General features: G+C 39.9%; 53 protein-coding genes (1 of these 53 running past the window's edge). 30 read left to right on the forward strand and 23 right to left on the reverse strand.

Annotated features, from left to right (window positions below; translation table 11 throughout):
• Positions 1-633: 633 nt before the first annotated feature.
• From BCU84_RS20115 to BCU84_RS20155, 9 genes are all read left to right on the forward strand, one after another.
• Positions 634-1,101 (forward strand): hypothetical protein, encoded by a 468-nt coding sequence (locus tag BCU84_RS20115; RefSeq protein ID WP_102529818.1) that lies wholly within the window; start codon positions 634-636, stop codon positions 1,099-1,101.
• A gap of 233 nt (positions 1,102-1,334) precedes the next feature.
• Complete coding sequence (locus BCU84_RS20120) at positions 1,335-2,129, forward strand: hypothetical protein (protein WP_102529819.1); 795 nt, start codon at positions 1,335-1,337, stop codon at positions 2,127-2,129.
• Positions 2,130-2,171: 42 nt separating this feature from the next.
• Positions 2,172-5,333 carry a carboxypeptidase-like regulatory domain-containing protein gene (locus BCU84_RS20125; RefSeq protein ID WP_102529820.1) on the forward strand — a complete coding sequence of 1,054 codons (3,162 nt, stop codon included), beginning with the start codon at positions 2,172-2,174 and terminating at the stop codon, positions 5,331-5,333.
• Between the two features lie 91 nt (positions 5,334-5,424).
• Complete coding sequence (locus BCU84_RS20130) at positions 5,425-5,841, forward strand: DUF4402 domain-containing protein (RefSeq protein WP_102529821.1); 417 nt, start codon at positions 5,425-5,427, stop codon at positions 5,839-5,841.
• A gap of 287 nt (positions 5,842-6,128) precedes the next feature.
• The gene (locus BCU84_RS20135; protein ID WP_102529822.1) at positions 6,129-6,464 is read left to right on the forward strand and encodes a PBPRA1643 family SWIM/SEC-C metal-binding motif protein; all 336 of its coding nucleotides are present in this window, start codon (positions 6,129-6,131) and stop codon (positions 6,462-6,464) included.
• 392 nt (positions 6,465-6,856) lie between these two features.
• The gene (locus tag BCU84_RS20140) at positions 6,857-7,420 is read left to right on the forward strand and encodes a hypothetical protein (protein ID WP_241906501.1); all 564 of its coding nucleotides are present in this window, start codon (positions 6,857-6,859) and stop codon (positions 7,418-7,420) included.
• The gene (locus BCU84_RS20145; RefSeq protein ID WP_102529824.1) at positions 7,420-9,774 is read left to right on the forward strand and encodes an EAL domain-containing protein; all 2,355 of its coding nucleotides are present in this window, start codon (positions 7,420-7,422) and stop codon (positions 9,772-9,774) included. Before BCU84_RS20140 ends, BCU84_RS20145 begins: the two co-directional genes overlap by 1 nt.
• Positions 9,775-9,814: 40 nt before the next feature.
• Positions 9,815-11,041: a hypothetical protein gene (locus BCU84_RS20150; protein ID WP_102529825.1), complete on the forward strand. Its 1,227-nt coding sequence runs from the start codon at positions 9,815-9,817 to the stop codon at positions 11,039-11,041.
• 282 nt (positions 11,042-11,323) lie between these two features.
• Positions 11,324-12,850, forward strand: coding sequence for an MFS transporter (locus BCU84_RS20155; RefSeq protein WP_102529826.1), 1,527 nt, complete (start codon positions 11,324-11,326; stop codon positions 12,848-12,850).
• A 78-nt stretch (positions 12,851-12,928) separates the two neighbouring features.
• On the opposite strand, the gene BCU84_RS20160 is transcribed toward BCU84_RS20155, so the two are convergent.
• The 4 genes from BCU84_RS20160 to BCU84_RS20175 all read right to left on the reverse strand — a co-directional run bounded on the left by BCU84_RS20160 (position 12,929) and on the right by BCU84_RS20175 (position 18,706).
• A complete protein-coding gene (locus BCU84_RS20160; RefSeq protein ID WP_102529827.1) occupies positions 12,929-13,561 on the reverse strand; it encodes a GPR1/FUN34/YaaH family transporter in 633 nt (210 codons plus the stop codon).
• 635 nt (positions 13,562-14,196) lie between these two features.
• Positions 14,197-16,566: an OmcA/MtrC family decaheme c-type cytochrome gene (locus BCU84_RS20165; protein ID WP_102529828.1), complete on the reverse strand. Its 2,370-nt coding sequence runs from the start codon at positions 16,564-16,566 to the stop codon at positions 14,197-14,199.
• Between the two features lie 381 nt (positions 16,567-16,947).
• Complete coding sequence (locus tag BCU84_RS20170; protein WP_102529829.1) at positions 16,948-17,907, reverse strand: LysR family transcriptional regulator; 960 nt, start codon at positions 17,905-17,907, stop codon at positions 16,948-16,950.
• Between the two features lie 76 nt (positions 17,908-17,983).
• Positions 17,984-18,706, reverse strand: coding sequence for a 16S rRNA pseudouridine(516) synthase (locus tag BCU84_RS20175; protein ID WP_102529830.1), 723 nt, complete (start codon positions 18,704-18,706; stop codon positions 17,984-17,986).
• Positions 18,707-18,829: 123 nt separating this feature from the next.
• Between BCU84_RS20175 and glnD the strand changes: the two genes are divergently transcribed.
• The 7 genes from glnD to BCU84_RS20210 all read left to right on the forward strand — a co-directional run bounded on the left by glnD (position 18,830) and on the right by BCU84_RS20210 (position 25,896).
• Positions 18,830-21,478 (forward strand): [protein-PII] uridylyltransferase, encoded by a 2,649-nt coding sequence (gene glnD / locus BCU84_RS20180; RefSeq protein WP_102529831.1) that lies wholly within the window; start codon positions 18,830-18,832, stop codon positions 21,476-21,478.
• Positions 21,479-21,509: 31 nt separating this feature from the next.
• Complete coding sequence (locus tag BCU84_RS20185) at positions 21,510-22,028, forward strand: YcxB family protein (protein ID WP_102529832.1); 519 nt, start codon at positions 21,510-21,512, stop codon at positions 22,026-22,028.
• A gap of 150 nt (positions 22,029-22,178) precedes the next feature.
• Positions 22,179-22,439, forward strand: coding sequence for a hypothetical protein (locus BCU84_RS20190; protein ID WP_102529833.1), 261 nt, complete (start codon positions 22,179-22,181; stop codon positions 22,437-22,439).
• 178 nt (positions 22,440-22,617) lie between these two features.
• Positions 22,618-23,493 carry a MipA/OmpV family protein gene (locus tag BCU84_RS20195; RefSeq protein WP_102529834.1) on the forward strand — a complete coding sequence of 292 codons (876 nt, stop codon included), beginning with the start codon at positions 22,618-22,620 and terminating at the stop codon, positions 23,491-23,493.
• A 2-nt stretch (positions 23,494-23,495) separates the two neighbouring features.
• Positions 23,496-23,912 carry a DUF3019 domain-containing protein gene (locus BCU84_RS20200; protein WP_102529835.1) on the forward strand — a complete coding sequence of 139 codons (417 nt, stop codon included), beginning with the start codon at positions 23,496-23,498 and terminating at the stop codon, positions 23,910-23,912.
• Positions 23,912-24,625, forward strand: coding sequence for a winged helix-turn-helix domain-containing protein (locus BCU84_RS20205; RefSeq protein ID WP_102529836.1), 714 nt, complete (start codon positions 23,912-23,914; stop codon positions 24,623-24,625). The genes BCU84_RS20200 and BCU84_RS20205 overlap by 1 nt, the downstream gene beginning before the upstream one ends.
• Before the next feature lie 17 nt (positions 24,626-24,642).
• The gene (locus BCU84_RS20210; RefSeq protein WP_102529837.1) at positions 24,643-25,896 is read left to right on the forward strand and encodes an ATP-binding protein; all 1,254 of its coding nucleotides are present in this window, start codon (positions 24,643-24,645) and stop codon (positions 25,894-25,896) included.
• A 125-nt stretch (positions 25,897-26,021) separates the two neighbouring features.
• On the opposite strand, the gene BCU84_RS20215 is transcribed toward BCU84_RS20210, so the two are convergent.
• Positions 26,022-26,327, reverse strand: a complete 306-nt coding sequence (locus tag BCU84_RS20215) for a DUF1289 domain-containing protein (RefSeq protein WP_102529838.1) — start codon at positions 26,325-26,327, stop codon at positions 26,022-26,024.
• Between the two features lie 235 nt (positions 26,328-26,562).
• Between BCU84_RS20215 and BCU84_RS20220 the strand changes: the two genes are divergently transcribed.
• Positions 26,563-27,105 (forward strand): DUF4136 domain-containing protein, encoded by a 543-nt coding sequence (locus BCU84_RS20220; protein ID WP_102529839.1) that lies wholly within the window; start codon positions 26,563-26,565, stop codon positions 27,103-27,105.
• Between the two features lie 65 nt (positions 27,106-27,170).
• On the opposite strand, the gene BCU84_RS20225 is transcribed toward BCU84_RS20220, so the two are convergent.
• Both BCU84_RS20225 and BCU84_RS20230 read right to left on the reverse strand, forming a co-directional pair.
• Positions 27,171-28,319 carry an HlyD family secretion protein gene (locus BCU84_RS20225; RefSeq protein ID WP_102529840.1) on the reverse strand — a complete coding sequence of 383 codons (1,149 nt, stop codon included), beginning with the start codon at positions 28,317-28,319 and terminating at the stop codon, positions 27,171-27,173.
• Positions 28,320-28,321: 2 nt separating this feature from the next.
• A complete protein-coding gene (locus BCU84_RS20230; protein WP_102529841.1) occupies positions 28,322-28,705 on the reverse strand; it encodes a DUF3302 domain-containing protein in 384 nt (127 codons plus the stop codon).
• A 265-nt stretch (positions 28,706-28,970) separates the two neighbouring features.
• Here BCU84_RS20230 and purT point away from each other — a divergent pair, with 265 nt between their 5' ends.
• On the forward strand, positions 28,971-30,167 hold the full coding sequence (gene purT / locus BCU84_RS20235) for a formate-dependent phosphoribosylglycinamide formyltransferase (protein WP_102529842.1): 1,197 nt from the start codon (positions 28,971-28,973) through the stop codon (positions 30,165-30,167).
• Positions 30,168-30,259: 92 nt separating this feature from the next.
• Here the strand turns inward: purT and BCU84_RS20240 are convergent, their stop codons facing one another.
• The 5 genes from BCU84_RS20240 to BCU84_RS20260 form a co-directional block, all read right to left on the reverse strand.
• Positions 30,260-31,210, reverse strand: a complete 951-nt coding sequence (locus tag BCU84_RS20240; protein WP_102529843.1) for a D-2-hydroxyacid dehydrogenase — start codon at positions 31,208-31,210, stop codon at positions 30,260-30,262.
• Positions 31,211-31,224: 14 nt separating this feature from the next.
• Positions 31,225-31,848 carry an outer membrane beta-barrel protein gene (locus tag BCU84_RS20245; protein ID WP_102529844.1) on the reverse strand — a complete coding sequence of 208 codons (624 nt, stop codon included), beginning with the start codon at positions 31,846-31,848 and terminating at the stop codon, positions 31,225-31,227.
• A 123-nt stretch (positions 31,849-31,971) separates the two neighbouring features.
• Entirely contained in the window at positions 31,972-32,748 is a 777-nt protein-coding gene (djlA, locus tag BCU84_RS20250) for a co-chaperone DjlA (protein WP_102529845.1), read from the reverse strand.
• Positions 32,749-32,805: 57 nt separating this feature from the next.
• A complete protein-coding gene (gene murU / locus BCU84_RS20255; RefSeq protein ID WP_102529846.1) occupies positions 32,806-33,486 on the reverse strand; it encodes an N-acetylmuramate alpha-1-phosphate uridylyltransferase MurU in 681 nt (226 codons plus the stop codon).
• Between the two features lie 48 nt (positions 33,487-33,534).
• Positions 33,535-34,494, reverse strand: coding sequence for a phosphotransferase (locus BCU84_RS20260; RefSeq protein ID WP_241906502.1), 960 nt, complete (start codon positions 34,492-34,494; stop codon positions 33,535-33,537).
• Positions 34,495-34,670: 176 nt separating this feature from the next.
• On the opposite strand from BCU84_RS20260, the gene lptD reads away from it, so the two are divergent.
• The 7 genes from lptD (at position 34,671) to BCU84_RS20295 (ending at position 43,613) form a co-directional block, all read left to right on the forward strand.
• Positions 34,671-36,971, forward strand: a complete 2,301-nt coding sequence (gene lptD, locus BCU84_RS20265) for an LPS assembly protein LptD (RefSeq protein WP_102529847.1) — start codon at positions 34,671-34,673, stop codon at positions 36,969-36,971.
• 134 nt (positions 36,972-37,105) lie between these two features.
• The gene (gene surA, locus BCU84_RS20270) at positions 37,106-38,410 is read left to right on the forward strand and encodes a peptidylprolyl isomerase SurA (protein ID WP_102529848.1); all 1,305 of its coding nucleotides are present in this window, start codon (positions 37,106-37,108) and stop codon (positions 38,408-38,410) included.
• 9 nt (positions 38,411-38,419) lie between these two features.
• Complete coding sequence (gene pdxA / locus BCU84_RS20275) at positions 38,420-39,406, forward strand: 4-hydroxythreonine-4-phosphate dehydrogenase PdxA (protein ID WP_102529849.1); 987 nt, start codon at positions 38,420-38,422, stop codon at positions 39,404-39,406.
• 7 nt (positions 39,407-39,413) lie between these two features.
• A complete protein-coding gene (gene rsmA, locus BCU84_RS20280) occupies positions 39,414-40,220 on the forward strand; it encodes a 16S rRNA (adenine(1518)-N(6)/adenine(1519)-N(6))-dimethyltransferase RsmA (RefSeq protein ID WP_102529850.1) in 807 nt (268 codons plus the stop codon).
• A gap of 48 nt (positions 40,221-40,268) precedes the next feature.
• Positions 40,269-40,649: a Co2+/Mg2+ efflux protein ApaG gene (gene apaG / locus BCU84_RS20285; RefSeq protein WP_102529851.1), complete on the forward strand. Its 381-nt coding sequence runs from the start codon at positions 40,269-40,271 to the stop codon at positions 40,647-40,649.
• A gap of 4 nt (positions 40,650-40,653) precedes the next feature.
• On the forward strand, positions 40,654-41,469 hold the full coding sequence (locus BCU84_RS20290; RefSeq protein WP_102529852.1) for a symmetrical bis(5'-nucleosyl)-tetraphosphatase: 816 nt from the start codon (positions 40,654-40,656) through the stop codon (positions 41,467-41,469).
• 122 nt (positions 41,470-41,591) lie between these two features.
• Positions 41,592-43,613 carry a methyl-accepting chemotaxis protein gene (locus tag BCU84_RS20295; protein WP_102529853.1) on the forward strand — a complete coding sequence of 674 codons (2,022 nt, stop codon included), beginning with the start codon at positions 41,592-41,594 and terminating at the stop codon, positions 43,611-43,613.
• A 435-nt stretch (positions 43,614-44,048) separates the two neighbouring features.
• Here the strand turns inward: BCU84_RS20295 and BCU84_RS20300 are convergent, their stop codons facing one another.
• The 7 genes from BCU84_RS20300 to rplU all read right to left on the reverse strand — a co-directional run bounded on the left by BCU84_RS20300 (position 44,049) and on the right by rplU (position 48,304).
• Positions 44,049-44,441 carry a DUF3718 domain-containing protein gene (locus BCU84_RS20300; protein WP_102529854.1) on the reverse strand — a complete coding sequence of 131 codons (393 nt, stop codon included), beginning with the start codon at positions 44,439-44,441 and terminating at the stop codon, positions 44,049-44,051.
• 87 nt (positions 44,442-44,528) lie between these two features.
• Positions 44,529-45,005, reverse strand: coding sequence for a type 3 dihydrofolate reductase (folA, locus tag BCU84_RS20305; protein ID WP_102529855.1), 477 nt, complete (start codon positions 45,003-45,005; stop codon positions 44,529-44,531).
• A 27-nt stretch (positions 45,006-45,032) separates the two neighbouring features.
• Positions 45,033-45,500, reverse strand: a complete 468-nt coding sequence (locus BCU84_RS20310) for a threonine/serine exporter family protein (RefSeq protein ID WP_102529856.1) — start codon at positions 45,498-45,500, stop codon at positions 45,033-45,035.
• Positions 45,497-46,261 (reverse strand): threonine/serine exporter family protein, encoded by a 765-nt coding sequence (locus tag BCU84_RS20315; RefSeq protein WP_102529857.1) that lies wholly within the window; start codon positions 46,259-46,261, stop codon positions 45,497-45,499. The genes BCU84_RS20310 and BCU84_RS20315 overlap by 4 nt, the downstream gene beginning before the upstream one ends.
• A gap of 62 nt (positions 46,262-46,323) precedes the next feature.
• Positions 46,324-47,490 (reverse strand): Obg family GTPase CgtA, encoded by a 1,167-nt coding sequence (cgtA, locus tag BCU84_RS20320; protein WP_102529858.1) that lies wholly within the window; start codon positions 47,488-47,490, stop codon positions 46,324-46,326.
• Between the two features lie 231 nt (positions 47,491-47,721).
• Positions 47,722-47,976 carry a 50S ribosomal protein L27 gene (gene rpmA, locus BCU84_RS20325; protein ID WP_055024328.1) on the reverse strand — a complete coding sequence of 85 codons (255 nt, stop codon included), beginning with the start codon at positions 47,974-47,976 and terminating at the stop codon, positions 47,722-47,724.
• A 16-nt stretch (positions 47,977-47,992) separates the two neighbouring features.
• Positions 47,993-48,304 (reverse strand): 50S ribosomal protein L21, encoded by a 312-nt coding sequence (gene rplU / locus BCU84_RS20330; protein WP_102529859.1) that lies wholly within the window; start codon positions 48,302-48,304, stop codon positions 47,993-47,995.
• 277 nt (positions 48,305-48,581) lie between these two features.
• Between rplU and ispB the strand changes: the two genes are divergently transcribed.
• Positions 48,582-49,553 (forward strand): octaprenyl diphosphate synthase, encoded by a 972-nt coding sequence (gene ispB, locus BCU84_RS20335; protein ID WP_102529860.1) that lies wholly within the window; start codon positions 48,582-48,584, stop codon positions 49,551-49,553.
• A 100-nt stretch (positions 49,554-49,653) separates the two neighbouring features.
• Here ispB and ung read toward each other — a convergent pair whose 3' ends face one another.
• Positions 49,654-50,313: a uracil-DNA glycosylase gene (ung, locus tag BCU84_RS20340; RefSeq protein WP_102529861.1), complete on the reverse strand. Its 660-nt coding sequence runs from the start codon at positions 50,311-50,313 to the stop codon at positions 49,654-49,656.
• Positions 50,314-50,408: 95 nt separating this feature from the next.
• On the opposite strand from ung, the gene BCU84_RS20345 reads away from it, so the two are divergent.
• Together BCU84_RS20345 and BCU84_RS20350 are read left to right on the forward strand one after the other, a co-directional pair.
• A complete protein-coding gene (locus tag BCU84_RS20345) occupies positions 50,409-50,954 on the forward strand; it encodes a prepilin-type N-terminal cleavage/methylation domain-containing protein (RefSeq protein ID WP_102529862.1) in 546 nt (181 codons plus the stop codon).
• A gap of 71 nt (positions 50,955-51,025) precedes the next feature.
• Positions 51,026-51,349, forward strand: a complete 324-nt coding sequence (locus BCU84_RS20350; RefSeq protein WP_102529863.1) for a DUF3144 domain-containing protein — start codon at positions 51,026-51,028, stop codon at positions 51,347-51,349.
• A 74-nt stretch (positions 51,350-51,423) separates the two neighbouring features.
• On the opposite strand, the gene BCU84_RS20355 is transcribed toward BCU84_RS20350, so the two are convergent.
• Positions 51,424-52,041, reverse strand: a complete 618-nt coding sequence (locus BCU84_RS20355; RefSeq protein ID WP_102529864.1) for a LysE family translocator — start codon at positions 52,039-52,041, stop codon at positions 51,424-51,426.
• A gap of 173 nt (positions 52,042-52,214) precedes the next feature.
• Here BCU84_RS20355 and BCU84_RS20360 point away from each other — a divergent pair, with 173 nt between their 5' ends.
• Positions 52,215-52,745, forward strand: a complete 531-nt coding sequence (locus BCU84_RS20360) for a thioredoxin family protein (protein ID WP_102529865.1) — start codon at positions 52,215-52,217, stop codon at positions 52,743-52,745.
• 97 nt (positions 52,746-52,842) lie between these two features.
• Here BCU84_RS20360 and BCU84_RS20365 read toward each other — a convergent pair whose 3' ends face one another.
• Positions 52,843-55,410, reverse strand: coding sequence for a TonB-dependent receptor (locus tag BCU84_RS20365; protein WP_102529866.1), 2,568 nt, complete (start codon positions 55,408-55,410; stop codon positions 52,843-52,845).
• 480 nt (positions 55,411-55,890) lie between these two features.
• On the opposite strand from BCU84_RS20365, the gene BCU84_RS20370 reads away from it, so the two are divergent.
• Complete coding sequence (locus BCU84_RS20370; protein ID WP_102529867.1) at positions 55,891-57,489, forward strand: AMP-binding protein; 1,599 nt, start codon at positions 55,891-55,893, stop codon at positions 57,487-57,489.
• A 129-nt stretch (positions 57,490-57,618) separates the two neighbouring features.
• On the opposite strand, the gene BCU84_RS20375 is transcribed toward BCU84_RS20370, so the two are convergent.
• On the reverse strand, positions 57,619-57,671 hold the final stretch of the coding sequence (locus BCU84_RS20375; RefSeq protein WP_241906507.1) for an ABC transporter transmembrane domain-containing protein. The gene runs 1,687 nt beyond the window's last position; only the last 53 of its 1,740 coding nucleotides appear in the window; its start codon lies beyond the right edge, outside the window; its stop codon occupies positions 57,619-57,621.

Here is a 57,671-nt window from a genome sequence, read left to right on the forward strand (position 1 = left end):
TTGCATATAAAATTATTCTTATTATTAGTTAGTTAATTAAATAACACACAAAAATACCAATTAATAATCAACAAATAGCTTAAAGCTTCAAAATTAGCAGTTATTAATGACCAATATCCCTCGTATTTGAATGACATCATTGCATCGGTGTTACAAAAGGTCAACAACACAGAAACGATCAGCAAGCGATCCAATCGAGCCTTTCCCGACTAACTTTATGACTCAAACCAAAACTAGCTGTACATTTAACAAGCAGTCAAACACTTATTAATCACTGCAGTCAGCCCGCCACAAACCCAGTACTGACCTTGATTACTACTAAAGCAACAAAATTGAGAATAAGAGTCTTTAAATCTTATAGATAGCGATCATATGTATTTTCAGTAACTTATTCATTTTTCCAGTATCTAATACTAATGAATTAGAAAACTTTAATCTCAATCCGTTATACCTTAGAAGATTTAGCGATAACAGAATTCTCGGTTACAAGTGTAACAATAGTGTTGCAAAATACTTCAATGCTGTTACTTTTATTTTGCCCAAGTAAATAAGTCCTTGTTTACAAGAGACAATAACCCATACAAAAAATGCGGGCATACTAAAACTATAATATTATTACCTTGGAACACTAAAATGACTCATAAATTACTATTATCTACACTTATCGCATCAACCCTTCTACTTTCAACTCAAGCTGGTGCAGAAGATGCTACTGGTACAGCTAACTTCCAACTTGTGTACCCTATTACTGTTTCTGAAACTGAAGAAATGGAATTTGGTGATGTATCTATCGCTGCTGATGGCCAATGTGCTTTAGATTATTCAGATGCTGTAACTGGTGCAGCTTGTGTTGCTGGCGGCGCAACAGCTAATACAGGTCTTTTCACTGTAACCGCTGCTGACGGAACCGTTAACCTTTCTCTTTCAGCCGCAGATACCTCAGTTCCAGGTGTTACATTCACTCCAACACTTGCTAGTGCAACTGGTACTGTTGCAAGTAATACTTTAGCTGTTGATGTTGGTGGAACGTTAGATATCGTTGCGGCTACAGCAACTCCTGGAACCCACGGATTAAGTTACACACTTTCAGTTACTTACTAATCTCATCATTACCTCTTTATTGAGTAACACGGATTAGTCGTGAGTAAAATTTCGCGGTGTAGATTCAGAATGGATCGCCGCGAGATTTTGATCTAATCTCAATCTTTAACAATAAAGCGCTATATTAATTTTTAAATAATACGTTAATCTAGATTCAAGTAAGCTCGAAGTAAGCTAACGACAAAATTATAATAATTGCAGACTATTGCATGTAAATTTAGCTGGGCAACATCATGAAATTTAAAATTATATTACTGATCACAATTGTGATTAACCTCCTCTCTTTCGCACATGCCAATCTTCTTGTGACACCTACCCGTGTTGAACTCGATAACAAACGAGATAAAAGCGCGGTATTTTCTTTAGTAAACAAGAGCAACCAAACATCACGATATGAAATATATCTTGAAGACAAACAGTTATTACCTTCTGGTGAATTTGAAATCATAGACTCTGAAACGAGCACCACATCACTTGCAAGCTTTACCCGTTATTCCCCAAGAAGAGTGAGCTTAACACCTGAACAAGGCACGCGAGTGAGATTGGCAGTGAGACCGCCAAAAGACATTAAACAGGGTGAATATCGCAGTTATATCGTCTTCCATCAAATTCCCCTCGCGCCTACTAGTAGCGAGCAAACTACCGATAAAACCGATAGTTTAAGCTTATCTGTGACAGCTTATTTACGCATCGCTATTCCTGTCATTATGCGAGTTGGTGAATTAACCGCTCAGCTTAATATCGCTAATCATCAAATATCCGATATTGAAGGACAGCAACAGCTTATTGTGTCTATTGCCCGCCAAGGTGAGCGCAGTAGTTATGGTGATATTGAAGTATTTGATGCCAAGAGTGATAAATTGATCGGTAGCTCAAAAAATGCGGCGATTTATACTGAGATGACCCATCGAGCGTTTACGGTTACCCTTAATAACAAGATTAAACCTGGCACTGATTTAGTCATTAAATACGTTGAAAATGACGGATTATTTATGCCACAAACTGTCGAACAGAAAATAACACTCTAGTACTTTAAAGGCAGCATATAGATAGATAATTAACTAGAATAAATGCTATTACAGCATGTAAATCGATTACTAAAGTACACCTTTGCCATAGTCTTACTGCTACTTTATATCGAACTGGTGAACCCTGGGCTTGAGTCATCAATGCCCTGGAAAACTGATTCTGACACTTTTTTAGCCACATTAAAAAGTATCCCTGCACAGCAAGATACTCCCTATATTAACAATACTGCCTATATTAACGATACTGCCTCTATTCACGATACCGCCAGTGAGCATCCACCAACACCTGATTTAGCCAGTGCAGCCTTGCCAAATCAAACTGCGCATATAAATGAAACAGTTAAAGAAGTTGTACCAAAGAGCTCTTCAGATCATATTTTCCGTAAGTCAGAGATTCCCAAAACAATCATTAAAACTCAGACTGAATCAAATTTACCGCAACAAAAAATCAGTTCCGTTAACTCTAACTCCAAGCATAAGTCTGTAACTACACCTGTGGCTGCACCTTTCATAGAAAAGGCTCAAGCCAAACCACAGATATCATCTCAATCAACTCTTGAAGTGATAACTGAATCAATGTCCAATAAAAAGCACCATGTTGCTCAAGATCCTAATATTCTCACCCTATCAGCAACGACGAATCCCATAGTAGATAAAGTGGCTCCCAAAGACATCACCACTAAAGTGAAATCTAGCGCCAACATCGCTGAAACTAACTCGTTTGAAACCTGCTCAAATATTATTAACCGCACTTACACTGAATCAACGACCAATGAAGAGCAGTTTCTTGTTACCCAATTTAACTATGGTTCAGAACGGCTAAGTGATGAGATGTTTATTTATCAAGCTAACGGCTTAATCTATTTACCCATGCAGTTTCTTGCAGACAACTTAATGCTGCCATTACAAGTTGAAATAGCGCCTCTCACGCTGACAGGCTGGTACTTATCATCCGATAACAGTATTGATGCAAGCCAAGGTTTAATGCGTTATATCGCGCAAAATAGTCAGTGTAATCACAGCCCAATTTCAGTATTTAAAGATGACTGGGATATGTACTTGGAACTTTCAGTCGTAAAACAAATGTTGGGGCTTGAAATTACATTTGATAATGCAAGGCAACTGATCAATATCACCGAAAATAGCTTGATTCCGTTGAGCCAGTTAATCGCCCGTCAAAAACGGTTTCAGCAATTCAATGATCAGAAAAAAGCCAACGTTCCAATTAACCAACGCCACATTGATACGGGTTATGCCAATATAGGCGATTTAGCCGTACATGCAGATTTAGGCGTTTCTCAACGCAAACAAACTGACACTGATAGAGTCCGTTTTGATGGCTTTATACAAGCTAGAACCGATATCCTCGGTCACAGTGCATATGCAGGGTATTCGTGGTCAGAATATGGTGAATCCCTCAACGCCTATATCGAGAAAGAAATGGCCGATACTTGGGTTAATTACTATCGTTTAGGCAGTATTGATTCCCATAATTTAGCGCTAGTTTCCAGTGCGAGCTCCGGCGATGGAGTTATTATCAATGCGGGAGATAGCTTTATCGATGATATTCGTTACCTTGTTGTCGATGGTGAACTTGAACCTGGCTGGGATGTTGAACTGTATCGAAATGGTGGATTAATCTCAGTTCAAAGAGTGACAGATAATGGCCAATACCGATTTGAACAAGTGCCTTACTATATTGGTTTAAATCAATATCAACTGCGCTTCTTTGGTCCCAATGGTGAAACCCGTACAGAATCTTTCAGTAAGTTATTAGACCCTTCTCAAATGCAAGCTAATAGTTTCGGGATGAATTTCGGTGTCATGCAGCGAGAACAAGATGATCTTCAACAAGTCTATGCCAGCGCAAACTGGGCTGTGACTGATAACTTCAGTGCTGGTGTGGCAATAATTGAACAACAAATATCACAAGATAAGTGGCTGTTTAGTCCTACAGTCTCTGTAAATTTTCTGACTGATAACAGTGTCTGGCAAATTAATCTAACTGGAAACGATACAGGATCGGCTGCCAATATTATCGCCCAAGGCAGTAATAGTTTGGTGGATTGGCAGGCGGAATGGGCACAGTATGATAATTTTGAGTCTTGGGACAATGAAAATAATCGCCTAAAACAACGCGCGAATATAAACCTCAGTGGCAACATCAGCGACACCAATATGAGCTGGGGAGTCAATGGCCGTTGGCAGGACCAAAATGTTGCTAATGATAGCCTCTATCTTGCAACGACGATTGCAGGGCAGTTGCAGCATCTATCCTTAAGCAATGAACTCAGCTGGCAAAATAGTGCCGAAAATGAAAAGTGGGCCAATAGATTGGCTCTTTCGGGACGGGTTGATGACTGGTACTTGCGTAGCTACGCAGATATCGCCTTATTGCCCACTACAGAGCTAACTCAGTTAGTCTCTAATGTGAGCACTTCCTTTTCAGATAGAAGTAACTACCAGTTTGAAGTGCGCTATCAACCTTTAGCAGAGGCCGAAGTCACGTTCAGAAACTCACTATCCTATTTCCTCGATTCTAGCACCTTAAGACTGACCGTAGAAAATGACTCTGAAGGTGATTGGTTTGCGCAATTTAAATGGAGCAGTTCAGCGTTATTTATTTCGGCAGATAATACTTGGTTGCTAGATCGAGTCAGTCATTTAAACACTGGCAGTGTTAAAATTGTCGCTTTTCAAGACGACAACAATAATGGCCAATTTGATGACAATGAATTACCGATGGCAGGATTAAGGTTTTCTGGTCACACCAACTCAGATAATGAAACTGACGATAACGGTCAATTATTAATTACCCATATTCAAACCTCAAGACCCCATAAATTAGTTCTCAATGAGCGCTCACTGCCTGACCCTTTTCTATTACCACTCAATAGTATTTTGATGATCGAAGCGCACCCAGGTAATGTGGCCGAAGTACTATTTCCTGTTCTATTTACCGCTGAACTTGATGGGGAGGTTTATTATGAAAACAACGTTGCCGCTAAAGGTGTCTCTATTACCCTAATTCATGCCGATAAAACAAAGTATCATGCTCGGGTGGAATATGATGGAGTATTTATTTTTGAGCAACTAATACCTGGCGAGTACCAAATAGAAATTAATAACCAATTACAATCAGAAACCGTAACCTTAGCGCCTGGTGAATATGTGACCTTTCCCACACAAACGATTGCCAGATAGTAATAATCAATCAATAACACTGTTTATAAATCCACCAGCTATTACACTCTATATGATGAATTAAATTAAAATCACTAATAGGGAATTGCTGATGTCACTTTTTATGCTCGCAACAGCCATTGCCCAAGCAAATTTCACCCTCGTTGCGCCTGTCGCCATAGAACAAACTCAAGAACTAAATTTAGGTAATATTACCAATCAAATGAGCGTGTATTGTCAGTTAGACCAGCATCAGAGACAAGGTAATGGTTGTATTGCTTCTGATAATCAACTGGGGCAGTTCATGCTCACTGGTAATGAACAATCCAATGTTGAAGTGATTGTTTATGCTAACAGCGGCGATGATATTTTATTTACGCCTATTTTACCTAACGGTAGTCAGCAACAAACATTTCAATTAACCCAGCAAAGCACCATGTTCGAAGTCGGTGGAAAGGTCGATGTATTAAACGAGCAAGCCAGTGGCCATCAAACCTTGTCGTATACCATCGAAGTAAACTATCAATAGAAACTCACTATCAATTGAATTTAATTATAAAATGAGCAACTTCGAAATCATCAATCGTCCACACCAATCACCAGCATCTGAAATCAATCGTCGCAATTTCAGCACAGATACCTAATATTCAGCATTTATTCGCCATTTAATTAGTCAAATGAACCTAATTCCTGTATAAGCTTCGCCTCTAGTTAGATTTTTCACTAATGGTATGACTGGTGTTGCTATAAACAGCATGACTGCCGTTATTAAAACCGTTTTAATCTCTTAATATTAAATGATGGGCAGGTACAATTATGTCAGATAAATTTTTCTTTAAAGGCCGTCAAACGCCAAAACCTGCTTACGGTCAAAGTGGCTACAATACCAAGCGCCAAGCCAAAATAGGCACTGAAGCAAACCCGTTAGTATTAAGCGTGCAAACAGAAACCCGCATGCAAGAAGTTCAGCAAATGGTTGAGCAACGTAAATTGCTTGCAAACATAACCGTTAACTCTGATGTCGCGGAAGATATCTTGCAATTGGAAGGTATATTAAATAAACCCACAGCGGTTACAGCGGAAGCTAAGATTAACCGTAATGACCCATGCACCTGTGGCAGCGGTAAAAAATATAAGAAATGTTGTGGTTAGAAGCTGACCTTGACCAAAGAGTCAAAAACCACTTGTGTACATAATAAATATTTATTAAAGCAAAACTTCGGTTTTGCTTTTTTTTTTACTATATTTAAAAGAGTTAGGGAATTTAGCGCCTTTTTGAAATATTTTTTGCTTAGCCACGTTCTTATTATTTTAACCACCTTCTATCTTACTAAAGACAACAACTTAAGCACAGCATGATTGTTTTAAACGATAGAGTCGGGACTTAGCACGACTTAGGGCATCCAGCTAATAAAATACTAGAGGTAAATGTGATCAAACATGCAAAGGTAAAATACAGACTCATAGCTGGAATAGTCTTTCCCCTCTTAAGCTCACCAGTCCTCAGTAATAACTTTATGGTCATTGATTCAAATAATACCCCCATGTCTAATATGGTTGTATATCTCACACCCACAAATGAAGAATATAAGCAGCAACAGCTGAAAATGCCGGTTAAAAAACCTGTTGAAGTTCATCAAGAAAATAAACAGTTCAGCCCCTATATCACCGTGATGCAAAAAGGTTATCAGCTAAAGTTTGTTAATGACGATGACATTACCCACCATATCTATTCAGCATCTGGACCAAAACGCTTTTCTTTTAAATTACGTAAAGATAGCTCTCAGAAAGATCTTGTTTTCGATCAGGCAGGACATATTTCTATGGGCTGCAATATTCATGACTGGATGAGTGGGCATGTTCTTGTGGTTGATACACCATTTTTTGGCGTGACAAATAACCTAGGTATGGTTGAATTTAATAGCATACCGGAAGTTCAATATCGCCTAGACATTTGGCACCCACAGCTACAAACTAACAATAATACTTATAGCCAAACTGTCACTACGCCTTTACTTGAAACATTGACGATTCAAGTTAATGCGTCAATGGATGAAATCCCTACACAACAAAGTTTAGATGACTTCGAATTCTTGGAAGGTTATTAATGCTTAAATTCTTTAGCAGTATCCAAACCAGAATATTCGCCTTTTTCATGTTGTTACTCATTGCTGTTCAGGCAATTTCCTTTGCTTTGACTTATTTCGCCAATAAACGTCTTGAACAGCAACAACTCGAAAGCCAGCTTTCAATTGCCGAGTTAGTATTTAAATCAGAATACGATAATCGTAATTATTACTTAACGGCATTTGCCGAAACAGCAGCAAAAGATTTTGGTTTAAAAGAAGTCTTTATTGATGATGATAGGCGAAGCTTTTTAGTTGCCTTAAACAATCATCGCAAGCGGATTAATGCAGACTTAGCCATTGCAGTCGATAAACAGGGCAATATTATAGGCCAGTTATTAACAACCCCAGATGGTGCAAACAAGGGCAAAGTCAAAGTAGGCCCCGAACAAGGTAAGCAGTTTCGTACGCCTCTAGCGACAGAATTTGAAGTGATAAGTCCACTGTATTCTTTAGATAACTATATCTACCAATTACGTTTTTCACCTTTAACCAGTGGTGCATCAAATATCATTGGTTGGGTCGGTTTTGGCTTTATTATTGGGGATGAATTAGCTCAGTCAATATCTAATCAAACAGGCTTAAACACCGGATTTATACTGGCTAAAGAGCAGCAAAAAAATCAACTAATCAGCTTATCAAGCAACACTTATTCTATAGATGCTAACCAAGCAATTGATAATTTCATTCAACATAATCACCTTCATGACGACTACATTTTATGGCAATCTGCATTAGGTAAAGTAGAACTCAACGGCGCCAACCAAGCTCAACTTCATGCTTTCATGTTCCTGAGCCGTAATGACGCCCTTCAATCGTCCCAAGAATACTGGTTTCAGCAATTATTGCTGCTGTTAATAATATTACCCATTTCACTATTCGTAGCATTTATCATCGCCCGAGGTGTCACTAAACCACTCACATTACTGATCAAACAAGCGAAGTATATTGCCAAAGGAAATTACAACTCCAAAGTTGAAGTGGGAAATAGTGCAGAAATGCGAGAACTCGCAGAAGAGTTTACTGTGATGCAACAAGCCATATTAAGCAGAGAAAACAAAATAGCTTTTCAGGCATATCACGACCCGTTAACTAACCTTGGTAACAAAAATGAGCTAACACGGATCACTTCTGCTTGGTTTGAGGCGAAGTCCCCTATCGCTATCTGCCAGATAAATATCCGCCGTATGACAGAGATAAACGGCACACTCGGCCATGTTGTTGGTGACTTGGTCATTAAAGAAGTGGGACTTAGGCTGGCTAGCTTTAACGAAATAGATTCTATTTGTCGCCTTAATGGCGATGAATTTGTTGTCGCGATTGAACACTCCGATCAGAAAAAGCTCATTCAATCAATAAACCATATTCAAAAATCTATTGAAGCTGAATATTGCTATCAAGACATATCTCTGCATTTACAAACAACTATTGGGGTTAGCTTTGTTCATTACCCTAGCGATCTCGAAACGCTACTTCGGCAAGCTGATACAGCACTTCAGCATGCAAAGAAAAACCGTTTACATCTGCAGATTTACCATCAACAAATTGATGTTAATACACTAGACAGGCTGCAATTAGTCAATGACTTAAAACCTGCCATTGAACATGATGAGCTAGTGTTATTCTACCAGCCTAAACTAAATCTAAAACTCAACAAAGTCACTCATGTGGAAGCTTTGGTTAGATGGCAACATCCAGTAAGGGGCATGATCCCACCTGATAGCTTTATCCCAATTGCTGAAAAAATGGGACAAATGAATGCCTTAACTCGATGGGTCATTGATCAGGCTCTCAGCCAATACCTTCAATGGAAAGAACAAGGGATTGAACTGTCAATTGCTGTAAATATCTCAGCGGAAAACTTAAAAGATGACCAATTCTGTCATTACGTGTTACAAGCCATTAAAGATAAACAAGTCCCAATAGATGCCTTAACATTAGAGATCACCGAAGATGCTGTGGTCGCCGATCCTGAGTATGCAATAAAACAACTTACAGAGCTCAGACAACAAGGGCTGACACTCTCTATCGATGACTATGGTACGGGATATTCATCATTGGCTCAGTTAAAGCAATTACCTGTTCAAGAACTTAAAATTGATAAATCTTTCGTACAAAACCTTATGGTTAATGAAGATGACCAAATTATTGTTAGCTCCACGCTGCAGCTCGCACATAACCTAGGATTAAAAGTGGTAGCGGAAGGGATTGAAGATGAAGGTTCACTAAAGTGGCTAACGCAAAGAGGCTGCGAAATGGGGCAAGGTTTTTATCTCTCAAGGCCAATTGAAGCAAAGGCGCTAACAACTTGGTTATCACAATCAGCTTATAGCTAGGTGAGCGATTAATCCGTAAAAATAACAACAAGGTTCACGGATGAGAAAATGGATTTGGATTTTACTTATATGTAGCAACACCACTTTAGCTGCTGAGCATAGCGTTTCTGCTATTATCGATACAAGGCTCAGTCATACACAAGGGATAGATTCTTATGCTAACGGCGGTTTAGGAAAGTTTCGTTTCGATGAGGGCAACCAATTATCATTAGCTCAAGCAGGACTAACCTATAAAGTCGATTGGGAAAACCCACTTTCAGCTCAAGTTACCGCTAATGGATATATTGATGGAACTCGCGATGGTATAGGACTGACAGAAGCCTTTATCAAATACCGAGGCCTGCCCATGGATAATGGGCTTAGATTACATGCGAAATTAGGCTTAATGTACCCGAGTATTTCACTGGAAAATATTGCCACTGCTTGGTCTTCTCCTTACACGCTCAGTTACTCCGCTATTAACAGCTGGCTAGGAGAAGAATTTCGCCACCTTGGGGCTGAATTAACTCTAGAACGTCTTGGAAAGTTCCACTCTTCTAAGCATGACTTTTCAGTTTCGGCAGCGATATTTCAAAATAATGATACTGTCGGAGCCATGCTAGCTTGGCATGGCTGGACAATAAGTTCTAGGCAAACCCTTAGCCACGAAACTTTACCCTTAAGTAATATGCCAAGCCTTGATGGGGGCAGCCTTGATGAACAAGCTAGAGATTCAGACCCTTTTATTGAGCTAGATAATCGCTTTGGCTATCACGTACATGCTAAATGGAAGATTAAAGGAAAAGGTGAATTTTCTTTTGGTTACTACGATAACAACGCCGATACCACCATTGTCAAAAATGGCCAATATACCTGGTTAACTCAGTTTTACCATGCTGGAATGAGATTTCGACTTCCATACAAAATTGAGCTTATCAGTCAATTTATGAATGGGGATACATTAATGCAATCACCACAGGCCGTTGATGTGGTGAATAATGAGTATCAATCAGCCTTTTTACTGTTAAGTCGCCGTTGGGATAAGCACCGTCTCACAATGAGAGTAGAACATTTTGATGTCACTGATAATGATCTTACGCCTGATGATGACAATAATGAAAAAGGCCAAGCTCTGACCGCATCTTATCAATATCGATTATTAAAAAATTGGTTTATCCAAGCCGAGTATAATTATCTTGATTCTACACGCCCTGCTCGCATTGAGCAGAATTTACCTTCAACGTTAACTGAACAGCAATATCAACTGGCTACACGTTGGTATTTTTAATATTTCGGACATATTCTATTGCAGCTATCAATTTCATTAGTATCAATCACATTACTTTGACGCCAAAAGGCATCTGAACTGCTGATTAACGGGTATATTGAAGAACGGACGCTCAAAATTAAAATTTGACCAATTCGATGTTTTTCTATTCATTTTGTTTGCCAAACATCCCAATATCACAACTAGTCTAACTTTCTGTAACCGTTCCTTTGGTAATTCCTTACAAATTAGGTAAAGTGTCAGCCGACCTATGTTAATAATAATCATAATAAAGGGTGACATATGAGTGAAAGTTCACACTCGGGTAACGACCTAAGTGAAGTAAAACAGCTAGGCATGTGGGCGTCCATTGCCAGCTTAAGCTATATATTTTGGATAGTGGGCGGCATGGAGCTGGTTGAGCGTATCGCTTACTATGGCGTTAAAGCCAGTGCGGGTTTATACGCTAAAACACCAGTTTCTGAAGGTGGTTTAGGGATTAGCCTAAGCGACTATGGTGTCATTATTGCGATATGGGCAATGATGCAAACCTTCATTCCCGTGTTTACCGGCGGTATTTCTGACCGCGTCGGCTATAAAGAAACCATCTTTGCTTCCACCATAATCAAAATTATGGGCTATCTAGTGATGGCTATGTTTCCAAGTTTTTATGGTTTTTTGATAGGGGCAATTTTGCTCGCTGCGGGTACCGGGGTATTTAAGCCAGGTATTCAAGGTACCTTAGTCTTATCTACAGGACGACAGAATACATCAATGGCTTGGGGGATATTTTATCAAGTTGTCAATATTGGTGGTTTCCTTGGTCCGTTAGTCGCTGTACATATGCGCCAGCTATCCTGGGATAACGTGTTTTATGCCTGTGCAGCGATAATTTCATTCAATTTCTTGTTTTTATTGGCTTATAAAGAGCCAGGTAAAGAAGAAAGACTTGAACGCAACCGCAAAATTAAAAGCGGCGAAATTAAACAAGAAGCACTGTGGCGTGATGCTTTACACGAACTTAAAAAACCTGTGGTCATTTACTACATGTTAGTGTTTGCTGGCTTCTGGTTCTTATTTAATGCCCTATTTGATGTATTGCCGATTCATATTGCTGAGTGGGTTGATACCAGCGTGATTGTGACCTCTTTATTTGGCCCTGAAGGTACTTCTAATGGCTTCTTCCAGTTTTGGTTAGGACTCGATAATACAGGCACAAAAGTCATGCCAGAGGGAATGCTTAACCTCAATGCCGGCATGATCATGACCACCTGTTTCTTAGTGGCTGCGCTTACTGCGAAATATCGGATTACCACCGCTATGTTAGGTGGTTGCTTATTGAGTATTTTGGCATTTGTATTGATAGGAGCTACCAATGCAGCTTGGATGATTGTTTTGGCCATTGCGCTTTTCTCTTTTGGCGAAATGATGATTAGCCCTAAGAAAAATGAGTTTATGGGTAACATCGCCCCTGAGGGCAAAAAAGCCATGTATTTAGGCTTTGTAATGCTTCCGCAAGGGATAGGCTGGACACTGGAAGGTTATTTCGGCCCTAAGCTATATGAAATCTATGCATCGAAAGAAATTTTCTCTTTGCAGCTGTTAGGCGAACGAGGTATGGATGCAGCAAGTGTTGCAGCAATTCCTCAAGGTGAAGCCTTTAGTACACTAGTCGCGTACACTGGTGAACCTGCACAAGAGCTAACAACATTATTGTATAACACACATAATATCGGTATGGCGTGGTACATCATTGCTGCTATTGGCACTATCTCAGCTTTGGGTATTTTCTTGTACGGTAAGTGGTTGTATCGTCTGCAGCAAAGCTAATAAACTGAGTTAAACCCAAACAAAAAAGCTGACCCAAAGGTCAGCTTTTTTATTATGAACCGAGCTATTAAAACGTAATTAAGCTGCTTTCAATGTCTCGTTAGTGTCTGCTACAGAGACAACTTGAGCTTGCTTTAGCTCACCAACAGGTAAAATCACCCGGCCATATTCAGCGTTTAATACTTGTGCCATGGCAAAATAAATTGCACTTGCGCCACAAAAAATGCCTTCAAAACCTGCAATCGTACCTATTAGTGCTGAACCGGTGAAATCACGGGCTGCAAGTAGGAAAAATAATATTGTTAATGAACCAAATACCACCTGCTTAGCACGAGGGTAACGCAATGAACCGACGAACATAAACGCAGTAAATACGCCCCACAAACCTAAATACCACCCCATAAAGCTTGCAGGACTTGCTTGTGAAATGCCCATTTCAGGCATAACTAACAAGCCCACTAACGTTAACCAGAATAAACCATAAGAAGTAAATGCAGTGGTGCCAAATGTGTCACCACGCTTGAAACACATCATGCCAACAATCACTTGACCAATACCGCCATAAAATATCCCCATAGCAAGGATCATTGCATCAATCGGGAAAAAGCCCGCATTGTGAATGTTCAATAATATGGTGGTCATACCAAATCCCATTAAACCTAAGGGTGCTGGGTTAGCTAATGGTTGAGATACTGGTAACGGTGTCGACATGGCTTGCTCCTAAATGATACTCACTGAGTATGGGCAGGTTTTAATGTAGGGGTCGTTGATGGGCAAACCGGTATAAAAGCCCGCTATAAACACAAACATTAAGATAAGTTAATTAAACTGCGGCGCATTGTAAGGAAGCAAACGAAAACAGACAAATTGGCAGTAAAAGACCATGATTAGCAATTTTTACAGGACAATCGTAACTCAGCTTTAATTGCCAATATGAAATTGACACATATAAAACTCTTTAAATACAAATGACTGAATGATTTCGAGTGAATAATAATTGGTATCAGACCTAAAACATTCAACTGACAAAATACAATACGCGTGCTCTTCACAATCTGAAAATAATCACTTCTCGTCAGTTAGGCTTAAGTCACATTTATAAACAATGGTTGTCTTGACTCACAATTAAAGGGGTTTTGTATGAATAAACGCCTTTGTAAAGTCAGCTTGTAATGATGAATAATTGCTCAAGTTCACATTATCAAACATTAGTTAAACGATGATGCAATGAACTGACTAATGATCGTTTTAGCAAAAGAAAAAGGAGCCCAGAAGGCTCCTTTTACATTTATCTGCATCTTGCAGGACTACAGAAAAATGTTCACTTTACAACTTAACATTTAAGACTAGTGAGCTGCACCAGAATGCATTACATCAACACCGTAAGTTTTACCTTCAGCGTGACAAGTAGAACAAGACTCAACTGGTACATCAGCGGCAGATTCAACGCCATCTTCATAAACTGTCGCGCCATTACTCTTAAAGTGAGCTAACGCTGCTGCACCTGAGTGAGCATGACAAGTACGACAAGCTTCTGTTACTGGAGAAATGTAATTAACAGTAGCTCCGTAATCATTACTTTCAGCGATTGCAGTGCGTCCAGACGTTAATTCACCGTCACCAGCAAAGAAGGTCATGTCATCACCGTTTGAATCGACATCTTTATGACAAGCTTGACAGTCAGTTTTAGATGCAGGGTAATTAACCCAAGTTTCACCATCTTCACCTAAGTAGATACCGCCGCCTGTGCTACCCGCAAACATACCACTATGGAAACGGTGAGCTACAGTTGCTAAATCACGGTTGTAGTACTCTAAACCTTCAACTAGTTCAAATGTAGGTTCGCCATCTTCGTCAGTACCAGCTTGCTTATAAACATCGGCATGATACGAACCTGGATAGTTATTGTTGTGACAATCTGCACACTGAGTAAAGTCAGTCACACCATGGCGAGGGGCTTTAATGTGAGACATGTTGTCATGACAAGCATTACACTTAGCTTCATCAGCACTAGTGCGATCATTCATCGCTTGTGTTGGCATGGTGAAGTTTTCAAGTGAAGAAGGCACAAAGCGTAAATTTTCTTCTGTTTCAACACCGACAGCTGCAACATCGTCAAACATGAAGAACTTAGTCACGATATTAGCTGGAATAGCGATTTCACACTCTTCATCTGTGCCTAAAGTCGTTCTATCAATGACCATACCTGACTCAATGTCACCACACATGTTGAACTCAGAACTTACTGATAAGGTTTTTCCGTCAAGAGAGTTGGCATCAATAGCTTGAGATAAAGTGAGTTTACCGCCAGTAGTAACAAATAAACCTGAACTAGTATCAAGGCTTAAACCACGAACATAATCACCATTTTCATCTAAAGTACCCATCATAATTGCATGAGCATAGCCTTCAGCAGCTAAATAATCGGCTAAAACGGTACCATCTGCAGGTGTTTCGCCATTGATCTTTACGTCGACAACAACAGTTAATTGATCAGCTGCAACTTCAGCAGACATAACATCAAATACAACACCGTCTTTTAACGTTCCACGAGCACCCACTGCGTGAGCTTCAACTGGGCTCAAACTACCAGCGCCATGACAACCTGAACACGATGCATCACTTTCTGGCACGATACCGCGGTGATTATCGCCAGTTTCGAAGTCAACATCCGTATGACAAGACACACAAGCTTCAGCGTATACATTGTCATTCCATTGTGTGCCGCTATCGTGACAAACTGTACATTCGTTCAATTCTGATGGGAAGCCGATCTCAGCAAACATCTCTTTTGCTTCACCGACTAAATCTAAATGATGACCTGCATGAAGAGTATGGATCATGGCATTCCAGTTCGGGTTATAACCTTTTTCTGGATCGTTTTGATCAGCTGCATATGCCGGGTTATGACAGGCAACACAATTTTCAACTTTTTGGTAATTGTGGTGAGCTTCGATGTTGCCAATTCGCATATCATCTTCAGCAAAACCATCTAGTGCACTATGACACTGAATACACGCTGCATTTGAAACCGAATCTTTGTTTGATACAGCAAGCTCGCCAGTTGCAGGAATATAATCCAATGGCTTAGTCAGTAGCTTATCTGAAATTCCATTACCGGCATCGTCAGTAATATCGTATGTACGAACCATTACTCGATGTAAACGGTTTGCATCGCCATTTGCAAGTACAATTGGCGCATTGCCATCATGTTCCCAAGTACCAGTATAAGTACCTGGGGTTTCAGTATCTTCGATTAATGTACAGGCATCGACTTCATTGCCCCAAGATGTTGTAGTTCCGGTTAAGCTACAATACATGCTATAGCTAAAGTCATTTTCAAGTCCGTGACTTTGCCAAAAATATGGGCTGCCGGTATCGGTAGTATTTGGCGCTTCATTCATCACGTAAAGCGCAATTTTTTCTAAGCCAGAAAATGGTAATTCTTTACCTGCACTGTTTTTTCCAGTGACAGTGAATTTAACCGAGAAATCTTCTGTTCCTACTACCACGATATCTTCAGGCGCTAATGTCAGCATAAAATCTGCAGCAGAATTAACGGTTTCAACAACATTCCCCGCTGGAGCACCCGGTTCGCCAGGGGCACCAGGTTCGCCTGGTGCGCCATCTTGTCCATCATCACCATCACTACACCCGGTTAACCCGATAGCTGCCATTAAGGCAACCGCGAGTATCGACTTTTTATATGTTCTCATTATCGTATCCCTTTATTTTTAGGTATTTGATTCTGCTTTAGCAGTAACCTAAATATAAAAGATACCTCTTTAGATGTATTATTCTTGTATTGCATTTGTGACTAGAATTGAAAGATGCTTACTACAAAATTTTACAATTCGATTTTGGTAATTTCTATATCTAAAATCCAGATTACTATCAATGTGATACATTCAAAAAACATTGATTTAGATCATATCCAAAACAGAATGAAACCGTCTTAAGAACATTACTAATTGAAAGCGGTGGCTGACTTTTACAGTTTTTCAGCGCTAAAAAGAACATCAAAAAAGATGAAAACCTAAAAAAACGAAGAACTAAGTTCTTCGTTTTAAATGTCTAACTAAAGATGAATGTCTTGATTATTGGACAACTAACTCAAGAACTGAATCGAGGATTATTTTGCGACTTGTTTCACAATAACGTCTGTACGGCAAACCTCTTTCAATCAAATTGTACTCAGGTATAAGGCTGTTACCTACCAGCTTTTGCCTTTCATACGCAGGTAATTTCTCCACGCGAAGGTCGGTAAAGTTTACTAACGCATTAGACTCAGCTGTACTCATAAAGCTGATACTTCTCATTGTCAGTAAGTGACAAAACCACTCTTCGATAGACTTTACTCTACTAACGTTTGGTAGCTCTACTCCGAGCTGACGGCAAAATATCTGAAATGGATCCAATTTATCATTAAACCCCTTACCTTCGAGAATTAAAAAATGATGGTTAGCGACATTATCTAGACTAATATGACTACTATCCCAAATAGAGTGATTTCGTCTCGCTATGATTGAAGTCGATAGTGATGTTCCAATGACTTCAGACTCTAGTTCTGAAATGGCAGCAGGACCAAAGTTGATGCCTAAATCAATATCACCTTGATGAATTTGCTCTTCCGTATTTTCATCCCACATATGGATTCTAACTTTACCCAATTGCTCCATGATCTCTTCACGACCTAAGCTCATTGACAAAGAAGTCATAATGATTGGCGTTACGGCGATATTGAGCACTTTTGACGAGTTGGTATTGTTGCCCTCGCAGGCAATTCGTTCAATATTCATTGCCGACTCACAAAAGTCGCAAATTGGTAGGTATAAATGTTCAGCTAATGCGGTGGGTTTTAGCCCCTGCTGACGCCGGTAAAATAATTCATCATCAAAAGTTAACCTTAATGTTGTTAAACAACGACTAATTTTAGGAGCTGAGACGTTTAGCTGTCTAGCAGCAAGGTTAGCAAATCCAGTTTCGTAAATAAGTTTAAACACCATTAAACTGAATATGTCTAATTCACTGATTTCTTTTAGCGCTTTTATGTCCATTAGATAACCTAAAAAGATACATTCATCAAAACATATCATGAACAATGTAAAGATTTATTGATCCGCCCCCAAACAATTAAGTTTCAATTAAGCTTTCTGTGACGTGCACCTCAACCTCGTCTAAAGGCCGATACTCGCCCTGTTTCAAGGCGTTATCTAACAAAATGTTACCTATGGATTCTCGATGAAGTGCAACCACAGGGTTTCTAAATCGACCAAACATTCGTTTTATTTGATGATATTTACCTTCTTGCAGAGTCACCCTTGCTTGAAATTCCGACACAACCTCAAGCTTTGCAGGTTTAGTGGTGATGTCTTCATAACCAAAATACATTCCATCACTAAAGGCACTGATATAGGAATCGTCAATTGGATTAGCAAGCGTGACAAGGTATTGTTTATCAACCTTTGTTTCAGGCGCCATTAGCGCTTGCGACCATTGACTGTCATTGGTGATTAATAATAACCCTGTCGAATTTAAATCTAAACGTCCAGCGATATGCATTAGCTCAAAATCGATGCCATCGAGTAAAGATAATGCCGTCGGATGAATATCATCTTTAGTTGCACTGACAACCCCTGTCGGTTTGTTAAGCATGTAGTACTGGCGAGAATGTTGTTGTAAGCCATTTCCATCTAATAGGATTTGGCTAAATTCATTAATCTGCTTATCAACCTCTTTACAGATTTGTCCATCGACTTGCACCCTATTTTCAAGCAATAGCAACCTAACTGCTTTTTTAGAAACCTGTAATTTCTGAGCGATGAATTGGTCCAGTCGACTTCTTTTACTACGCATAAATAATTTGTTCTCATTTAACTATTTAAAAGAATTAACTTATTCTTATTCATTTTATCGGTTCGTTTGAGTTAATAAACCAGATCGAATACCCTGTTTGTGGGCAAAACAATAAGGAGTAATATGTCTTTGCAACCAGCTTATCCGATTTTACAGCCAGAAATGAGTATTGTAGAGCTTAAACAAGCCATTACTGAGTTTGATACCTGGTTAGAACAACAAATCAGCAGTTGTTCTATCGCAGAAATTCTGCAGCACCGAGCGCAGTTTTTCGACATATTACTAAACCACCTTTGGCAAGCCTTTCAATTCGAAACCGACACTATCTCCCTCAATGCTGTCGGTGGCTACGGTCGCAAAACGCTTCACCCTTTTTCAGACATAGATATTTGTATTATTCACGATGACGATTTATCTGCGACTGATGCCAGCACGCTAAGTGATTTTTTAACTCAATTATGGGATTTAGGCTTAGATTTGGGCCATGCTGTCAGGCGTTTAGATGACACGTATCTAGCCTGCAGTGAAGATGTCACCATTGCTACTACCTTACTTGAAATCAGACATATTTGCGGCCACGAAAACCATCAACACCAAGTCATTAGTAAGCTATATGGTGAAACAGTCTGGTCAAGCGAAGCATTTTTTGTGGCTAAATATGATGAACAAAAAGGCCGTCACAATAAAGCTCAAGGCACCGCATTCAATATTGAGCCAAATTTAAAAAACAGCCCTGGTGGTATGCGTGATATTCAAACCATCACCTGGATAGCAAGAAAACATTTCTCCATTGATGACCTTAAAGATTTGCGCCGGCTCAAATTTTTAACCGATGATGAATATGCCGAATTAATGGAGTGTCAAAACTTCATTTGGCGAGTGCGCTTTGCACTGCACCAAGCCTCTAACAGACCTGAAAACCGGTTGTTACTTCAACATCAAGCAGAAGTCGCTCGTCTGCAAGGCTTTGGCGATAGTGGCAATATCGCTATTGAAAAAATGATGCGTCAGTTATTCAGAGCCATGAAGCGTATTCGCGAACTTAACCTGATGTTAATGGCCTATTTCGAACGTGAAATCGTGCCGCAGAAAAAGCCTGACATAATTCAAATAAATGAAAACTTTCAAATTTACAACGGTCAGATACATGCTGAAAATCAAGATGTATTTATTGACCGTTCACAAATCATGTCTATGTTTAACTACATTGCTATCCATCATGAGAAAGTCACTGGGATAACGCCTGAAACACTAAGATTGCTTAGACAAGTGCGTCGACGTTTGATGGGCGATTTACAAGATTACCAGGTGTGTCGCGAACTTTTTGTAAGCTTATTTAAGAACCCTCATGGCATGGGTTTAGCGATAACCTTAATGCATCAGCACGGTATTTTAGCGTCATATTTACCCCAATGGCGTGAAGTCGTTGGTCAAATGCAGTTTGATTTATTTCATGCCTATACAGTCGATGAGCATACTCATAAACTGCTTAAAAACTTGTATAAATTAACTCAAGATACCGTCCCAAGCGATCAAAAATTAGCAGCGGATATTTTTGAACGTTTTCAAGCTAAAGAGTCCATCTTATTTGCTGCATTATTCCATGATCTTGCTAAAGGCCGCGGTGGAGATCACAGCGAATTAGGCGCAGTAGATGCTAAGTTATTTGCCAAATTCCACGGACTTAAGACGTCCCAGCAACAGTTAATCAGTTGGCTAGTTGAGCAGCATTTATTAATGTCTATCACCTCTCAACGTATGGATATTCACGATCCTGAAGTGGTTAAAACTTTTGCTAAATCTGTAGGGAGTATTACCAAACTTGATGCACTGTATTGTCTAACGGTTGCAGATATTCAAGCGACAAATGATGACTTATGGAATGACTGGAAAGCCAGCTTACTCACTGACTTATACTTTGCAACACGTAAAGCTTTACGTAATGGCCTTGAAAATGTATTGCAATTAAGAACGGTAGTCAGAGAGCATAAACAAGAAGCTTTAGGATTAATTAACGCTGATGAAACGCAACTCGTTGCTGTTAACCGACTATGGAAACGCCTACCGCTGTCATTTTTCAGTAATGCTATTCCAACAGAAATAGCTAAATATACGTTGGGCATTTTAGAACATGAGTCAGCCTTTGAACATCAGTTACCCTCTACAGAAGAAAATGTCACTGAGCCGCCATCATTAATTATACTTGATGACAGTAGCGTAAAAGGTTGTAGCGACGTCTTCGTTTATACCAAAGATAGACCTGGGCTGTTTATTTCGCTGTTTAACACCCTGTCGACACTAAAAATATCGGTTAACCAAGCGCAGATATCTAAAACCAAAGATGGTTATGTTGTTGAGGCATTTAAAGTGCTCGATTTTGACGGCAAGCCTATTTTTAGTGACCAAAGACGCAAACAAGTGACTAAAAAGCTACGCCAAATATTAGATGACAATATGTCACCACCTAAAAACCGACCATCAAGACACACTAAAAACTTTGACAATAAACCGACAATTGAATTTATTCATTCTAAAAAAGCAGATAGAACTCTAGTACACATTTTGGCATTAGAAACCCATGAATTTATGGGACAAATAGCGAGTGCATTCAGAACGCTGGATCTCAACATTCACTCTGCAGCAATCAGTACGGTGGGTGAGCGTGCGGATAATGTATTTGCCTTATCTAACCAGCATGGGGCCCAGTTAACTGAGTTAGAGCAAATAGAGTTACAGGAAAAATTAGTCAAATCGATCACTTCAACCTTATAATTGCGCCATTAAAGTCGATTATGAGTGCAATATGTCAACTAGCAATACACCATCTACTTCTGAAACCGATAACTTAACTGATATCGGTTTCAGTTTTTCTCAAGAATACATTTTAGATAAATCTCATTTCGCAGAGACATTTGATCAGTCAGTCGTCATCAATAACAGTCCCAAGCGATATTTAAAAGCTATCGCCTTTATTGTAGCTGGCTTTTTAATGACTCAAACTGACGTGTCGCCTTACCTTGCATACTTCTTTATTGGTCTTGGCGCTGTTGAGGGACTACAAGTTCGTTTCAATCGTGCATGGTGGTTAATGAGACAACTCATCAGTAAATCTGCCAATAACCCAGTAACATTAACCATCAGTGAACAAGGCATCCATTCTAAGTCGGCTTATATTGACCATTTACTAAAATGGACTGATATCGTTCGCGGTAAAGAAACTGAACAGGGTTTCTTATTAACCACTGAAAAGCTTAAACATTATGTTTCTAAACGCTGCCTAAATGATGCAGCTATTGCGTTTGTGCAACAAAAATTGAACTAATTTCGTTTTCTTTTGACTAATCAGTTGCTCAATTAACAAGCGAAAAGATTAAACAGAACAAGTTTGAAAAATTAATCATTAATAATAAGTTCCCATAAAGGACAACCTGCAAAGGTCAATCGATAAAGGTCAATCTATAAAGGTCAATCCATGAAAAAACTATCTATAATAATCACTATTTTGACTGGCACACTTTTGAGTCCGATAGCTTTTGCCAATAACGCTGAAGCACCAAAAGAAACCTTAATATCGCTCACTGATGCGTGTACTAAAATGGCCAGCGAAGAACAAATTGACTCGATTGAAAAGCAACAATTTGTATCTGATTGCGTTAATGCACAATTGATTGAAATGGGTTACCAACGCCAAGAGGCGATAGCAAAAACAAACTTATCAAAAGAGAATTTATAACCATTAAAAACATAGTGATACCACAAAATAACACCCTAGGTAACACTATTCACACTCGGCACTCATAAGTATCAGTTTGTATCAATTTATTTAAAGCAATATTTCCGACCTTAATTTAATGATAAAGTCGCACTCATTAGCTGTTTTATTTTTGATATAAATAGGTCGTTTGTTTTTAATGTATCGAATTTTTGTTGTTTTAATTATCTTTTTCCTAGCAGTTGCACCAGCAATGGCAGATGAACCTTGTCAAAGTGAAGGTGATTGTATTGCTGTGGGCGAATGGGATATCAGTGTAGCTTTTGGCTATGGTAACAAAACAAACCCGTTAATGAGCTACGACGACATACCTCTTTATGTAATACCATCAATAGCTTACTATGGTGAAAATTGGTTTTTCGATAATTTTAATTTCGGTTATACACTAACCGAACAAGAAAATTTCACCATAAACCTAGCCACAAGTTATAGTGATGAACGAGCCTATTTCTATCGTTGGGATCCTGCAAATATTTTCCTACCCCAATCAGTAAATTTCGATACCACAGAAGACTTACCACCCATAGGTAGTTTTGGAACTCAGGATGTTAGCCAACCTCCTGTTTTAAATGAACTTGAAAGTAGAAACTTCACCGTATATGGTGGGGTAGAACTTTTCTGGTATGGCAAATTAGGTATATTAAAAATTGCTGCTGCTCATGACTTATTAAATGTACATAATGGTCAGGAAGTGGATGTAAGTTGGACTTACTCACTTGCGGTTACTGATTGGCGCTTTGATTTAGCCTTGAAAACAACATGGAAAAGTTCAGAAGTTATTGACTATTACTTTGGTCTTAGAGCCAGTGAGAGTGCATACTGGAGCGAAGAATACCAACCGAGTTCTGGTTGGAGTAATTCAATAGAACTGACAACGCGTTATAGTATTTCAACTAGCTGGGATTTACTTCTAGCTGCGCGTTATACCCAATTAGCCGATGAAATAATCGACAGCCCAATTATTGATGAAGATTACTCGAGCTCCTATTTCGTTGGAGCTGCATATAGGTTTTAAGCTTGTTCGTTAAAGAGCAAAAGGTCTATCACTTTTTCGGTATATTAATACTGATTTTTAGTGCTTTCTATGCCAAAGCTGATACGCTTACCGGGCAAGCACAGTTTTCGGCTACCCCGCGTTTATGTCTTATTGATGCTGGTGACAGCATTTGTGAAATTGACATTTTGCTAAAATGGCAGCTCGACACTGAACAATTGGTGTGTATCACTTCAAATTACCCATCCATGGCTCAGTGGTGTAGTGACTCAGTTAATGAACACTCATTGCAAATTTCTGTAAAAACAGACAAAAATATTCATTTTGTCTTAATAAATAAAAATAATAATAATGAATTGGCGGACGTACGATTAAAAGTCACCACAACGTCAGAAACGAAAGTTCGTCGACGTTACCGTAACCCTTGGAGTTTATTTTAATGGCAACCCCCCAATCAACTCATAGAGTTTTGTTGGTAGAAGATGATATCCGTCTCGCCAACTTAATTGTGGACTACCTAAAGTCACACGATATGCACGTTGAAGTTGAACGACGTGGCGATACCGTTTTAACACGATTGATTAGTTACAAGCCTGATATTATTTTACTTGATATCATGTTACCTGGACTTGATGGATTAAGCCTGTGTGAAAAACTACCTGATTATTTTTCGGGTCCAATATTATTAATGAGCGCATTAGGCTCTCCGGAAGACCAAATCAAAGGCCTAGAATTAGGTGCTGATGATTACGTGGTTAAGCCTGTAGATCCTAGCTTATTAGTTGCCCGTATCAATAATTTACTGCGCCGTCAGGCACAACCATCAAAACCAGAGTCTCACTGCTTAAGTTTCGGTAAATTAAGTATTGACCCTCATACACAAGCGATTCGTTTAGGTAACACTGAAGTTGATCTTACCAGTCATGAGTTTGAATTATTATGGCTACTTGCATCGCAAGCAGGACAAGTATTAAGTCGTCAGTACATATACCAATACCTGCTTAATATCGACTTTGACGGTAAAGATAGAAAAATTGATGTGCGTATTTCTCGCTTGCGTAAGAAATTAGGCGATAGCATCGAAACACCATTCAGGATCAAAACTGTATGGGGACAAGGTTACTTATTCGCGCCAGAAGCGTGGAATAACTAATCGAGTTATAGAAGACTTTGAAAAGACTCTTCATCAGCCTATACCTATTATTAAGCTTAAGCTTTTTGGGTATAGGCTGGACATTAGATAGCCTCTGGCAGCAACAAGTTGAAGAAAACGACAATATTGACTCGCCTTTAATCGCCTTTGCCTTACTCCTAGCTCAGCAGCCCAAAGCTGATCGCCAGCATCAGTTAAATCTCATTAATAATCAGTTTCCTTATCCGTTGCAGTTGTTCGAAAAAAATGAAATTGCATTAAGTGGGGATGTGGTCTTTTCTACCAATCAAATTATCACGACCACAGCAGATAATAGTCACGAACTACAATTCATCGCTGTAGGTGATCAAGTATTAATGGCTGGACCTGTGGATATTGATCCCCGTGGACAGTTACGTAACATATTCACCATAGGCTTTTATTTATCCTTAGCTTTTGTTGCTTTAATTTGGGTTTGGCCGCTATCAAAAGATTTAAAAACCTTAAAAAAGGCCACTCAAAATTTTGGTGAAGCCAAATGGAATACCCGCATTGAACTAAATGCCAGCTCTCAAGTTGCGCCGCTTGCAAATACCTTTAACGATATGGCACAACATATCAGTGACTTAATCGATAATCAGAAACATCTATCAAATGCCGTTTCGCATGAAATTAGAACGCCATTAGCAAGATTGAAGTTTGCCCTCGCACTTCTGCCACAGTATTGTCAGCCGAAAAGTGATGAGCAGCGAAGACAAGATTTCCTTGATGAAATGCAGTTAGATATCAAAGAAATGGAAACGCTATTACAGGAATTACTTACCTACGCCAGCCTTGAAGTTCAACAAGAACCAAGCCTAGAAAAATGCGAATTAATCAGCATGATTGAAGATCTTTCAGCGCGCTTGACGCCACTCAGTGATAAACCAATTAATTTCCATTATGCGAGGAATGAAATGTGCATCATGGCAGAGCCTCCGCTGGTAGAACGTGCAATCCAAAACCTTATCACTAATGCACAAAGATATACTCAAACCAGCATTGAGCTGTATTTAAGTTATGATGAAAGGTTAGTGTTTTTATCTGTGGTTAATGACGGTGAAGCGATTCCAGAAGAAGACCAAGAAAAATTATTTGAACCTTTCTACCGCAGTAAGTCACAACATAAAGGCAATAAAGGTCACGGCTTAGGTTTGGCCATTATTAAGCGAATCATGCATCGTCATAAAGGCAGAGTGAACCTAGTGAGTGATGAAGATAACACGTCATTTACTTTGATTTGGCCTAGATAGCATTGAAATGTAAAACTTAAGCCTGCGACTGATATCTAAACGCAAGCATAATCAATAACTAACTCAGAAAATGAGTAAGGTTTAAGGGCTACCGTTGAGGATTGTTTCAAAAAGTCCAAATGTAATTAGTCTAAAGAAAAATCGCCAAAATCTAATTTATCTTCTTTTTCTTCTTCAAAATCCAACTGAGGATTCACTTTAGCTTGTTGTTCTTTAACAGCAATTTGATGAGCTTTATATTTTGCGTATTGTCGACGACGTTTGCGTTGCAAGCATAAACGAATAATATTGTGCTTTTGCGCATCATTGAAATGGAGCCAGTTAAAACGCTCATCTCTGTTTCTAAGGCAGCCCACACAATAACCGCGCGCATCAGTTTGACACACACCTACACACGGACTTGGTACCGAAAGAAAACTGAGCTGCTCCATATCCTCGCTTTATCATTGAACAATTATTGTTCTAATCTAGCACTAATTTAGTAAAAGGCATATTCGAAAGACCTTAATCATCATATAAATCATAGTTTAATATAGGTATAACATTGGTTAACTAGGCTAAATTGAATTAAGCTATTAACAATAAGACTACGGCTATACCGTCAAAATGATGAAACTTTCCCCAACCTTTTATCGGTTATTAGCAGCAAACACCTTTGGAGTTCCTATGATTTTTCGCCATCTTTTATTACTCTGTTTTATACTCACTATCAGTGCTTGCCAAAGTACCAAAAGTAACTCCGACTACGACACAAAGTACGATTTTAGTCAGTTAAAGAGTTTCCACTTCATTGAAACTCCCGACCAAGGTGACCAACTGAGCGCCGAACGAATTCGAGCCAATATACGAACAACATTAATTGCAAAAGGCTTCACAGAACAAGCAGAGCAAAGTGACTTTCTTGTCAGCTATGCCTTCCTCACTAAAGACAAACCTAAGAGTTCAGGCCTTTCTATTGGCCTAGGTACTGGCACTAGTGGTAGTCATGGTGGAGTGGGTGTTGGCACTAGTATGGGCATTCCTATTGGCAGCGACAGTGCTAAAATTCAAGTGATTCAAGTTGATATGATTGATACAAAAGAAAATCGACTAATTTGGCGCGGCACTGATGAATTCGATTTTGAAGCCGGTGGCGATAAAAAAGTGGCAGAAACCAGCAAAACTATCAACCAAATACTCGCTCTATTCCCGCCACAGCCGAAAAGCTAAACTAACTACCAACTAATAATAATAAAAAAGTCCGCAATCGCGGACTTTTTTATATTAACTTAGTTTTAATGCCCTTCAGCAAACAAGTAGTTCAGCCAACCTTGCATTCGTAGCAATACTTTTCGAATGATCGATACATGAGTGAAATGCTCTGTATATATCGCAGATTGCCCTGCTACGCCCGCAGGTAAATTGGCTAACAATTCATTTTCGTCATCAAGTTCGATAAGCACGAGCGCGCGGCCTCGCTTGAACAACTCATTTGAAGATCGTAATGTGCCACCAAATTGCAACTCGCCTTCAGCCATTGCAGGTAAGACTTTAACGACTCTACCTTTATGGACCACTCCAGGCATAGCATCTAAGATTAACTCGGCTTCGTCACCTTCTTTTAAACGCAGCAATGAGTTTTGCCAGAACGCGCCAGCAAAATATCTATCTTCATCAGGTATAAATGTCATCGCTGGACGCAGTGGAATAGGCACTGCCATAACACCAGGGCGAAGTGCCATCTGAGTGACAACACCATCTACAGGCGCTTTAACCTCAGTACGCTCAAGATTAAATTGCGCTTCGTCTAATTGAGCTTGAATAACTGCAACATCGGTATTTACGCCATCAATATTCGATTGAAAAGCTAAGCGGAAACGAATTTCATCAGCTTGAGCAGCTTTAAACTGCGCCTCTGAAGCTAAATAAGTTTGGCGCTTATTATCCAATTCAATTTCAGAAAATGGCGAGTTTTTACCACCTTTTCGTTTACCTTCGTCATAACGTTCATAAGCTTGCTTAGCTCTATCACGGTTAGCTTCAGCTTGGGTCACTTTGGCAGTCGCACTGTCCCACGACGCTTTCAGTTGCGGTACAGCTTGTTTAGCATCTTCCAGTGCGGCCTGCTTTTCTTTAACTTCCGCGATAAAAGGAGTGGGGTCAATTCTAAATAATATGTCGCCTTTTTTTACAGGAACATTAGGCTTTACATTTACCTCAACCACTAAGCCACGAACCGCAGGGTTAATTGGAATAGACACAAAGTATTCACGTGTATACTTAGTGTAGGGGTGGTTATAGTTCATCAATACCAATAAGGTACCGATTAATGCTATGCCACCTAAAACAGCTGTGGGTACCGTCCATTTAGTCAACGGGATCTTGAATATCTTAAAAACAGCAACACATAGCGCGGTGTAAGTTAAAATCAGTAACAGATCCATAATTACGCCTCTTGTTGTGGTGTGGTGGTCTCTGTTTGAGACTGCTTGGTTTCTGGAGATTCAAGATTGCCTAAACGTTGATTTAACTGTTCAACTTTTTCCATCAGCTCCCTCACCTCACCTTCGAGGATTAATTCACGCTTTTTGCCATTACTAAACCCCCAGCCTCTGTCTTCACGATATAAGGTTGCCCAAATCCATAAAAATGGCCAAATAGCATGCATGGTAAATAAGCTGACCCAGCCAGCAATATGAAGTGCATCTTGTTGTGGGTGATTACGCTTCTTGGCAATCTCATAGGGAATATCATGAATGGCAATCACACCATAGAAAATAACTAATGCTACAAAGAACAAAAGTCCCAAAGCAAAATAATCCAAAAACATATAACTCTCCTACTAGAAGGTAAAGCAAGTTAATCGAACCAAAATAAATCCAAAGTGTCACCCGACAACCAAGCAACACAATTACAACCCAAAGATAGCATACGCTCAACAATAAAATAACTGTAATACCCTGTTTATTCGCTAAAAAAATAACTCTTTTCTCGTGATCTTTTACACATTTATAGCCTTTGCTAATCAATCGATTACGAATAAAAGATAAAATGAAGCAGTGATATCCCTACAAGCTTCCTAACAAGGTAAAACAATGAACGCTCATACTCCTTTCAACTTTGGTACTGCCGGTACTGAAGGCTCTATAAAAGCCATGCTGCTAGGTTGCGGCGAACTCGGAAAAGAAGTAGCCATTGAGCTGCAGCGCTTCGGCGTTGAAGTCATTGGAGTCGACCGTTACCCTAATGCTCCAGCAATGCAAATTGCACACCGCTCTCATATCGTCAATATGCTCGATGAAGTCGCATTAAAAGCGGTAATTGAACTTGAGCAGCCTCATCTGGTTATCCCTGAAATTGAAGCCATTGCGACACAAGCTCTAGTGGAAATCGAAGCCACTGGGGTCAATGTGATTCCAACAGCAAAAGCTACACAATTAACCATGGACCGTGAAGGCATTAGAAGACTTGCAGCTGAAACGTTAGGCATCCCAACCTCACCTTATTTCTTTTGCGATACCTTAAGCGAATTTAAAGCAGCAATAATTAAAATTGGATTACCTTGTGTCGTGAAGCCTGTTATGAGCTCTTCTGGAAAAGGGCAAAGCGTCATTAAAAACGAGCAGCAAATAGAGCAAGCTTGGCAATATGCACAAGAAGGCGGACGTGCTGGCGGCGGCCGCGTGATTGTCGAAGGTTTTATTGATTTTGATTATGAAATTACGCTATTAACCATTAGTGCTATAAATGGCATTCATTATTGCGACCCGATTGGTCATCGACAAGAAGATGGTGACTACCGTGAGTCATGGCAGCCACAAGCAATGTCAGCTGTCGCGATTGAAAAAGCACAACAAATTGGTGAACAAGTAGTGAAAGCCTTAGGTGGATTTGGCCTATTTGGAGTAGAGCTCTTTATCAAAGGTGATAAAGTTTACTTTTCTGAAGTATCGCCAAGACCACACGACACTGGTTTAGTTACACTCATTAGCCAGGATATCTCTGAATTTGCATTACATGTTCGCGCTATTTTAGGCCTGCCAATCACGGAAATCAGGCAGCATGGTGCCAGTGCATCTGCGGTTATTCTTGCTGAAGGCCAATCAAGTAACATTCGATATCAAGGTGTAGAAAATGCTCTATTGGAAGCAGACACCCAAGTAAAATTGTTTGGTAAACCTGACATAGATGGCCGCAGAAGACTAGGTGTCGCGCTTGCAAGAGATAAAGACATCGACTCATCAATCGCTAAAGCCAAACGCTCTGCTGCTGAAGTAAAGGTCGTTTTTTAGCTCGCATTTGAATGCTGAGTACCTTATTGGTAAAACGAAAAAGCCTAACATGTGAGTGTTAGGCTTTTTACTTGAGCATTGCTTAAGACATGCTAGTTCACTGTATTAATCGGTGAGCCATTCAAAAACTGCTTCACGTTATTTACTGCAATGTTCAATAGATTCTGCCTAGCTTCAATTGTTGCCCAAGCAATATGTGGAGTGATAATAATATTATCGGCTGATAACAAAGGATTATTTTTTTCTGGCGGTTCAGTAGAAAGTACATCAACAGCGGCGAAGAGTTGCTGCTGATTCAACGCTTGTGTTAATGCCGCTTCATCTATCAGACCACCACGTGCTGTATTCACTAGCAACGCCCCCACTTTCAATAAAGATAAACTGCCTTGATTAATCATCTTATCAGTCGCTTCATTTAACGGGCAGTGTAATGAAATGATATCTGATTGTGCCAGCAAACTTGCAAGTGGCTGCCAAGTGACATTATCTGGTAACCCTGTCTTTTCTCTGCCGCTAGTAATAATCACCTTCATATTGAATGCGATTGCTAACTTAGCCACTTGTTGGCCAATATCACCATAGCCCACAATACCAATGGTTTTTCCTTTGAGTGACATTAAAGGAGATAAAGTGAAGCAAAAGTCCCGAGAGCTTGTCCACTGGCCCTGCTTAACCGCGCGGTCATGCAAAGAGACTTGTTGGCAGTGCTGTAAAATCAGGGCAAATACCATCTGAGCTACGGCATCAGGTCCATAAGCAGGCACGTTGGTTACCACGATATTACGTTCACTAGCAGCATTCATATCAACAACGTTCGTCCCTGTTGCTGTGACACCAATATATTTAAGTTGTGGGCACTGCAGTATCACATTTTCAGAGATTACAGCTTTATTAGTAAGCACAATATCAGCTTGATGACAGCGAGGTATTATTTGATCATTTGAACTATGTTCAAATACTTCCACTTCACCTAGTGAAGACAAAGATGCCCATTTAAGATCGCCAGGGTTGAGTGTATAGCCATCAAGTACGACTATTTTCATGCTCGGTCACCTATTTAAAATTTAATCTCTAAACCGACATTGGCCTGCCCTTGCCACATGACATCAGCAGATATATGCCAAACGCACTCATTAGGGCCACAAAAGAATGTGTTATCTGAATTAACGAATGTCGCATAGCCTCTTACATCAGCAAATAATGCCACTTGCGGCGTGATTTCATATGCTGCACCACCACCAAAGCCCATCGAAAAGCGTGTCTCTGATGAGTAATCACCGCTTGGACGCATATGAGTTGCCCCAGCTGTAACTGTTACGTAAGGTTTAAACTTGCCATTTGGAAAATATAAACTGCCACCTAAATGGAAATAATCAACATCAAGCTCGTTAAACACTTCATTACTAAAAGCACCATTTCTCACATCAGTTGCTTGCGTACTGTATAGAAAATAGATATTGCCAGGATCTTTGGTTGTCGTACCAATCATGACGCCATAATGTTCTGACTCTGAAATTTTTAACTTACCGCTCTCACTGGTATTAGGATCTGAAATATCAAATTCACTACTACCAAAACTATAACCACCAAAAGGGGAAACATAAATTTCAGCTTGAGATGAAAAAGATATTGCAGCAGTACTGACAATAGTAACGAAACTCGCAATAGCGGTTAATTTCATGTGTAACTCCGTATACAACAAGCAATGATCATTGAAATAGCTCGGAAAATTGTTTGAATATCAGCTCGAACAATAACTAGAATAATAATCCCGAGCTAACTCATACTTTTTCCGTGAATATTTTTAGCGCATTCCTCGGGATGTTTTGACGGTTTCATATGCCGACTGAATGTCTTGTGCTTTGGCTTTAGCAAGCTCCATCATTTCTTCTGGCAAACCTTTAGCGACTAATTTATCGGGATGATGTTCATTCATCAATTTGCGATAAGCCCGTTTAATTTCTTGGTCACTTGAAGATTCTTCTTTACCCAGCATCGAATAAGCATCATCAAGTTGCATTGCACTGCCAGCTCCTGACTGGTGATGATGAAACTCGGCTTGCCAGCGATTAAGTAGCGCGTCTAAGTGAGCTTGGCCTAAACCTAACTCTTTGGCAACTGTAGATAAAATTTGTTTTTCTTTGCTGTGTAATTCACCATCGGATAACGCAGTTTGAATTTGAATTTCCAAAAACATTTGCAGAATTTCTGTTCGACCTTGGCTCATAGCACGAAATTCACGTAAGGTTTCTACTAAATCGAAATCGGCATCACGACCTTTTCTGAATGCCGTCTGGGCATCCTTTCTGGCATCACCAGTGAGCTTCATTTGATCCATCAACATTGACGCGATACGAATATCAACATCAGTGACGTGACCAGAGGCTTTAGCGACATGGCCCATTACTGTGAAGGTCGTATTAAAAAACTGAGCTTGGCGGGCTTGACCTTTGCGCATCATATCCGCAAACCCTGCTCGTTTATCAAATAAATGACCTAACCACAGCCCTAAAACAGCACCAAAACCTCTGCCGAACATATAGCCAATGATAAACCCAAAAACTTTGCCCCAAATACGCATCAAACTTCCCGCTAAATTACACCAAGCTGCTACGAACGTCTTGGTTAAGTGAATACATTAATGATTTTCAATATAGTGTGTGAGCTGTGCCAATCTCTCTACTGTTCCCACGTCACACCAATATGAGCCAGAATAGCTACCCGCTATTTTATCAAGCGATATTTTTTGTCTCAATAAAGGACCTAAAGCGCTTTTTCCAGGAGCTAATTCAGTAAACATTTTGGGGTGATATATTCCCATTCCTGAATAGGTAAACTTATTACTCTCAGATTCAGACACTTGTTGATCAATAATAGCAAAATCCCCTTGTGGATTATGCTTAGGATTATCAACTAACCATAAAAAAGCATCTAATTCTGAATTGGCACGCATTACAGACTTTGCCTGCTCTAGATCAGGTAATTCATCGATATATATATCGCCATTGATAAGTAAGAAAGGCTTGTCTCCCAATAACGCCAATGCTTGCTTAATCCCGCCAGCTGTTTCTAAGGCTTTTTCTTCTGCGCTATACTGAATTGATAATCCCCAGCTACTGCCGTCACCTAATGCTTCCGGCAACTTGTGGCCTAACCAAGCATGATTAATCACTACCTCTTTGATGCCGGCTTTAGCCAGCTTTTCGAGATGATAAACTATCAAGGATTTACCTGCGGCCTTAACTAATGGCTTAGGCACTTTATCCGTTAAAGGTCTTAAGCGCTCTCCCCGCCCAGCAGCCAAAATCATCGCCTTCATCTATAACCTCTTTAATAAAAATGGCTTACACATCTAGAATTCATGCTGTTACGCACAGTTAACTTTTGGTAATACATGTTGTTTAACCCAGTCACCAAACTGATGTAGCTGAGGATATAAAGCGGCAACTTCTACGATATAGGTTAAAGTTAACGGAATATCTTTTAGGTAACCCGCTTTTCCATCTCTATGATTCAGTCGAGCAAAAATGCCTGCGGCTTTAACATGTCGTTGTAAGCCCATTAAATCAAACCATGTTTGATATTGTGTAAAAGTAACACTGTTAGACATTAACCCTTGTTGTAGACACAACTGCCAATGCTCTTGTTTTAATGAATCAATGATCTCGTTTGGCCATTTGATATAGCAGTCTCTTAGTAAAGAAACAGCATCATAAGTAACCGGCCCTAACACGGCATCCTGAAAATCAATCAGTGCTAGCTCATTATCAACAACGAGGATATTGCGACTATGAAAATCTCGATGCATTCCGACACTTGGCTGTTCAAGCGCACTTGTTGTTAATACACTGAATGCATGCTCAATAATCTTTTTATCACTGTGGCTTAAAGTCAAACCCAAATGTTTAATTAACAGCCATTCAGTAAATATGTCTAATTCTCGCGCCACAAATGCTTGGTCATAAACAGGTAATACGCCTTGTTCAGTTTCAGTGACGGTGGCGACTTTAGGTAATAACGCTAAGGCTTTGCGGTACAAATCGGTCACTGAGTGCTCGTTTAATTGATTTAAAAGCTGCTCATCACCTAAGTCAGACTGTAAAACAAACCCGTTTAGCTCATCTTGTGCAATTATCTTCGGGGCTATCAAACCAGCCTTTTCATAAGCTTTCGCCATATAAATGAAAGGCATAATCGGCACCAATTCAATCGGTGAATCTGAGACTATATAAGAGTTTGCTAAATGTTTAACTCGAAAATAGCGACGAAAACTGGCATCCCCACAAATGAGTTCAATAGACACCTCTGTCTTAAAATATTGACTCAACCAACTCCTTAGTAAAATAAATCTTCTATCTGATAAACTCATCTCAATGGCTCTTATGGGAAAATTGCTTTATTATAGCCAACATAACATTTGGAAACAGCTAAAGATAAATTGTTAGCTGCGGCTTTTTTTCGATTCATTTTGTCTAGACTAAGAATTCATAATCATTAATTAAAATGCAGATCCGCTACTTTCTGGCATTGAGCCTGTTACCTAACCTAGTCTCGGCACAAGAACCCACTGACACAGAAGCGGTTGAGCTTCATTGTGTGATTAACCCACCGGTTTCTAGTTCGATTGACGAACGCCAACAAGTCCCTAATTTATCAGCTGAAGATATTGTGATCATTTCTGATCGTTCAGAAGCTGCTATGGGCGATAAAGCACATTTCTCAGGTAACGTCAGTTTTAGCCAAGGTACTCGTCATATCAGCGCTGACGAAGCTATTTTGGACCAAAAAAATGAACAATTAGATGCCAATGGTAACTTAATTTTCTCAGATGAGATGTTCACTGTTACAGCGGACTCCCTCAATGCGCAAATGGTTTCCAGTAGCGCGACACTTAATGGTGCGCAATATTGGTTGCATGGTCAGCAAATCCATGGCGATGCTGAACAACTAAAAGTCACTGAACAAAATAACCTTGAGTTACGCAATACCAATTTTACCACTTGTCCTGTAGGCGATAATTCGTGGCTGTTAGAAGCGGAAGAAATCCGCATTGATAGCACTGAAGAGTGGGGCGAAATTTGGGATGCTAAAATCCGTATTGCGGGTGTACCCGTGATGTATGTGCCTTATATGACGATTCCAATTTCTGATAAGCGTAAGTCGGGTTTCTTATTCCCTGACTTTAGCACCAGCACCACCAATGGTGTTGAAGTTAGCACGCCTTATTACTGGAATATTTCGCCTGAGTATGACCTAACCTTCACGCCGACTTATATGTCTGCACGTGGTTTTTACTCTAAAACAGAATTTCGATATTTAGCAGGTGAAGACCAAGAGGGTCAATTTAACCTAGAATATCTCGCCAATGATGACAAATTAGACAATAGTCCAGATCGTTACCTTTACCACTGGCGTCACCAAGGTTCAATTAATGAAAATTGGCGTGTACAAGCGAACTTTACAGACGTATCAGATAATAACTATTTCAATGATTTAAGTTCAGATGTCAATCGTTCTACCGATAATCAGTTATCGAGAGTGGGTGAAATCAATTACTTTGAAAAAGATTGGGATTTTGGTATGAAAGTCCAAGATATTAAAGTGCTGGGCGAAGACGAAGTGCCGTATCAAGTCATGCCACAGCTTAACTTTAATTATCAAACTAATGATTTCTGGGAAGGGTTAGATTTCAAATTTAATTCTGAATTAACAAACTTTCAGCACAAAGAAAATGAATACTCAACGGCGACGCGTTTCCACATGGAGCCGAGTATTACCCTACCTATTCAGGGCCCAGCGGGTTCATTGACCAGTGAAATAAAGTTACTTCAAACTCAATATTGGCAAAATAATATTGCCAGTGATAGTGAACTTGAAGATACGGTGAGTCGTACCATCCCTCAAGCCCGACTGCACGGTCAAATTAACTTTGAGCGTGAAACCCATATGTTTGACGCCGATTTTAGGCAAACACTAGAGCCACAATTTCAATACCTTTATGTCGGCTATGAAGACCAAGATGGTATTGGCATTTACGATTCAGCTAAATTACAAGAAGATTACTTTGGTTTATTCCGCGACCGACGTTACTCAGGTCTTGATAGAATCGCTGATGCAAACCAAATGACATTAGGTCTCACAACGCGTTTATTTGATGACGCGAATATCGAGAAATTAAAAGTCAGTATTGGTCAAATTATTTATTTCCAAGACAGTAAAATTAACTTTGCTGATGAGAATGTTGAAGTATCACCGTCAACCTCAGTATTAGCCGCTGAAGTGGATGCTAACCTTTATCAAGATTGGTTCATTAGTGGTGCTGTGCAATTTGATAGTGAACAAGGTGAAACCAAGAAAAGTGAAGTGACATTAGATTTTCGTCCAAGTAATGATAAGTTGCTTCAGTTTAGTTATCGCTATGTGCCAGACCTATTAAATACCAATACCAACGACCGAGTAGATATTTCTCAGGTGGGTATGCGTACCTCATGGCCTATTAGCGACGATTTGTATTTTGTGGGTAATTTTTATTACGATCTCAACGAATCTCGTAGTATTGAAACCTACACTGGGGTGCAATATGAGGCTTGTTGCTGGGCAATGCGTTTAAGTTATCATTACCGCATCAAGACCAATTACGACGATGATTTAAACCCTAGTATTGATACTAGAGAACAATTTGAGAGTGGCGTATACCTCAACTTTATTATTAAAGGTTTAGGTGGTTCTGGTCCTCTCGGTGTTGAAGATATGCTAAACGAAGGATTATTTAACTATCGCAAACCACTTTACTTAAGCAATTAGCCATCATTTATGCACCATTTGTGATAGATTGCTGAACCTAGTGGAAAACAAATAGTCCTATTAAACGTTAACAACACTATTTTGGCGACAGTGCCAATAATAATTAGAAAATTTAAGTGCCAAGGATTCTGTGGATGAAACACTGTAAGAAAATGATTTTTGCTTTATTTACTCTGGCTGTAAGCCAAGTATCGATAGCTGCTCCTGTGCCGCTAGACAGCGTTGCCGTGCAAATCAATGAAGGTATCATACTCGAAAGCGAAATCAGCCATATGATCACTTCGGTTAAATCAAATGCTGAAAAAGCGGGTCAAGGTCTGCCTTCAGATAATGCCTTACGCACTCAAGTTATTGAACGCTTAATTTTAACTCATTTACAGTTACAAATGGCTGAACGAATCGGCCTTTCAATTGGTGATTTACAATTAGATCAAACCATCGAAAATATTGCTAAAGAGCAACAGTTAACTGTTAGCCAAATGCAACAACAGATCGAAAGCGAAGGCATGAGCTTCGGTCAATACCGTGAACAACTTCGTGAAGAAATTACCATTGGTGAAATTCAACGTATTCAAGTTCAGCGTCGTATTCAGGTTTCTCCGCAAGAGATCAATAACTTAGTTAAGATGATTCAAGAGCAAGGCCTTAAAGATGTTGAGTTCCAAGTAGGTCATATCTTAATTGAAGTGCCTAGCAACCCAACCAGTGAACAACTTGAAGCATCAAGCAAGCGTGCTAACATCGTACTTGAACGCTTAAATGAAGGTGAAGACTTCAGACGTACAGCTATTGCCTCTTCTTCAGGACCAAAAGCGCTAGAAGGCGGTATTTGGGATTATATGAGCATCAATGAAATGCCTACACTTTTTGCTGAGGTGGTTACTGATGCGAAAAATGGCGATGTTATCGGTCCAATTAAAAGTGGTTCTGGATTCCATATTATTAAAATCATGGATGCCCGAGGTCTACAAACCCAAGAAATCAGTGAAGTACGTTCACGCCATATTCTGCTGAAACCGTCACCGATTCTTTCTGAAGATCGCGCCAAGGCAATGCTAGAAAGCTTCTTATCACAAATTCGTTCAGGTGAAGCTGACTTTGCAGATCTAGCCCGTCAATATTCAGAAGATCCTGGTTCAGGGGCTAAAGGCGGCGAATTAGGTTGGGCTGAACCAACTGTTTACGTACCAGAGTTTGCTCAAACACTAAACAGTCTTGAAATATATGAGATAAGTGAGCCATTCCGCACCACACACGGCTGGCACATAGCTCAATTAGAAGAAAAGCGTACAACTGATGCAACGGATCAGTTTAATAGTAACCGTGCTCATCAGTTAATCTATCGTCGTAAATTTAACGAAGAACTGCAGAACTGGTTAGATGAAATGCGTACAGAAGCTTACATTGAAGTTTTTGAACCAGAGAGTACTCGAGGTTAACCTAATTTAATGACACAAAGAATTGCGATTACGCCGGGTGAACCGGCGAGTATCGGCCCAGATATTGTAATTAAACTTGCTCAGCAGGCTTGGCCTGCTGAGTTAGTTGTTTGTGCAGATCCGGAATTATTAACCAGCCGAGCTAAAATGTTAGGTTTGCCGCTGAGTCTACGTCCTTATCAGCCTACACTTGATGCTAAGCCACAAGAAGCTGGCACATTGACCATCGCTCCGTTTACATTAGCCGCAGAAGTTGAATGCGGAAAACTAAACGAAATAAACAGCGCTTATGTTGTAGATACCCTGCGTTACGCCGGTGAGAAGAACATGAGCAATGAATTTGCTGCAGTGGTCACTGGCCCAGTTCATAAAGGCATTATTAACCAAGCAGGCATTCCTTTTAGTGGCCACACTGAATTCTTTGCATTACAAGCAAATTGCCAAGATGTAGTTATGATGCTTGCCGCGCCAGGTTTACAAGTGGCGCTAATGACCACACATATTCCATTAGCGTATGTTGCCAAGGCAATAACTCGCGAACGTTTACACCATATTATCCAAATTTTGCACAGCGAATTAGTGCAAAAGTTTGGCATCACTTCACCTAAAATATATGTGTGTGGATTAAATCCTCATGCAGGTGAAGATGGACACTTAGGAAGGGAAGAAATTGATATCATGATCCCAGCACTTAATGAGCTGCGTGAACAGGGTATTGATATTGTCGGGCCTTTGCCTGCTGATACACTATTCCAACCTAAATACTTACAAGAAGCAGATGTGGTTCTTGCTATGTATCACGACCAAGGACTTCCAGTACTTAAATCATTAGGTTTTGGAAAATCGGTTAATATCACCTTAGGTCTTCCGTATATCAGAACCTCTGTCGATCATGGCACTGCATTAGAACTTGCGGGCACTGGCGAAGCAGATTGCGGTAGTTTTACCTGTGCATTAAACAAAGCCATTGAATTGGCCTCAAAAGTAAGTAAATAAATTTCCAATGAGCAATAAAGTACATTTAGGCCACACGGCTAGAAAACGTTTCGGGCAAAACTTTTTAACTGATGAAAGTGTCATCAGTAGAATTGTGGGCGCAATCTCACCAGACAACGATCATGTAATGGTTGAAATTGGTCCTGGTTTAGGTGCATTAACTGAACCCGTTGCAGATGCAGTTGATAATTTAACTGTTGTTGAACTGGATAAGGATCTTGTAGAGCGTTTACAAAATCACCCAGTATTAAAAGATAAATTAACCATTAACCAAGGTGATGCGCTTAATTTTGATTTTAGCCAGCTTCAACAAGACGGTAAAAAGATGAAAGTATTTGGCAACTTGCCATACAACATCTCAACACCGTTGATGTTTCATCTTTTCGAATTTGCCGAAATCATCGAAACCATGCACTTTATGCTGCAAAAAGAAGTGGTACTGCGCTTGTCTGCAAGTCCAGGCACAAAAGCTTATGGCCGCTTAACTGTCATGGCTCAGTATTTCTGTAAAGTTGTTCCTGTTCTAGAAGTACCGCCAGAGAGCTTTAAGCCTGCACCAAAAGTAGATTCTGCAGTGGTGCGTTTATTGCCTTACGATGTGAAGCCTTTCCCCTGTAAAGATGTGAATGTTTTACGCCATTTATGTACCACAGCCTTTAACATGCGTCGTAAAACATTAAGAAATAACTTAAAGCAAATGATCACTGACGAAGAGTTTAGTCAATTAAACATTGATTCTACACTCAGACCAGAGCAAATAAGCGTTGAACAATATGTTGCGCTAGCCAATTTGGTTTGTGATAAAGGTGAGTAAATTCAAGGGCATTTTAATTAAATGCCCTTTCTTTTTTTAGGAAGTTTGATGACCTCTGTAGCTGCTAACGTAAAAATAAAAGTTGAAACAAATTACCTTGAAGAACAATCATCAGCAGAAGATGAAAAGTATTTGTTCAGTTATACCATCACCATTATTAATCTCAGCGAAATCCCAATCACGCTAAAAGACCGTCACTGGATCATCACTAACGCCAATGGTGATACTAGCGAAGTCAAAGGGCCGGGTGTTGTCGGTGAAACCCCAACTATTGCTCCTGATACCGCTTATCAATATTCAAGTGGCACCGTTATGGAAACCCCTGTTGGCTTTATGGAAGGCAGCTACGGCATGGTGACCGAACAAGGTGAGCCTTTTAAAGCTAGTATTCCTACTTTTAGACTCGCGATTCCAGGTATTTTACAGTAGCACTATGGCACATTATTTTGTTGGCGATATACAGGGCTGTTTTGACGAACTTAAATTGCTGCTAGCAAAGGTAGACTTCAATCCAGCTAAGGATGAACTTTGGGCAGTCGGTGACTTAGTTGCTCGTGGCCATGGTTCTCTGCAAACGCTTCGTTATTTAAAATCCTTAGAAGGCAGCGCTAAAGTCACCCTTGGTAATCATGACCTCCATTTACTGGCTTTACACGGTAAGCTTAAAAGAGCTAACCCCAAAGATAACCTAGCTGAACTACTCGCGGCTGATGACATTTCTAACTTGATTGATTGGCTAAGACAACAGCCCTTGGTACAAACCCTACCTTCGCATAATATCATCATGACCCATGCAGGTGTCCCACCGCAATGGGATTTAACCACACTGCAAACTGAAGCCCTTGCAGTGAGCAATGCGCTAAAAGAGAATGATTATCTAAACTCTCTTATCGCAAAAATGTACACTGAAGCGCCTGATTTATGGGATAGTAAGTCTAAAGGGCTACCTAGATTAAGGTACTGCATTAATGCGCTGACGCGAATGCGTTACTTACATCCAGATGGTAGTTTGGATTTTGGATGTAAAAAGCCAATAAAAGATAAAAACTCAGGGTTAACACCTTGGTTTGAATTCGATTCAGAGCTTAAAGACAACCACACTTTAGTATTTGGCCATTGGGCCGCTCTTATGGGAGTGACTCAACAAGATAACGTTTTGGCATTGGATACGGGCTGTTGTTGGGGAGAATATATGACACTTTGGCATGCTGAAACCAATGAAAAACTAATTCAGCAAAAACTAAAATAATTAATAAATTGTTAAACTAATAATAACCTTAGCCGATAAAGCTAATAGATCTCACATGATCACATTACCCTGAGCGATCAAGAGATAAATTCGGGATAAAATAATAACAGCCGGAGTATGCTATGAAAATTAATGTTGCCACCAGAGTCATTGGCGGTTTTACTGTTGTAACACTTCTTTTAATCATATTGGGAGGTGTATCACTGCTTACCAATAGTACCATTAAAGATAGCACTACAACGTTGCAAAGAGTTAGCCTACCAGCCCTCACTGCAACGGGTGAATTAACCCAAAACTTAAGTGCTCAGCAAATTCAAATTTTATTTGGCTATTACACAGATCAGTCTGCACAAATCCCAGCTGTTGAGAAAAAGATCCAGACAGAATCAGCAGAATTCACTAAAACCTTGAATAAGCTGTCTAACCTCATCTCCGATAGACAAGAGTTTTCAAGTAATCTTTCGCAATTAAAATCTAGCTATTCAAGTTTTGATAAAAACAGCAAGCTCATGCTAGAAGAACATGAAAGCGCACTTATTAAGCATGAAACGCTTTTATCACTACGAAGTGACTTAGAAGATAGTGCAGATGAAGCATCGTCAATTCTGTTAGATCTGATTGATCTAGAAATGAGTGAAGATGCAACCGAGCAAAGTATTGCTGCAACAGCCAGCGTTGTAGACAGTACCTTTATCAACATTATCACTACGGTATACGACTTAGTTGCAGCAAAAGACAACAGCAAGTACAACGTAATAGTTAATGAGCTTGACTATATGGTCAGTGATACACGAGTTAAGATTGAACATATCAATCGTCAGGGGCGCGGTATCGTCAGTGACAATACCTTAAATGACTTGAATGCTGAAAGTGAAGCTGTCTTTAAATTAATTAACGACAATAATGGCATTATTGCTATAAAAGGGCAGCAACTGAGTCACGATCAACAAGCTGAAAAAATGCTCGCTGCTACCGATAAAGCCCGTTTAGATGTTAACGCTAAGATGATTAACTTAGCTAATAATATCGAAGGTTTTACAGGTGAAATTAGTGACAGCGCTATTCAGAATATCGACTCTGCAAGTTTGAAAACAATGTTTGTTGTCATTCTTGCCATTCTCGTTTCGATTGTTGTAAGTATTGCAGTGGTTAAACCACTGACTCGTTCATTAGCGAAAGTGAATCAGGCATTAAATATTCTCGCCTCGGGTGATCTAACTCATAAGCTTGATGACACGGGACATGATGAATTTGCAGAGCTTGCTAAAAACTGTAACAGTTTAGTCGATAGCCTACGAAATCTGATTGTTGGTATTCTAGACCGCTCAAACCAACTTGCAGCAGCAGCTGAAGAAACGTCTGCAATCACCACTCAAACAACCAGTGGTATCCAAGAGCAAAAGAGCCAAGTTGACCAAGTCGCTACAGCCACAACACAATTAAGTTCAAGTGCTCAGCAAGTGTCAATGAGCGCTGATCAAGCACTAGAGCAAATTAAACAGGCTGATGAAGAAACACAGCATATGCGCACAATTGCTGAAGAAAACAAGCTAACGATTCTTGCCCTCGCTGATGAAGTTGCTAAAGCAGGTCAAGTGATTAATAAAGTTCATTCTGATAGTGCTTCTATTGGTTCAATTCTTGATGTTATTCGTGGTATTGCAGAACAAACAAACTTACTTGCACTTAATGCTGCAATTGAAGCTGCACGTGCAGGTGAACAAGGGCGCGGATTCGCTGTCGTAGCAGATGAAGTGAGAAGCTTAGCATCTCGAACTCAAGAATCGACAAGTGAGATTCAGCAAATGATTGAGATACTGCAGCAAGGTGCTCAACAAGCTGTGTCAGTGATGGAATTAGGTCGCTCACAAGCAAGTAGCTGTGTTGATAAAACAGAGCAAGCGAACTTAGCACTAGAAACCATTAGCCAATCGGTTCACAAAGCCTATGATTCTGGTAATCATATTGCTCAAGCTGCACAAGAGCAAAACCTTGTCAGCCAGCAAGTATCAGAAATGCTAGAACATATTGCCGCTATATCTGAAGAAACGGCAACAGGTGCAGATCAAACTGCGCAGTCAAGCCATCAAGTAGCAATGCTATCTGAAGAGCTACAAAGCTCGGTGGGTGAATTTAGAGTATAAACACCCAACTATCACCATTTAAACAAAAAGGCTCTTAAGAGCCTTTTTTAATACCTTAAATTCACTTTAAAGCCGACGTTTCGCCTGCAGCCACAACTTAACACTTCAGAGGATGAAAAGGGTTTCGAAGAAGCATGAAGCAGATAAGAATAAAGCCGTTTACCCACCACTTCCTTCAATTATGCTGACTAGTTAGGCAAGTGAGTTTGTAACGCTAGCTTGTTCAGTGAACAAACATCTATATCCAACATTTTTAAGACGGTTATTAATCATCAAATTAAAGCCATAAAAAAACCGCCATGATGGCGGTTTTTAGATTAATTGCTATTTGTACTAACGAAAGACGCAAATCAACAATCAATCTAGCTCGTTATGACGCAATACACTTTCTATTGCACCAAACCGTAACAAATGACTCAATACGTAAACTAACGTTTATTCACCACCGCTGATACGATCTTGAACTGCAGCAGTAATAGCACTTCCGCTATGACCATTTGCATTTGCCCAATCAAGAATGCTTTTACCGTCAGCTTCTGGTGTGCTTAAGTCACCGGCAGGAAGACGCTTTGCAATATACTCACCTACTTCTAATGAATTAGAGTTGTAAGCTGTTCTTAATAAGCTGTTACCGTCACAAGAAACACCAGTGTAAATATTGCGTAATTTTACGCGGCTTTCTTTCAACTTTTTACGTAAACGGTTTTTGTCATTAGATTTTACATAATCACAAATGTTTGCGACAAGTTGATCGGTATTCGCTTCGGCAGGGGTTGACACAAAAGATGCTGCAATTAGGGCTGCTAAGGCCACTGGCAATAAACGCATCTGACACTCCTTTTTAGGTATTTTTATTTTTGTACCTACCATCAAGGGTAAGTATCAATTCAGGGTAACACAGGACACAATTTAACATTATTTCACCAAAGTGTTAAAGCTATATTGCAATTGTGATTCATTTATCTCAACAACCTTCTCAGTTAATGTCCAACTACCATCATCCCACTCAGGAAAAAAGGTGTCACCATCAACAGTTAACTCTATGAAGGTTAGATAAAGGGTATCGGCTAGCGGTAGAATTTCTTTATAGAGTTGTCCACCACCAATCACAACTATTTCCTCACAATCGCTAACAAGTTCTTTTGCTGCCTCAAAAGAATTTACGCAACTGACTCCTTCAGGCTGATAATCATTCTGACGAGTTATCACAATATTATGACGCCCTGGGAGTGGCCTTCCAATAGATTCAAAAGTCTTGCGCCCCATCACCACAGGTTTTCCTAATGTCATGGCTTTAAAGTGTTTTAAGTCTTCAGGTAAATGCCAAGGCATTTTATTGTCTTTACCGATAACACGATTATTTGCCATGGCGGCAATCATTGCGATGCGCATGTATAGTCCTTATAAATGCTTAAGAATTTAAATAATGGGTCGAGTGCGATAATAAACCAGTGATGGCATAGCCAGCCCCACCGCGATAGCACCCAGAATAAATACCGTTTTTAAGCCGTTAAAAATCACTAGCGAAGTTAAATCACTGCTTATTTGTTCTTGAACACTGAGTTGTACAATTGATATCAAAGTATTGTATGCGTATGTGCCAGGCACCATAGGAATAATGGCAGCAACAGAATACATAAGCGGAGGCGCTAAATGTTTCTTAGCAAAACGGATAGTCATCACGCCAACAAGTGCAGCTGCAGCAAAGGTTGCCCACTCAATAGGCATATCAAAGTGCATCAATAAAGATCGAAAGCTATGGCCAATGGCGCCAGCTAAACCACAGTAAGGTAAAAATCGCTTTGGAACATTAAACACCATTGCAAAGCCGATCGCTGGTATAGCAGAAAAGAAAGCATCATGGAGTAACTCTAGGAAGAGATTCATAGAAAAAACTCCCCTCCCAGTGCCATCGCCAACGTAATCCCTATCACTGTAGACAGAGTTAACAACGTGGCATGTCCCCACCGGGATATTCCAACATTCATATGGCCTTTAACCATATCTGAAATAGCGTTAATCAAGGGAAAACCTGGCACCAACATTAGTACACTGGCTGCCATGGCTGTTTTAGGCGTATCAGTTACATCAATGACATAGCCAAGCTGGGCGATTAATGTGGTGATGAAAGCGGTTATTGAAAAAATAATCAGTAAATTAAAATGCTTTTTAACTAATGACAGTCGTACTGACATCCCGACAGCTGAGGCGATAAAGGTAATGATACATGACGCGACATCACCACCAAATAAGTGACAAAAACTCGCACAAGATAGGCCTATCATGCCAATAACATACTTGGCTGGGTAGCTCCTCGGTTCAATTTTTTCTAAACGTCTTTTGACCTGCTTCGCGCCATAAATGCCCTTTTCTGCAAGTAGGCAAATTCGTTGCACCTCACACACAATCATCATATTGATGCCATGCTCTCTAATACGTCTTGTGGTGGTGATACAACGCCCATGAACTAGGCTGGTTAAAACGAGGGAGTTGGAGGAGATGGAAAGTTCGATACTGGCTAAGCCGAGAGCTTTGCCTAAGCGCTGGCTGATCTCTTCAACAAGATCAGATTCAGCGCCGTAAGCTAAGAGTAATTGCGCACTGCGTACCACAAGACGAGTGATATCATTTTGAGTTTCTGCGTACACTGGTCTCTCTTATTACCCTATTAATAACACCATAATAATCTAGGCGATTTTATCTCTCAATATTAACGTTGATAAATAATCTCTACATCATAATCATCTTCGTCAAAGTCATCATCAAAATCGTCATCATAATCTTCATTGACTGATTCAACGTTTGCTTGATGATAATTATCCCACTTGAATTCAACTTCATCTTCAGGATTTGCTAGTTCATCTTCTGCAGGAAGTGCAGAAATAAAGTCTAACAATTTCAGACTGAGGTCTTCTGTATTGGTACGGTTGAATGCCGACATAGTATAAATGTCGCCTTTCCAATCGATTTCCTTAACGATGTGCTCCATTTTCTCAGCAAGCTCATCTTCTTGAAGCAAATCTATTTTGTTAAACACTAACCAACGAGGTTTGGCTGCTAACTTTGGAGAGTACTTCTCAAGTTCAGCCACAATTGAGCGAGCAGATTCAACAGGATCGCTGCCATCAATAGGATCGATATCGATGATGTGTAATAACACACGACAACGCTCTAAATGCTTTAAGAATCGAATACCTAAACCTGCACCGTCAGAAGCACCTTCAATCAAACCTGGGATATCTGCGATGACAAAGCTTTGGCCTGGACGTGGGTTTACTACACCAAGGTTAGGTACTAATGTCGTGAACGGGTAATCAGCAACCTTTGGCGTTGCACGAGAAACTGAACGTATAAAGGTTGATTTACCTGCATTAGGTAATCCCAATAAACCAACGTCAGCCAATAGCAATAACTCAAGTTTAAGCATGCGTACTTCGCCTGCTGTTCCTAAGGTTTTTTGTCTTGGAGCGCGGTTAGTACTGCTTTTAAAGCGAGTATTACCTAAACCGTGGAAACCACCTTTAGCCACTAATAATTTCTGACCATGAGTGGTTAAATCACCTAGCAACTCTTCAGTTTCAAAATCCATTGCACGCGTACCTACTGGTACTTTTAATAACGTATCTTCGCCGCCATGACCGGTACAGTCACGACCACGACCATTCTTACCGCGTTCAGCGATATAAGAACGTACAAATCGAAAATCAATAAGCGTGTTCATGTTTTCGTCTGCGACTAAAAATACGTTACCGCCATCACCGCCGTCACCACCGTCTGGGCCGCCGTCTGGCACATATTTCTCACGTCTGAAGCTAACGCAGCCACTGCCACCGTTACCCGCTTCAACTTTGATTTTAGCCTCATCTATAAACTTCATACATACTCCTGACACCACTTAATGTGCCAATTATAACCTCAAAAGACTGAGATGTGCAGGGAAGCGTAGAAGATACAATCACCATAAATCGCTTACTGCAAAAAAATAACTATCGATGTGATACATCGAAATACTTCATTGAAGTTTAGTTAACTAAATTCAACAATGAGGTAAAAAACACAAAAGCCCCGCCAGAAGGCGGGGCTTTCAAAGACTGATTAGAGTCTAGAATTAAGCTTCGATGCTAATAAACTTACGGTTATTAGGACCTTTTACTTGAAACTTAACTTTACCGTCTGTTAATGCAAACAAAGTATGGTCACGACCGATACCTACGTTTACACCAGCGTGGAACTTAGTACCACGTTGACGTACGATGATGTTACCAGCAACAACTGATTCGCCACCGAAACGCTTAACACCAAGACGTTTGCTTTCTGAATCGCGGCCGTTACGAGTAGAACCGCCAGCTTTTTTATGTGCCATGAGTTAGACTCCTAAATTATGCGCTGATCGCAGTGATTTTAACTTCAGTGAACCATTGACGATGGCCCATTTTCTTTTCGTGATGCTTACGACGATTGAACTTTTGAATAGTTACTTTCTCACCGCGACCGTGGCTAACCACTTCAGCAACAACTTTACCACTAGCAACTAGAGGAGTACCAACGTGAACGTTCTCACCATCAGCAACCAATAATACTTGATCAAACTCTACAGTTTCACCAGTAGCAACTTCAATTTTCTCTAAACGAACTGTATGACCTTCAGCAACACGATGTTGCTTTCCGCCACTTTGAAAAACAGCGTACATAGCTATTTCACTCCAAATGGACTAACACTCCGATTCGTAATAGTAGATATCGGGTGCTAAAAACTTTTAATGACAATGGGCGCGGATTCTACGGCAAGATTAGCAGTCTGGCAAGCGTTAAATTTGAATCATTAAAAAAAGCTCGGTTTAACTCTCACTATCTAAGAACAAAAGCTGTCTAAGGCATGAAAATTAGTTAAAATTTGTTAATATACAATTTGAACCTTATATAGTGGGCAATATAATTTGCCCAATAGCCTAATAACTAGAGACCATTATGGATTTGAACGCCATTCGTCAACTAGCTGATAATGACATGCAAGCCGTCAATCAGTTAATTTACAAACAACTTGAGTCTGATGTTGCATTAATAAACCAACTGGGTTTTTACATTATCAATGGTGGTGGTAAGAGACTTCGTCCACTGCTTTCTGTATTAGCCGCTCGCGCTATTGACTATAAAGGTGAAGAACATCTTAAGTTAGCTGCCATTATTGAATTTATCCACACAGCTTCTTTATTGCATGATGATGTAGTAGATGAATCGACCCTAAGGCGCGGTCGCAAAACTGCTAATGCGCTTTTTGGAAATAGTGCTAGCGTACTTGTTGGTGACTTCTTATATACCCGTTCATTCCAGATGATGACTGAACTCGATAGCATGAAAGTGCTAAGAGTTTTAGCAGATACCACCAATATTCTTGCTGAAGGTGAAGTCTTACAATTAATGAATTGTAATGACCCTGAAACCACGGAAGAAAATTATATGCGAGTGATTTACTGCAAAACAGCTAAATTATTCGAAGCCGCGACCTTACTCACAGGTGTGATTGCAGATGTGAGTCAAGAACAGCAAACCGCATTAGGCGAATACGGTAAATTCCTCGGAACTGCATTCCAGTTAACCGACGACTTATTAGATTACACTGCTGATGCTGATGAGCTTGGTAAAAATATCGGTGATGACTTAGCTGAAGGCAAACCGACATTGCCATTGATTTACGCTATGGCACACGGTAACGACACTGCAAAAGCACTGATTAAAGAAGCCATTGAAAAAGGTGACGGTACTAAGGCTATCGATGAGATTGTTGCAGCACTCAAAGAATCTGGTGCGCTTGAATACACTAAGCAGAAAGCAGATCAAGAAGCTGATAAAGCGATCGCAGCACTCGCTCCGATCCCAGATAGTGAATATAAAACAGCGTTAATTTCATTAGCTAAAATATCAGTTCAACGTAACAACTAATTTATAGCTGTTAAGTTTGCGATAAAAAATGCACTTCGCTTTCATTAGCCAAGTGCATTTTTATTATGTTCAAAAAATGTTTGTTAGATTTACTGAGTATCTAGACCTGCCAATCAATCGGCATATTACCCTTCTGTGCCAGCAATTGATTAACCTTTGAAAAATGCTGACAGCCAAAGAAGCCACGATAGGCTGATAAAGGTGATGGATGGGGCCCAGTTAGAACCTGATGCTGCGGAGCATTAATTAACTTACCCTTCTTAATGGCATGAGCGCCCCACAACACAAATATAATAGACTCCTCACGTTCATTAAGACATTGCATGGCATTATCGGTAAAAGTCTCCCAGCCAGCCTTTGAGTGGGAGTGAGCCTTACTTTCTTCAACCGTTAATACTGTATTGAGCAACAACACACCTTGTTCAGCCCAATGGGTTAAGTTACCGTGTTTCGGGATCTCAAAACCTGCAATATCTTGTTTCAGCTCTTTATAAATATTTACCAATGAAGGTGGCGTTTTCACTCCAGCTTGGACCGAGAAGCATAAGCCATGAGCTTGTCCTGCGCCGTGATAAGGGTCTTGCCCGAGTATCACCACTTTAACCTTATCTAGTGGGGTTAAATCGAACGCATTATAGATATCTTCCGATGGCGGAAAGATGACTTTATCAAGTCGTCTTTGATTATCTAGAAACTGCTCGAGCGCGACAAAGTACGCTTTCTTTTTTTCTAGTGCTATGAACTCTATCCAACTGTCCATCAGATTATTTACTCCATTGAATTGCCAACAACTCGCATAAAAATATTTTTTAACTTAAAATTAATTTCATAACAAAATAAAAAGGATGTTCGTTGATGCCCAAGAAACTGAACACCAAAAAGACATTTGGTTTTACCCTAATAGAATTAGTCGTTGTTATTATTATATTAGGCGTTATTGCCGTTATCGCATTACCCAAGTTTATCAATATTAAACAAGATGCTGAAGTTTCTACAGTCCAAGGGACTGGCGGCGCTTTTTCCAGCGGTATTTCATTGGCTAATATGAAATGGGCAGCGTTAGGAAATTCTGGCCCTGCTGATAATCTTCAGATTTTTGAAAACGCAGGTACTGATGGTCAGCTAGACATTAATCAATGGGGCTATCCGGCGCAAAATTGGCCTCCTTTTGAATCATCCCCAAGACTCAATAACACCAATGACTGTATTTCCGTTTGGGAGACTATCTTGCAAGATGCTCCTTCCATTACAACCAGCACTAACCCTGACGACTCAGTTTACAGAGCCACTTATATCAATCCAGATCAATGTCGGTATTTCTATAATCCATTAGCCACACTCTCAATCTATTACGACTCACGCAATGGTCAAGTGATCACAGATTCTGACCCGAATACGTAATTGCTACTTTATTCTGTCGGTAAAGTAGGTAGACTCTTGGCTAATTTTTAAATCATTGTGAGAAGATTTTCATGTCTGAAGAAAAAACAGAAACAACCATGTACCAATTAGCGGATCAATTTATTGCCCTGGCAAATCAACTTGGTCAAACTGAAAATGATATCGGTAAAGTCGGTACTGCGCTTCGCTTTGCTGCTGCGCGCTACAATGCCTTCGAAGCTGCAATCAAGTCTTCAGATTTAGAAGCAGAAAAAGAAAATGCCTTAAATTGGTTCTCTGATGAATACAAAGGCATGCTGAACGAAAACTTGAATGACCATATCAAGAACCCTCCAGGCGGACAAAAAGCCACAGAAGAAAAAGCTGATGATTCAGTGCAAGTCTTCAAAGGCTAATTGATAGACTTAATATACGAAAAAGCCATCTAACCGATGGCTTTGTATTTTTCGGCTAAACCAACCTTGTAACACTAGAACAAATTAATAATCACCCTAACTGCTAGTAAAATAAGCACTACCCCTGACAACTTATCAATTATCGCCGCCTTGTCGCGAAGCCGTGACAAAACAGGCCCGTGAGACAACACCACTGCAATAATCGTATACCACAAACCATCGACCACAAGCGGGGTTAGTACAATCAAAGTTTGCCCTGTAAGCGTTTCAGCCGCTATAACGAATTGACTAAATAGGGCGAGAAAAAACAGTAAGATTTTCGGGTTAAATAATGAAATTGCTAAGCCATCTCTCGCCGCTTGAAGCAATGAACTTGGCTCACCAGATTGCAGTTTTTGCTCCATGCCTCCTTTAGATTGAAGTGCTTGAAAACCCATCCATGCAAGATAAAGTGCCCCAACAACCGCAATGGCGTTAAAAATAATGGGTGATTTTTCTAAAACAACAGCCAGTCCTAATAACGTCACCAATGCATAAACGCCAATACCGATTGAGTGCGCCCAAGCACAAACAACGCCATGTAATCGCCCGCCTGACAAAGTATGCCTCAATACCATAGCTAAACTTGGCCCTGGTGACATCGCCCCTAAACAACAAATGGCTAGTAAACCTAACCAAGTACTAAACGCCATTACACTCGATTCCCATATTTTGCATTGTTAACTCTTTGAGTCTGTATGAATCAACTCATTAAAAGCCGTACGTTACCATGAATTTCTATTAACAACATTCATTTAACCTCAAATTAAGTAATCCTTGATATAGTGAATATCAATATACTGTACACATCTCAGAGAACATCATCATGACCTTAATGTTTCCTATATTACTTGGTTTATTGCTTGCTGGTATTGCGTTACTTATTTTCTTTAAAATCAAAGGGAAAAATATTCCGACCGCCATTATTATATTGTTAGGTTTTATGACGATATGCTTTACTGGGATATATGCATTTTTACAAAAAACTGAAGATTATAATGCATATAAACGACTACAATGGCAGCCTCTCAACCCTGCACAGATAGCCCCATTGGTCGATCAAGGTTATACCGTTTTTGTGGATATATACGCTGACTGGTGTTTACCGTGTCGAAGCAATAAAGCGAATGTCACTCGTCGTGAAACGATAGTAAATGCATTAGAAGCAGATAATATTGTACTAATGAAAGGTAACTGGACAGAGCCCAACCCCATGATTGAAAGCTATGTAGGCAAAAATGGTGGAATGGGTACACCATTTAACAAAGTCTATGGTCCCAGTCATCCTCAAGGAATATTACTTCCTGTAGAGTTAACCATGAACGCTGTATTTCAATCTTTAGAAGCAGCTAAGTAATCAGTCTGATTAAGATAAGTTAAATGTAAACCTACCTATCAGCCAAAAAAAAACCTTGCCAACTGGCAAGGTTTTTTATTAAATCATATCCATAAACTTAGAATACATAACTAACTTTACCGTAGTAAAAACCGCCATTGTAATCAAATGGACCACTTTCATAGTAAACTGCACCTAGCACACCTTGAGTACCATCTTTTAACTCTTGTGCTTCTTGATCAAACAAGTTGTTTGCTCCGACAGAAAGGGTTAACTGATCGAACATTGTGTAGCTAACCTCTAAATCTACTGTCACTGCAGAATCAGCCGTTTCAGAACCCCAGTCAGAAGTATCATCTGCATGAGTAGCGTAGTATTCACCGAAGTAATTACCACGTAATGAAACGTTTAAATCATCCCAAGTTTGATTCCATGTCAGGGTTGCACGATGAGCTGGAATACCATCTTCTAGACGGCGTACCTTACCCTCATCAGTTGTATCCGGATCGAACTTATCAACGTTTGTATCTGTCCAGCCATAAGCAAGACTGAACATTGTGTCACCAGACATCAACTCTGTCTCGTAAGAGCCGACAATATCCACACCCTGAGTCGTTGTATCAAAATCATTGGTGTAATAGGTCACCGCTGAAATCAACTCAGGAAATTCAACACCTGCATCACGTAAGTCATCATAATCTTCAGCTTTCACTTCGATTTGACTTGATTGCGCAATACGACCTGTCACTTCAATATTGTAGTAATCAACTGTTAAGAAGAAATCTTCATACTCAAATACTGTACCAATTGCATAGTTTACAGATTCTTCAGGTTCTAACACTTCACCGCCATAAAATGCCGCCAATGGATCCGTTGGAGGTGCAATAAATGTCTGAATCAAATCGCCATTTACAATCGATGTTTGCGTATTCACAACATTTTCCTGACCTACAGTCGGCGCTCTAAATCCAGTACTGTGAGATGCTCGCATAGACCAATAATCAGTAAATGAATATTGGGTTGAGATTTTATAATTTAACGTATCACCAAATGTCGAGAAATCTTCATATCGAAGTGCAACACCTAATAACCAGTCATCTGTTAAATAGGCTTCAACATCAGCATAAATACCAATGTTACTACGATCATTTTTACCTGCTGCTTCTGGACCAAAGCCCTTAAAACCATGTGAGCCGATATTAAAGCCTTGATCAGCATAAGGACCAGCAATCCAAGAGGCTTCTTCACCTTGAGTAATTTCAAATGATTCTTCTCTCCATTCAAAACCTGTAGCAAAGCTAATATCTTCAACTGAACCTAGGGTAAAGAAACGAGAGAAATCCAAATTGACCGTTGTTTCAACCTGCTCATAAGCACCAGTATCAAAATCTGTTTGCGTATCTTCAGGGTTAGCAGCAAGGCCAAGTGAAGGGTTTAAAGAATTATAAAGACTAAAGCTAGATTTGTTTGAACCTGTGCCAGCACTAGCATCATAATTCCATTCACCCATCTCACCTTCAAAGCCGAAGAAGAAAGACATATCTTCAATCGTACCGGCAAATTGTGGCGTGTAACCACCTGGACGAACTTGGTTCATAGAGAAACAGTTAGGATCCGCAACCATAGCGGCATACTCTGGCGTATCAAGTACATTAGGAACATTTGCAGGAACAACATCACAAGTTGATTGGTCTCCATTGACCGCACCGACTAATAAAGTTTCTCCGCCGTCAACTGAATAGACATTGCCACGATTGTGAGGGTTACGGTAGTAGAAGCCACCAATTGCTTCTCTTGATGAAACGTTACCAAATGCATAAACCCTGTGTTTGTCATTAAAATCAAAACCAAGATTAGCAAAAATGGTGTAATCATCGTTTATTTCTGGATTACCCCATACTTGTGCAGGGTCATTGACAAAAGTGTTGCCTCCCGCAATTAAACCCGCAGCATCCGGACGCTGTACGCTTCGACTTGTAGCATCAGCGGTTTTATATTGTGCACTAATATTCACGAAACCAGCATCTGTTAGTGGTAACCCGATGTTACCATCAACTGTCGTTGTTGCGCCGTCGCCTTCATAATACTCACCATGGCTGACACTAATTGAGCCACCTTCAGCGCTATCTTTTAATTGGAAGTTCATCACCCCTGCAATTGCATCTGAGCCGTATTGTGCAGCAGCTCCATCACGAAGTACTTCAACTTGCTTTAAAGCAATACTTGGAATGACTGAAATATCAGGCCCTTGAGCACCATCGTTAATACCACCACCTTGGAAAGCAATTACCGAAGCGCGATGGCGACGTTTGCCATTCACTAAAATCAAAGTACTATCTGATGGAAGACCACGTAAATTTACTGGACGAACTAAGGTTGCAGCATCACTAATTGGTTGTGCACGAGAGTTAAAAGAAGGCACAGAAGTAACTAACATATCAATCATGTCAGTTGAGCCATTTTTCCTTAAATCATCAGCGCTAATAATATCCACAGGTACTGGGGACTCACCCACTGAACGAGGTGCTGCGCGACTACCCACAACAGCAATTTTTTCTACATTCTCTGCGACTTCTTCATCTTCGGCCATTGCTTGTGTTGACATAACAGAGCCGGCTAAAGCCACTGTTACAGCAAGGCTTAATGAATTTAAGCCAAACTTCCTTTTCTTTAAATTAGTCATCATTGGTGTCTCTTTATTTATTATAATTTCATGCTTGTGACAGGTGTTTAAATCAATTCAATGACGTAAACATCGTCTCTCCCAAAATGAAGTAACTCCATTTGCAGTTACATTTTTATAACAAATAAAACACAATTGCTAATAATTTCTATTATTCATCAAAATAATCAACGCCTTTCAGCCAATAAAAAAGATAGATTAACTAAATACATATAGAAAAACACAACTAAGCAGCACATTAACCTGCAAATTAGGCATCACTTAATTAGTAACACCATCCAGATAACTTTATTTAGTTTAAAAAACCAGCATTAATACCTTCGTTGTACAAGTATAAAATTACATATGTAGAGTAAAAACTCTATAGATATTAATGTGATAATAAAAATATATCGCGAATTCTGTTGACCTTTTGAGCACAATAGCTCTAATCTAAACGCTCGTTTGATTATCAGAAGAACAAACACAATAAAGGTGATAACCATGGCATACGACGCAGATACAATACTTAACCTAGAAAAGTATCAATCGCTGGTAGATTTAATTGAACAAACTTGTCAGCAGTATGGAGACAATGTCGCTTATGCCTGTTTAGGCAAGCAAACCACTTTTAATGAGATTGAAGCAGCATCACGTCATTTTGCCACTTACTTACAACAACACAGTGGACTTGAAGTGGGAGATAGAATTGCAATTCAACTTCCCAATATTACCCAATTTGTCATTGCAGCTTACGGCGCGATTCGAGCAGGGCTGATTATTGTTAATACCAACCCGTTATATACCGAGCGTGAATTAATTCATCAATTTAATGATTCTGGTGCCAAAGCCTTGGTGGTGTTATCGGATTTACTGCCAACACTAAATAACGTCATTGAACAAACTTCAGTATCGTTAGTTATTAGTACGCATGCATTGGACTTAATTAATCCACAACCTCAAGCTGATACCCCATTTGAAAAGATTGAATTTAATCAGATGCTCGCACTTGGCGCGCAATCAAATTACACTCCTGTAAAACCATTACAAACTGATCTTGCCGCACTGCAATACACTGGTGGCACCACAGGGTTATCAAAAGGCGCAATGTTAAGTCATCGCAATATGTTAGCTAACTCAGCGCAAGTTAAATCTCGTATAGCTAGCACCATGACGCCGGGAGAAGATATTTTTGTTGCGCCTTTACCGATATATCACATCTATGCCTTCATGGTGAATCTAGTCCTGTATTTTGAATCAGGCAGCTGCTCGGTACTCATTCCAAACCCACGTGATATTAGTGGCCTTATAAAGACCATGGCCAGCTACCCATTTACAGGTTTTGCCGGCCTAAATACCTTATTTGTTGGCTTATGCCACCAGCCAGAATTTCAAGCTCTCGACTTCAGTAAGTTAACCATTACTATCTCTGGTGGTACCGCTCTCACTAGCGCTGCAGCCAATATTTGGCAACAAACCACCAATTGCATGATCTCAGAAGGTTACGGTTTATCAGAGACATCACCAGTTGTAAGCCTTAATGCTCCGGGTTTTCAGCAGCTAGGTACCATAGGTAAACCCGTACTTGAGACTCAAGTAAAGATCCTTGATATCAATGATGAAGAAGTACCACTCGCAGATGCGGGTGAATTAGCAGTAAAAGGGCCACAAGTTATGCAAGGCTATTGGCAACAGCCAGCTGAAACAGCCAAAGTGATGACCCAAGATGGTTTCTTTAAAACCGGTGATATTGCTGTCGCGACAGCTGATGGCTTTCATAAAATAGTTGACCGTAAAAAAGACATGATCATCGTATCAGGCTTTAATGTGTACCCTAACGAAGTTGAAGACGTATTATCGCAAAATGAATTAGTACTTGAATGTGCAGTTGTCGGTGTAGCAGATGACAAGTCAGGTGAAGCAGTCAAAGCTGTTATTGTATTAAAAGAAGCGACAACTGATGAAGCGCAAATCAAGCAACAAATATCTGACTATTGCCGCAGTCAATTAACCGCTTATAAAGTGCCGCGCATCATTGAATTTACACCCCAGTTACCGAAAAGTACTGTCGGCAAAATTCTAAGGCGTGAACTCAGAAAGTAATCTCATTAAGTCGCTAATATTTCATTGGCAAGTCTTAATAAAAAACGCCACTATCAGCTTAGATAGTGGCGTTTGCTTATGTTAACACTCTTGTTGTTATTGCTTAACTCATGTCAATTACGATTACGATTAACTACTCTGCTCTGTCAGTAACTGCAAGCTGGCAAACTCTTGGTAAACAT

The sequence above is a fragment of the Shewanella sp. 10N.286.51.B7 genome (assembly GCF_002873615.1).
Lineage (GTDB): Bacteria > Pseudomonadota > Gammaproteobacteria > Enterobacterales > Shewanellaceae > Shewanella > Shewanella electrodiphila.

Bases quoted from the DNA above. Each gene is read 5' to 3' on its own strand.
- BCU84_RS20115 (WP_102529818.1), top strand. From the start codon at position 634: ATGACTCATAAATTACTATTATCTACACTTATCGCATCAACCCTTCTA.
- BCU84_RS20120 (WP_102529819.1), top strand. From the start codon at position 1,335: ATGAAATTTAAAATTATATTACTGATCACAATTGTGATTAACCTCCTC.
- BCU84_RS20125 (WP_102529820.1), top strand. From the start codon at position 2,172: ATGCTATTACAGCATGTAAATCGATTACTAAAGTACACCTTTGCCATA.
- BCU84_RS20130 (WP_102529821.1), top strand. From the start codon at position 5,425: ATGTCACTTTTTATGCTCGCAACAGCCATTGCCCAAGCAAATTTCACC.
- BCU84_RS20135 (WP_102529822.1), top strand. From the start codon at position 6,129: ATGTCAGATAAATTTTTCTTTAAAGGCCGTCAAACGCCAAAACCTGCT.
- BCU84_RS20140 (WP_241906501.1), top strand. From the start codon at position 6,857: ATGTCTAATATGGTTGTATATCTCACACCCACAAATGAAGAATATAAG.
- BCU84_RS20145 (WP_102529824.1), top strand. From the start codon at position 7,420: ATGCTTAAATTCTTTAGCAGTATCCAAACCAGAATATTCGCCTTTTTC.
- BCU84_RS20150 (WP_102529825.1), top strand. From the start codon at position 9,815: ATGAGAAAATGGATTTGGATTTTACTTATATGTAGCAACACCACTTTA.
- BCU84_RS20155 (WP_102529826.1), top strand. From the start codon at position 11,324: ATGAGTGAAAGTTCACACTCGGGTAACGACCTAAGTGAAGTAAAACAG.
- BCU84_RS20160 (WP_102529827.1), bottom strand. From the start codon at position 13,561: ATGTCGACACCGTTACCAGTATCTCAACCATTAGCTAACCCAGCACCC.
- BCU84_RS20165 (WP_102529828.1), bottom strand. From the start codon at position 16,566: ATGAGAACATATAAAAAGTCGATACTCGCGGTTGCCTTAATGGCAGCT.
- BCU84_RS20170 (WP_102529829.1), bottom strand. From the start codon at position 17,907: ATGGACATAAAAGCGCTAAAAGAAATCAGTGAATTAGACATATTCAGT.
- BCU84_RS20175 (WP_102529830.1), bottom strand. From the start codon at position 18,706: ATGCGTAGTAAAAGAAGTCGACTGGACCAATTCATCGCTCAGAAATTA.
- glnD (WP_102529831.1), top strand. From the start codon at position 18,830: ATGTCTTTGCAACCAGCTTATCCGATTTTACAGCCAGAAATGAGTATT.
- BCU84_RS20185 (WP_102529832.1), top strand. From the start codon at position 21,510: ATGTCAACTAGCAATACACCATCTACTTCTGAAACCGATAACTTAACT.
- BCU84_RS20190 (WP_102529833.1), top strand. From the start codon at position 22,179: ATGAAAAAACTATCTATAATAATCACTATTTTGACTGGCACACTTTTG.
- BCU84_RS20195 (WP_102529834.1), top strand. From the start codon at position 22,618: ATGTATCGAATTTTTGTTGTTTTAATTATCTTTTTCCTAGCAGTTGCA.
- BCU84_RS20205 (WP_102529836.1), top strand. From the start codon at position 23,912: ATGGCAACCCCCCAATCAACTCATAGAGTTTTGTTGGTAGAAGATGAT.
- BCU84_RS20215 (WP_102529838.1), bottom strand. From the start codon at position 26,327: ATGGAGCAGCTCAGTTTTCTTTCGGTACCAAGTCCGTGTGTAGGTGTG.
- BCU84_RS20220 (WP_102529839.1), top strand. From the start codon at position 26,563: ATGATTTTTCGCCATCTTTTATTACTCTGTTTTATACTCACTATCAGT.
- BCU84_RS20225 (WP_102529840.1), bottom strand. From the start codon at position 28,319: ATGGATCTGTTACTGATTTTAACTTACACCGCGCTATGTGTTGCTGTT.
- BCU84_RS20230 (WP_102529841.1), bottom strand. From the start codon at position 28,705: ATGTTTTTGGATTATTTTGCTTTGGGACTTTTGTTCTTTGTAGCATTA.
- purT (WP_102529842.1), top strand. From the start codon at position 28,971: ATGAACGCTCATACTCCTTTCAACTTTGGTACTGCCGGTACTGAAGGC.
- BCU84_RS20240 (WP_102529843.1), bottom strand. From the start codon at position 31,210: ATGAAAATAGTCGTACTTGATGGCTATACACTCAACCCTGGCGATCTT.
- BCU84_RS20245 (WP_102529844.1), bottom strand. From the start codon at position 31,848: ATGAAATTAACCGCTATTGCGAGTTTCGTTACTATTGTCAGTACTGCT.
- djlA (WP_102529845.1), bottom strand. From the start codon at position 32,748: ATGCGTATTTGGGGCAAAGTTTTTGGGTTTATCATTGGCTATATGTTC.
- murU (WP_102529846.1), bottom strand. From the start codon at position 33,486: ATGAAGGCGATGATTTTGGCTGCTGGGCGGGGAGAGCGCTTAAGACCT.
- lptD (WP_102529847.1), top strand. From the start codon at position 34,671: ATGCAGATCCGCTACTTTCTGGCATTGAGCCTGTTACCTAACCTAGTC.
- surA (WP_102529848.1), top strand. From the start codon at position 37,106: ATGAAACACTGTAAGAAAATGATTTTTGCTTTATTTACTCTGGCTGTA.
- pdxA (WP_102529849.1), top strand. From the start codon at position 38,420: ATGACACAAAGAATTGCGATTACGCCGGGTGAACCGGCGAGTATCGGC.
- rsmA (WP_102529850.1), top strand. From the start codon at position 39,414: ATGAGCAATAAAGTACATTTAGGCCACACGGCTAGAAAACGTTTCGGG.
- apaG (WP_102529851.1), top strand. From the start codon at position 40,269: ATGACCTCTGTAGCTGCTAACGTAAAAATAAAAGTTGAAACAAATTAC.
- BCU84_RS20290 (WP_102529852.1), top strand. From the start codon at position 40,654: ATGGCACATTATTTTGTTGGCGATATACAGGGCTGTTTTGACGAACTT.
- BCU84_RS20295 (WP_102529853.1), top strand. From the start codon at position 41,592: ATGAAAATTAATGTTGCCACCAGAGTCATTGGCGGTTTTACTGTTGTA.
- BCU84_RS20300 (WP_102529854.1), bottom strand. From the start codon at position 44,441: ATGCGTTTATTGCCAGTGGCCTTAGCAGCCCTAATTGCAGCATCTTTT.
- folA (WP_102529855.1), bottom strand. From the start codon at position 45,005: ATGCGCATCGCAATGATTGCCGCCATGGCAAATAATCGTGTTATCGGT.
- BCU84_RS20310 (WP_102529856.1), bottom strand. From the start codon at position 45,500: ATGAATCTCTTCCTAGAGTTACTCCATGATGCTTTCTTTTCTGCTATA.
- cgtA (WP_102529858.1), bottom strand. From the start codon at position 47,490: ATGAAGTTTATAGATGAGGCTAAAATCAAAGTTGAAGCGGGTAACGGT.
- rpmA (WP_055024328.1), bottom strand. From the start codon at position 47,976: ATGGCACATAAAAAAGCTGGCGGTTCTACTCGTAACGGCCGCGATTCA.
- rplU (WP_102529859.1), bottom strand. From the start codon at position 48,304: ATGTACGCTGTTTTTCAAAGTGGCGGAAAGCAACATCGTGTTGCTGAA.
- ispB (WP_102529860.1), top strand. From the start codon at position 48,582: ATGGATTTGAACGCCATTCGTCAACTAGCTGATAATGACATGCAAGCC.
- ung (WP_102529861.1), bottom strand. From the start codon at position 50,313: ATGGACAGTTGGATAGAGTTCATAGCACTAGAAAAAAAGAAAGCGTAC.
- BCU84_RS20345 (WP_102529862.1), top strand. From the start codon at position 50,409: ATGCCCAAGAAACTGAACACCAAAAAGACATTTGGTTTTACCCTAATA.
- BCU84_RS20350 (WP_102529863.1), top strand. From the start codon at position 51,026: ATGTCTGAAGAAAAAACAGAAACAACCATGTACCAATTAGCGGATCAA.
- BCU84_RS20355 (WP_102529864.1), bottom strand. From the start codon at position 52,041: ATGGCGTTTAGTACTTGGTTAGGTTTACTAGCCATTTGTTGTTTAGGG.
- BCU84_RS20360 (WP_102529865.1), top strand. From the start codon at position 52,215: ATGACCTTAATGTTTCCTATATTACTTGGTTTATTGCTTGCTGGTATT.
- BCU84_RS20365 (WP_102529866.1), bottom strand. From the start codon at position 55,410: ATGATGACTAATTTAAAGAAAAGGAAGTTTGGCTTAAATTCATTAAGC.
- BCU84_RS20370 (WP_102529867.1), top strand. From the start codon at position 55,891: ATGGCATACGACGCAGATACAATACTTAACCTAGAAAAGTATCAATCG.